At 65.9% G+C, this 55,199-nt stretch carries 59 protein-coding genes (2 of these 59 cut by a window edge); 30 read left to right on the top strand and 29 right to left on the bottom strand.

The features are described 5' to 3' along the window. Both IB232_RS17185 and IB232_RS17180 read right to left on the bottom strand, forming a co-directional pair. Positions 1–465 carry the beginning of an MFS transporter gene (locus IB232_RS17185; protein WP_192399814.1) on the bottom strand. It extends 687 nt beyond the left edge of the window, so only the first 465 of its 1,152 coding nucleotides appear in the window; it begins with the start codon at positions 463–465; its stop codon lies beyond the left edge, outside the window. 138 nt (positions 466–603) lie between these two features. Then, positions 604–2,097 carry an aldehyde dehydrogenase gene (locus IB232_RS17180; RefSeq protein WP_192399813.1) on the bottom strand — a complete coding sequence of 498 codons (1,494 nt, stop codon included), beginning with the start codon at positions 2,095–2,097 and terminating at the stop codon, positions 604–606. Positions 2,098–2,311: 214 nt separating this feature from the next. Between IB232_RS17180 and IB232_RS17175 the strand changes: the two genes are divergently transcribed. Next, positions 2,312–2,674, top strand: coding sequence for a cupin domain-containing protein (locus IB232_RS17175; protein ID WP_137974599.1), 363 nt, complete (start codon positions 2,312–2,314; stop codon positions 2,672–2,674). 154 nt (positions 2,675–2,828) lie between these two features. On the opposite strand, the gene rpmG is transcribed toward IB232_RS17175, so the two are convergent. Continuing rightward, on the bottom strand, positions 2,829–2,984 hold the full coding sequence (gene rpmG, locus IB232_RS17170) for a 50S ribosomal protein L33 (RefSeq protein ID WP_021702025.1): 156 nt from the start codon (positions 2,982–2,984) through the stop codon (positions 2,829–2,831). Between the two features lie 10 nt (positions 2,985–2,994). Continuing rightward, entirely contained in the window at positions 2,995–3,231 is a 237-nt protein-coding gene (gene rpmB, locus IB232_RS17165) for a 50S ribosomal protein L28 (protein ID WP_021702024.1), read from the bottom strand. 322 nt (positions 3,232–3,553) lie between these two features. Between rpmB and IB232_RS17160 the strand changes: the two genes are divergently transcribed. Then, positions 3,554–5,128, top strand: a complete 1,575-nt coding sequence (locus tag IB232_RS17160; protein ID WP_192399812.1) for an ABC transporter substrate-binding protein — start codon at positions 3,554–3,556, stop codon at positions 5,126–5,128. Here the strand turns inward: IB232_RS17160 and radC are convergent. Next, positions 5,125–5,799 (bottom strand): RadC family protein, encoded by a 675-nt coding sequence (gene radC, locus IB232_RS17155; RefSeq protein ID WP_192399811.1) that lies wholly within the window; start codon positions 5,797–5,799, stop codon positions 5,125–5,127. The genes IB232_RS17160 and radC overlap by 4 nt on opposite strands. Before the next feature lie 138 nt (positions 5,800–5,937). On the opposite strand from radC, the gene coaBC reads away from it, so the two are divergent. The 4 genes from coaBC to argB all read left to right on the top strand — a co-directional run bounded on the left by coaBC (position 5,938) and on the right by argB (position 11,174). Further along, positions 5,938–7,146 carry a bifunctional phosphopantothenoylcysteine decarboxylase/phosphopantothenate--cysteine ligase CoaBC gene (gene coaBC / locus IB232_RS17150; protein WP_192399810.1) on the top strand — a complete coding sequence of 403 codons (1,209 nt, stop codon included), beginning with the start codon at positions 5,938–5,940 and terminating at the stop codon, positions 7,144–7,146. A 22-nt stretch (positions 7,147–7,168) separates the two neighbouring features. Continuing rightward, positions 7,169–7,624, top strand: a complete 456-nt coding sequence (gene dut, locus IB232_RS17145) for a dUTP diphosphatase (RefSeq protein WP_192399809.1) — start codon at positions 7,169–7,171, stop codon at positions 7,622–7,624. 1,211 nt (positions 7,625–8,835) lie between these two features. Continuing rightward, positions 8,836–10,242 (top strand): phosphomannomutase/phosphoglucomutase, encoded by a 1,407-nt coding sequence (gene algC, locus IB232_RS23575; protein ID WP_225592401.1) that lies wholly within the window; start codon positions 8,836–8,838, stop codon positions 10,240–10,242. A 23-nt stretch (positions 10,243–10,265) separates the two neighbouring features. Then, positions 10,266–11,174, top strand: coding sequence for an acetylglutamate kinase (gene argB, locus IB232_RS17135; protein ID WP_137974593.1), 909 nt, complete (start codon positions 10,266–10,268; stop codon positions 11,172–11,174). Between the two features lie 21 nt (positions 11,175–11,195). Here the strand turns inward: argB and IB232_RS17130 are convergent, their stop codons facing one another. Further along, entirely contained in the window at positions 11,196–11,798 is a 603-nt protein-coding gene (locus IB232_RS17130) for a DUF4124 domain-containing protein (RefSeq protein WP_192399807.1), read from the bottom strand. Positions 11,799–11,817: 19 nt separating this feature from the next. Then, entirely contained in the window at positions 11,818–12,459 is a 642-nt protein-coding gene (gene pyrE / locus IB232_RS17125; RefSeq protein WP_192399806.1) for an orotate phosphoribosyltransferase, read from the bottom strand. A 92-nt stretch (positions 12,460–12,551) separates the two neighbouring features. On the opposite strand from pyrE, the gene IB232_RS17120 reads away from it, so the two are divergent. Continuing rightward, positions 12,552–13,331: an exodeoxyribonuclease III gene (locus IB232_RS17120; RefSeq protein ID WP_192399805.1), complete on the top strand. Its 780-nt coding sequence runs from the start codon at positions 12,552–12,554 to the stop codon at positions 13,329–13,331. Positions 13,332–13,350: 19 nt separating this feature from the next. Here the strand turns inward: IB232_RS17120 and IB232_RS17115 are convergent, their stop codons facing one another. Genes IB232_RS17115 through rph form a run of 3 tightly spaced genes read right to left on the bottom strand, consistent with a single transcriptional unit; the run spans position 13,351 to position 15,456 of the window. After that, positions 13,351–14,286, bottom strand: a complete 936-nt coding sequence (locus IB232_RS17115; RefSeq protein WP_192399804.1) for a DUF808 domain-containing protein — start codon at positions 14,284–14,286, stop codon at positions 13,351–13,353. Between the two features lie 60 nt (positions 14,287–14,346). Then, on the bottom strand, positions 14,347–14,712 hold the full coding sequence (locus IB232_RS17110) for a DUF4870 domain-containing protein (protein WP_192399803.1): 366 nt from the start codon (positions 14,710–14,712) through the stop codon (positions 14,347–14,349). 24 nt (positions 14,713–14,736) lie between these two features. Then, complete coding sequence (gene rph, locus IB232_RS17105) at positions 14,737–15,456, bottom strand: ribonuclease PH (protein ID WP_137974587.1); 720 nt, start codon at positions 15,454–15,456, stop codon at positions 14,737–14,739. 143 nt (positions 15,457–15,599) lie between these two features. Between rph and IB232_RS17100 the strand changes: the two genes are divergently transcribed. The 7 genes from IB232_RS17100 to IB232_RS17070 all read left to right on the top strand — a co-directional run bounded on the left by IB232_RS17100 (position 15,600) and on the right by IB232_RS17070 (position 21,194). Beyond that, positions 15,600–16,463, top strand: a complete 864-nt coding sequence (locus IB232_RS17100; protein ID WP_192400067.1) for a YicC/YloC family endoribonuclease — start codon at positions 15,600–15,602, stop codon at positions 16,461–16,463. Positions 16,464–16,502: 39 nt separating this feature from the next. Next, a complete protein-coding gene (gmk, locus tag IB232_RS17095) occupies positions 16,503–17,123 on the top strand; it encodes a guanylate kinase (protein WP_192399802.1) in 621 nt (206 codons plus the stop codon). 105 nt (positions 17,124–17,228) lie between these two features. Then, positions 17,229–17,495 carry a DNA-directed RNA polymerase subunit omega gene (rpoZ, locus tag IB232_RS17090; RefSeq protein WP_137974584.1) on the top strand — a complete coding sequence of 89 codons (267 nt, stop codon included), beginning with the start codon at positions 17,229–17,231 and terminating at the stop codon, positions 17,493–17,495. 63 nt (positions 17,496–17,558) lie between these two features. After that, positions 17,559–19,667 (top strand): bifunctional GTP diphosphokinase/guanosine-3',5'-bis pyrophosphate 3'-pyrophosphohydrolase, encoded by a 2,109-nt coding sequence (gene spoT, locus IB232_RS17085; protein ID WP_192399801.1) that lies wholly within the window; start codon positions 17,559–17,561, stop codon positions 19,665–19,667. 48 nt (positions 19,668–19,715) lie between these two features. Next, positions 19,716–20,096, top strand: coding sequence for a RidA family protein (locus tag IB232_RS17080; RefSeq protein WP_192399800.1), 381 nt, complete (start codon positions 19,716–19,718; stop codon positions 20,094–20,096). A gap of 4 nt (positions 20,097–20,100) precedes the next feature. After that, positions 20,101–20,829, top strand: coding sequence for a hypothetical protein (locus IB232_RS17075; protein ID WP_192399799.1), 729 nt, complete (start codon positions 20,101–20,103; stop codon positions 20,827–20,829). A 5-nt stretch (positions 20,830–20,834) separates the two neighbouring features. Then, a complete protein-coding gene (locus IB232_RS17070; protein ID WP_192399798.1) occupies positions 20,835–21,194 on the top strand; it encodes a type IV secretion protein Rhs in 360 nt (119 codons plus the stop codon). Here the strand turns inward: IB232_RS17070 and IB232_RS17065 are convergent. Beyond that, positions 21,170–22,039, bottom strand: a complete 870-nt coding sequence (locus tag IB232_RS17065; RefSeq protein ID WP_192399797.1) for an NAD-dependent epimerase/dehydratase family protein — start codon at positions 22,037–22,039, stop codon at positions 21,170–21,172. The two genes, IB232_RS17070 and IB232_RS17065, sit on opposite strands and share 25 nt — an antisense overlap. Positions 22,040–22,212: 173 nt before the next feature. Here IB232_RS17065 and exbB point away from each other — a divergent pair, with 173 nt between their 5' ends. From exbB to IB232_RS17035, 6 genes are all read left to right on the top strand, one after another. Beyond that, a complete protein-coding gene (gene exbB, locus IB232_RS17060) occupies positions 22,213–23,322 on the top strand; it encodes a tonB-system energizer ExbB (protein ID WP_192399796.1) in 1,110 nt (369 codons plus the stop codon). 3 nt (positions 23,323–23,325) lie between these two features. After that, complete coding sequence (gene exbD, locus IB232_RS17055; protein ID WP_192399795.1) at positions 23,326–23,751, top strand: TonB system transport protein ExbD; 426 nt, start codon at positions 23,326–23,328, stop codon at positions 23,749–23,751. After that, positions 23,748–24,461, top strand: coding sequence for an energy transducer TonB (locus tag IB232_RS17050; RefSeq protein WP_192399794.1), 714 nt, complete (start codon positions 23,748–23,750; stop codon positions 24,459–24,461). The genes exbD and IB232_RS17050 overlap by 4 nt, the downstream gene beginning before the upstream one ends. 230 nt (positions 24,462–24,691) lie before the next feature. Further along, complete coding sequence (locus IB232_RS17045; protein WP_137974575.1) at positions 24,692–25,624, top strand: hydrogen peroxide-inducible genes activator; 933 nt, start codon at positions 24,692–24,694, stop codon at positions 25,622–25,624. Then, positions 25,621–27,696, top strand: a complete 2,076-nt coding sequence (gene recG / locus IB232_RS17040; RefSeq protein WP_192399793.1) for an ATP-dependent DNA helicase RecG — start codon at positions 25,621–25,623, stop codon at positions 27,694–27,696. Before IB232_RS17045 ends, recG begins: the two co-directional genes overlap by 4 nt. A gap of 103 nt (positions 27,697–27,799) precedes the next feature. Beyond that, entirely contained in the window at positions 27,800–29,209 is a 1,410-nt protein-coding gene (locus IB232_RS17035; protein WP_192399792.1) for an aminoacyl-tRNA deacylase and HDOD domain-containing protein, read from the top strand. 60 nt (positions 29,210–29,269) lie between these two features. On the opposite strand, the gene IB232_RS17030 is transcribed toward IB232_RS17035, so the two are convergent. The 4 genes from IB232_RS17030 to IB232_RS17015 all read right to left on the bottom strand — a co-directional run bounded on the left by IB232_RS17030 (position 29,270) and on the right by IB232_RS17015 (position 31,323). Beyond that, a complete protein-coding gene (locus IB232_RS17030) occupies positions 29,270–29,998 on the bottom strand; it encodes a hypothetical protein (RefSeq protein ID WP_192399791.1) in 729 nt (242 codons plus the stop codon). Positions 29,999–30,067: 69 nt separating this feature from the next. After that, positions 30,068–30,466, bottom strand: coding sequence for a helicase (locus IB232_RS17025; RefSeq protein ID WP_192399790.1), 399 nt, complete (start codon positions 30,464–30,466; stop codon positions 30,068–30,070). Between the two features lie 136 nt (positions 30,467–30,602). Next, positions 30,603–30,875, bottom strand: coding sequence for an HU family DNA-binding protein (locus IB232_RS17020; RefSeq protein WP_137974570.1), 273 nt, complete (start codon positions 30,873–30,875; stop codon positions 30,603–30,605). A gap of 280 nt (positions 30,876–31,155) precedes the next feature. Continuing rightward, the gene (locus IB232_RS17015) at positions 31,156–31,323 is read right to left on the bottom strand and encodes a rubredoxin (protein ID WP_068827612.1); all 168 of its coding nucleotides are present in this window, start codon (positions 31,321–31,323) and stop codon (positions 31,156–31,158) included. 153 nt (positions 31,324–31,476) lie between these two features. Here IB232_RS17015 and IB232_RS17010 point away from each other — a divergent pair, with 153 nt between their 5' ends. From IB232_RS17010 to IB232_RS16990, 5 genes are all read left to right on the top strand, one after another. Next, positions 31,477–32,025 carry a chorismate--pyruvate lyase family protein gene (locus tag IB232_RS17010; RefSeq protein ID WP_192399789.1) on the top strand — a complete coding sequence of 183 codons (549 nt, stop codon included), beginning with the start codon at positions 31,477–31,479 and terminating at the stop codon, positions 32,023–32,025. Positions 32,026–32,092: 67 nt separating this feature from the next. Further along, positions 32,093–32,986, top strand: coding sequence for a 4-hydroxybenzoate octaprenyltransferase (gene ubiA / locus IB232_RS17005; RefSeq protein WP_192399788.1), 894 nt, complete (start codon positions 32,093–32,095; stop codon positions 32,984–32,986). Between the two features lie 86 nt (positions 32,987–33,072). Further along, positions 33,073–33,762: a phosphate regulon transcriptional regulator PhoB gene (gene phoB / locus IB232_RS17000; RefSeq protein WP_061902709.1), complete on the top strand. Its 690-nt coding sequence runs from the start codon at positions 33,073–33,075 to the stop codon at positions 33,760–33,762. Positions 33,763–33,823: 61 nt separating this feature from the next. Next, on the top strand, positions 33,824–35,104 hold the full coding sequence (gene phoR, locus IB232_RS16995) for a phosphate regulon sensor histidine kinase PhoR (RefSeq protein ID WP_192400066.1): 1,281 nt from the start codon (positions 33,824–33,826) through the stop codon (positions 35,102–35,104). Between the two features lie 72 nt (positions 35,105–35,176). After that, positions 35,177–36,517: a hemolysin family protein gene (locus IB232_RS16990; RefSeq protein ID WP_192399787.1), complete on the top strand. Its 1,341-nt coding sequence runs from the start codon at positions 35,177–35,179 to the stop codon at positions 36,515–36,517. A 57-nt stretch (positions 36,518–36,574) separates the two neighbouring features. Here IB232_RS16990 and IB232_RS16985 read toward each other — a convergent pair whose 3' ends face one another. The 10 genes from IB232_RS16985 to IB232_RS16940 form a co-directional block, all read right to left on the bottom strand. Next, positions 36,575–36,847 (bottom strand): hypothetical protein, encoded by a 273-nt coding sequence (locus IB232_RS16985; protein ID WP_192399786.1) that lies wholly within the window; start codon positions 36,845–36,847, stop codon positions 36,575–36,577. Positions 36,848–36,926: 79 nt separating this feature from the next. Further along, a complete protein-coding gene (locus IB232_RS16980; RefSeq protein WP_192399785.1) occupies positions 36,927–38,753 on the bottom strand; it encodes a diguanylate cyclase domain-containing protein in 1,827 nt (608 codons plus the stop codon). Between the two features lie 95 nt (positions 38,754–38,848). Then, positions 38,849–39,745, bottom strand: coding sequence for a peptidoglycan DD-metalloendopeptidase family protein (locus tag IB232_RS16975; protein ID WP_192399784.1), 897 nt, complete (start codon positions 39,743–39,745; stop codon positions 38,849–38,851). A gap of 234 nt (positions 39,746–39,979) precedes the next feature. Next, on the bottom strand, positions 39,980–40,897 hold the full coding sequence (locus tag IB232_RS16970; RefSeq protein WP_192399783.1) for a response regulator: 918 nt from the start codon (positions 40,895–40,897) through the stop codon (positions 39,980–39,982). 121 nt (positions 40,898–41,018) lie between these two features. Then, on the bottom strand, positions 41,019–41,747 hold the full coding sequence (gene phoU / locus IB232_RS16965; RefSeq protein WP_192399782.1) for a phosphate signaling complex protein PhoU: 729 nt from the start codon (positions 41,745–41,747) through the stop codon (positions 41,019–41,021). A gap of 55 nt (positions 41,748–41,802) precedes the next feature. Further along, on the bottom strand, positions 41,803–42,636 hold the full coding sequence (gene pstB / locus IB232_RS16960) for a phosphate ABC transporter ATP-binding protein PstB (protein WP_192399781.1): 834 nt from the start codon (positions 42,634–42,636) through the stop codon (positions 41,803–41,805). Between the two features lie 77 nt (positions 42,637–42,713). After that, a complete protein-coding gene (pstA, locus tag IB232_RS16955) occupies positions 42,714–44,330 on the bottom strand; it encodes a phosphate ABC transporter permease PstA (RefSeq protein WP_225592397.1) in 1,617 nt (538 codons plus the stop codon). A gap of 82 nt (positions 44,331–44,412) precedes the next feature. Further along, positions 44,413–46,476, bottom strand: coding sequence for an ABC transporter permease subunit (locus IB232_RS16950; RefSeq protein WP_412547744.1), 2,064 nt, complete (start codon positions 46,474–46,476; stop codon positions 44,413–44,415). A 397-nt stretch (positions 46,477–46,873) separates the two neighbouring features. After that, on the bottom strand, positions 46,874–47,839 hold the full coding sequence (locus IB232_RS16945; RefSeq protein WP_192399778.1) for a PstS family phosphate ABC transporter substrate-binding protein: 966 nt from the start codon (positions 47,837–47,839) through the stop codon (positions 46,874–46,876). A 153-nt stretch (positions 47,840–47,992) separates the two neighbouring features. Continuing rightward, complete coding sequence (locus IB232_RS16940) at positions 47,993–49,300, bottom strand: MFS transporter (RefSeq protein WP_192399777.1); 1,308 nt, start codon at positions 49,298–49,300, stop codon at positions 47,993–47,995. A gap of 203 nt (positions 49,301–49,503) precedes the next feature. Here IB232_RS16940 and IB232_RS16935 point away from each other — a divergent pair, with 203 nt between their 5' ends. Then, positions 49,504–49,908 (top strand): acyl-CoA thioesterase, encoded by a 405-nt coding sequence (locus IB232_RS16935; RefSeq protein WP_137974555.1) that lies wholly within the window; start codon positions 49,504–49,506, stop codon positions 49,906–49,908. A gap of 106 nt (positions 49,909–50,014) precedes the next feature. Beyond that, on the top strand, positions 50,015–50,914 hold the full coding sequence (locus IB232_RS16930; protein ID WP_192399776.1) for a D-hexose-6-phosphate mutarotase: 900 nt from the start codon (positions 50,015–50,017) through the stop codon (positions 50,912–50,914). A gap of 22 nt (positions 50,915–50,936) precedes the next feature. On the opposite strand, the gene IB232_RS16925 is transcribed toward IB232_RS16930, so the two are convergent. The 4 genes from IB232_RS16925 to purE form a co-directional block, all read right to left on the bottom strand. Then, positions 50,937–51,467: a DUF3299 domain-containing protein gene (locus tag IB232_RS16925; protein ID WP_192399775.1), complete on the bottom strand. Its 531-nt coding sequence runs from the start codon at positions 51,465–51,467 to the stop codon at positions 50,937–50,939. 56 nt (positions 51,468–51,523) lie between these two features. Beyond that, positions 51,524–51,769 (bottom strand): GlsB/YeaQ/YmgE family stress response membrane protein, encoded by a 246-nt coding sequence (locus tag IB232_RS16920; RefSeq protein ID WP_192399774.1) that lies wholly within the window; start codon positions 51,767–51,769, stop codon positions 51,524–51,526. Positions 51,770–51,851: 82 nt separating this feature from the next. Further along, on the bottom strand, positions 51,852–52,934 hold the full coding sequence (locus tag IB232_RS16915) for a 5-(carboxyamino)imidazole ribonucleotide synthase (protein ID WP_192399773.1): 1,083 nt from the start codon (positions 52,932–52,934) through the stop codon (positions 51,852–51,854). Positions 52,935–52,939: 5 nt separating this feature from the next. After that, positions 52,940–53,431: a 5-(carboxyamino)imidazole ribonucleotide mutase gene (purE, locus tag IB232_RS16910; protein ID WP_192399772.1), complete on the bottom strand. Its 492-nt coding sequence runs from the start codon at positions 53,429–53,431 to the stop codon at positions 52,940–52,942. A 397-nt stretch (positions 53,432–53,828) separates the two neighbouring features. Here purE and IB232_RS16905 point away from each other — a divergent pair, with 397 nt between their 5' ends. From IB232_RS16905 to IB232_RS16895, 3 genes are all read left to right on the top strand, one after another. Next, entirely contained in the window at positions 53,829–54,008 is a 180-nt protein-coding gene (locus IB232_RS16905; RefSeq protein WP_192399771.1) for a hypothetical protein, read from the top strand. Positions 54,009–54,091: 83 nt separating this feature from the next. Further along, on the top strand, positions 54,092–54,886 hold the full coding sequence (locus IB232_RS16900) for a hypothetical protein (protein ID WP_192399770.1): 795 nt from the start codon (positions 54,092–54,094) through the stop codon (positions 54,884–54,886). Positions 54,887–55,155: 269 nt separating this feature from the next. Further along, on the top strand, positions 55,156–55,199 hold the 5' portion of the coding sequence (locus IB232_RS16895; RefSeq protein ID WP_192399769.1) for a glutamate/aspartate ABC transporter substrate-binding protein. 868 nt of this gene lie beyond the right edge of the window; the window shows 44 of its 912 coding nt (coding positions 1–44); the start codon lies at positions 55,156–55,158; its stop codon lies off the right edge, out of view.

Here is a 55,199-nt window from a genome sequence, read left to right as displayed (position 1 = left end):
ACTGGTGCTGCCGATCACGCTCAGCGCCAGCGGCCCGGCCAGCTGACTGAGGGCGAAGCCGGTGCCGTACAAGGCCACCAGACGGCCGCGCAGGCGATCCTCGACCAGCTGATTGATCCAGCTCTCGCCCAGCACGAAGACCACCGTCAGGGAAATCCCGATCAGCAGGCGCAGCAGCAGCCACAGCGGGTAGTACGGCAGCGCGGCCAGCAGCCCCACCGAAACGGCGCTGGCCAGCAGGCACAAGCGCAGGGTCAGCGGTGTGCCGAACCAGCCGGCCAGGCGCCCGGTCAGGCGCGCGCCGAGCAGCACGCCGATGGCCGGCATGCCCGCCATCACACCGATGGCAAACGGCCCGTAGCCCCAGCCCTCCAGGCGCAGCGAGACCAGCGGCAGGGTCACGCCCAGGGCCAGGCCGACAATGATCACCGCCGACGTAACAGCGAAATAGGTTCCCCAACGCATAGCCATGTCCTTCTTTCTTCTGGCCGTGCTGAAAAGCACAACGGCCGAGTTTCCTAGGAAACCCGGCCGCAGGTGTGGCTCGCGAGAGCCGGCCCCGAGGGGCGGACCTTCAGGCGCGGAAGGCGCCCATCAATCGAATTACAGCTTGATCCAGGTCGACTTGATCTCGGTGTACTTGTCGAAGGCATGCAGCGACTTGTCGCGGCCGTTGCCGGACTGCTTGAAGCCACCGAACGGCGCGGTCATGTCGCCCATGTCGTACTGGTTGATCCACACGCTGCCGGCACGCAGGGCCTTGCCGACCAGGTGCGCCTTGGACAGGTTGCTGGTCCACACGCCGGCCGCCAGACCGTAGATGCTGTCGTTGGCGATGGCCACGGCTTCCTCGGTGCTGTCGAAGCCGATCACCGCCAGTACCGGGCCGAAGATCTCTTCCTTGGCGATGCGCATGGCGTTGGTCACCCCGTCGAACACGGTCGGCTCGACGTAGGTGCCGCCGGTCTCTTCCAGCACGCGCTGACCGCCAGCCACCAGCTTGGCGCCGTCGTCGTGGCCGGCCTGGATGTAGCTCAGCACGTTGTTCATCTGAGTGGTGTCGACCAGGGCGCCGACGTTGGTCGCCGGGTCCAGCGGGTTGCCCGGTTTCCAGGCCTTGATCGCCTCGACCACCATGGGCACGAATTTGTCCTTGATCGAGTTCTCCACCAGCAGGCGCGAGCCGGCGGTGCAGACTTCCCCCTGGTTGAAGGCGATGGCGCCGGCAGCACCCTCGGCGGCGGCCTGCAGGTCAGGCGCGTCGGCGAAGACGATGTTCGGGCTCTTGCCGCCGGCCTCCAGCCAGACGCGCTTCATGTTTGATTCGCCGGCGTAGATCATCAGCTGCTTAGCGATCTTGCTCGAGCCGGTGAACACCAGGGTGTCGACGTCCATATGCAGGGCGAGCGCTTTACCTACGGTGTGGCCGAAGCCCGGCAGGACGTTGAACACGCCCGCCGGGATGCCGGCCTCGATGGCCAGCTGGGCGATGCGAATACCGGTCAGCGGCGACTTCTCGGACGGCTTGAGCACCACCGAGTTACCGGTGGACAGCGCCGGGCCGAGCTTCCAGCAGGTCATCAGCAGGGGGAAGTTCCACGGCACGATGGCGGCGACCACGCCGACCGGCTCGCGGGTGACCAGGCCCAGCTCGTCATGGGCGGTGGCGGCAACTTCGTCGTAGATCTTGTCGATCGCTTCGCCGCTCCAGCGGATGGCACGAGAGGCGGCCGGCACGTCGACGCTCAGCGAATCGCTGATCGGCTTGCCCATGTCGAGGGTTTCCAGCAGGGCCAGCTCCTCGGCGTGAGCGTCGATCAGGTCAGCGAAGCGGATCATGATCTCCTTGCGCTTGACCGGCGCCAGGCGCGACCACACGCCGGACTCGAAGGTGGCGCGGGCATCCTTGACCGCCAGCTCGGCATCGGCGGCGTCACAGCTGGCCACCAGGCCGAGCAGGCGACCGTCGACCGGGCTGATGCACTCGAAGGTATCGGCGGCAGCGGCCTCGGTGTATTCGCCGTGGATGAAGGCGCGACCTTCGATCTTCAGGTTCTTGGCGCGCTGTTCCCAGTCGGCACGGGTCAGGGTGGTCATGCGAGGATCCTCGGGTGGGAGCGTGTCGCAAATCGACAACACGCACTGTCAATTATTCTGCCAGGCCGATTGCCGGCCTTTATGCAGGCAACACTAAACCAGAGCGCCCAGCCTTTTCAATATTTTTGACACGCAGGACGTAAACGCCTTTAAATGTTCGCTTTATCAAACATAGACTTCCGAACATTCGCGCCTCACAGCAATAGGAACCGCCATGAACATCGAGCAGATCGTCGACTTCGCCACGGCCACCAGCGCGCCACAGCACTACCGCCCCGCCGCCGAGAAGATCCTCAAGGGCGATCCCGAGCAGAGCGTGCGCAACCACTACGATAGCCCCTGCGGCCAGTTCAACGTGGGCATCTGGGAAGGCGCCGTCGGCCAGTGGACATTCAACTACACCGAGCACGAGTACTGCGAGATTCTCCAGGGCGTGTCGGTGATCCGTGACCAGGACGGCAACGCCAAGACCGTGCGCGCCGGCGACCGCTTCGTCATCCCGGCCGGCCTGAAAGGCACCTGGGAAGTACTCGAGCACTGCCGCAAGGTCTACGTGATCTTCGAGGCCAAGGCTTGAGCCCAGCTGTTTCGGCGGAGCTCGATCCGCCCACCGTTTGATCCTGCGACACCCTGTTAGCCCGCATCCCCTGCGGGCTTTTTTTCGCCCGTACTTTTTCGCAGGCAAGAAAAAACCCGCCGAGGCGGGTTTCTTCGTACAAGGGCCGGATCAATTACTTGATCTTGGCTTCCTTGTAGGTCACGTGCTTACGGACGACCGGATCGTATTTCTTGATCTCGATCTTGTCCGGGGTGGTGCGCTTGTTCTTGTCGGTGGTGTAGAAGTGGCCGGTACCGGCGCTGGACACCAAACGGATCAGTTCACGCATGATTAGCTCCTTAAACCTTTTCGCCGCGAGCGCGCAGCTCGGACAGAACTACGTCGATGCCGCGCTTGTCGATGATGCGCATGCCCTTGGCGGAAACGCGCAGACGCACGAAGCGCTTCTCGGACTCGACCCAGAAGCGATGGTGCTGCAGGTTCGGCAGGAAACGACGACGGGTTTTGTTGTTAGCGTGGGAAACGTTGTTCCCGGTTACCGGACCCTTACCGGTAACTTGACAGACTCTCGACATGCCTCAGCCCTCTAAACCACATGCCCAACCCGGCATGGGTTGGCCGCTTGAACTCAATAGTCATTTGGCGCTCAGCGCCGCGTTTCTCGGGGGTCTTACCGGCGTTTAGCGTTTCCGCTGGACCGGGCCCCTAGAAAAGAGCGCTGCTTTATACCAGAACACCCAGTCGCTCGCAAGAATTGCCGTGCCTCGCCGAACAGCGCCGCCGCCAGGAACGGCGGCCTCTCGCGGCTACGACGACCCAACCGCTCGTCGCCCGATTCGATTGTCTGCCCGCAGCCTTTGGTCTAGGGTTGGCCTCTTGCCATTCGGAGGACTCGATATGCGCCTTGCCGCCCTGCCCCTGCTGCTCGCTCCGGTGCTGAGCCAGGCCGCCACCCTCAGCGTGTGCACCGAGGCCAGCCCGGATGGTTTCGACGTGGTGCAGTACAACTCCCTAACCACCACCAACGCCTCGGCCGACGTGCTGATGAACCGCCTGGTGGACTACGACGCCGCGGCCGGCAAGCTGGTAGCGAGTCTGGCCGAGCGCTGGGAAGTGTCCGCCGATGGCCTGAACTGGACCTTCCAGTTGCGCCCCGGGGTGAAATTCCAGCGCACCGAATGGTTCGCCCCCAGCCGCGAGTTGGGCGCCGACGACGTGCTGTTCAGCTTCCAGCGCATGCTCGACCCCGCCCATCCCTGGCACAAGGTCGCCGCCAGCGGTTACCCGCATGCCCAGTCAATGCAATGGCCGGCGCTGATCGAGCGCATCGAGGCACCAACACCACTGAGCGTGCGCTTCGTTCTCAAGCGTCCGGACGCCACCTTCCTCGCCACCCTGAGCATGGGCTTCGCCTCCATCTACTCCGCCGAGTACGCCGCCAAGCTGCTGGCCGCCGGCACGCCGGAAAAGCTCAACAGCCAGCCGGTCGGCACCGGCCCCTTCGCGCTCAAGCGCTTCCAGAAGGATGCGGTGATCCGCTACACCGCCAACCCGGACTATTTCGCCGGTAAACCGGCCGTCGATGGCCTGGTGTTCGCCATCACTCCCGACGCCAATGTGCGCCTGCAGAAGCTCAAGCGCGGCGAATGCCAGATCGCCCTGTCGCCCAAGCCACTGGACGTGCAGAGCGCGCGCCAGGAGCCAAAGCTGAAAGTGAGCGAGACACCGGCGTTCATGGCCGCCTTCGTCGCCCTCAACAGCCAGCACCCGCCACTGGACAAGCCGCAGGTGCGCCAGGCCATCAATCTGGCCTTCGACAAGGCCAGCTACCTCAAGGCCGTGTTCGAAGGCAGCGCCACCCCGGCCAGCGGGCCCTACCCGCCCAACACCTGGAGTTACGCCAAGGAGCTGCCGAGCTATGCCCACGATCCAGCCAAGGCCAAGGCGCTGCTGGCCGAGGCCGGCTTGGCAGACGGTTTCAAGACCACGATCTGGACCCGCCCCACAGGCAGCCTGCTCAACCCCAACCCGACCCTCGGCGCCCAGCTGCTGCAGGCCGATCTGGCCAAGGTCGGCATCCGGGCGCAAATCCGCGTGATCGAATGGGGCGAGCTGATCCGCCGAGCCAAAGCCGGCGAGCACGACCTGCTGTTCATGGGTTGGGCCGGTGACAATGGCGACCCGGACAACTTCCTGACTCCGCAATTCGCCTGCGCCTCGGTGCAATCCGGGCTGAACTTCGCCCGCTACTGCGATCCGCAGCTGGACAAGCTGATCGCCGACGGCAAGGCCGCCAGCGCCCAGGAACAACGCAGCGCGCTGTACCAGCAGGCGCAAACGCTGATCCAGCAACAGGCGCTGTGGTTGCCGCTGGCTCACCCCACCGCCTTCGCCCTGCACAGCGACAAGGTCAGCGGCTATCAGGTCAGCCCGTTCGGCCGCCAGGACTTTTCCAGGGTGCGGCTGAACTAGACCCAGCCGAACTCGGCCATGGACAACGGCTCGCCGTCGCCGACGATGAAGTGGTCGAGCACCCGCACCTCGATCAGGCCGAGCGCCTCCTTGAGCCGCTCGGTGAGCAGGCGGTCGGCCTGACTGGGCTCAGCTACACCTGATGGATGGTTGTGCACCAGGATAGCCGCGGCGGCGTTGTGCGCCAGAGCGCGCTTGACCACCTGGCGTGGGTAGACGCTGGCGCCGTCGATGGAACCGAAGAACAGCGCCTCGAAGCAGATCACCCGGTGCTTGGCATCGAGGAACAGGCAGCCGAACACCTCGTGCGGCTCGTGGCGCAGACGCGCCTTGAGGTAGTCACGCACCGCCTGCGGACTCTCCAGCGCCGAATCGCGGCGTAGCCGCTCGGCCAGATGGCGCCGCCCCATCTCCAGCACTGCCTGCAGCTGGGCGAACTTGGCAGGCCCCAGGCCGAGGCGCTGGCTGAAGGAATCGAGATCGGCCTCCAGCAAGGCACGTAGGCTGCCGAAATCGGCCAGTAGGTGGCGGGCCAGGTCCACAGCGCTCTGCCCGGCCACGCCAGTGCGCAGAAATATCGCCAGCAATTCGGCGTCGCTCAGCGCCGCAGCGCCGAGCTCCAGAAGCTTCTCCCGCGGGCGTTCCGCCGCAGGCCAATCGCGTATGCTCATGACATCTCCCTGTCAGCCGGCCCGCTGTTCCAGCGCAGGCCCTGTGCTATCTTAGCCCGGCTTTTTTGGCGCGGCGGCCGGCCTGGGGAGGTGTCGTCGTCGCGTTGCTATCCACACCACATTATTAAAGGCAGGCCTATGCAGCGGCTGTATCGGAAACGCATCGTCCTGGGCGTCGGCGGCGGCATTGCTGCCTACAAGAGCGCCGAACTGGTCCGCCGCCTGCGTGACCAGGGCGCCGAGGTGCGGGTGGTCATGACCCGCGGCGGTCGCGAGTTCATCACTCCGCTGACCCTGCAGGCACTGTCCGGCCACCCTGTACATCTGGATCTGCTCGACCCGGCCGCCGAGGCTGCCATGGGTCATATCGAACTGGCCAAGTGGGCCGACCTGGTGCTGATCGCCCCCGCCACCGCCGACATCATGGCGCGCCTGACCCAGGGCGTGGCCGACGATCTGCTGAGCACCCTGGTGCTGGCGACCGATGCCCAGGTCGCCCTGGCCCCGGCGATGAACCAGGCCATGTGGCGCGACGATGCCACCCAAGCCAATGCCCAGGCGCTGCAGAAGCGCGGCTACCAGCTGTTCGGCCCAGCCGCCGGCAGCCAGGCCTGCGGTGATGTCGGCCTCGGCCGCATGCTCGAAGCCGACGAGCTGGCCCAGCGCGCCGCCGACTGTTTCCAGTGGCAGGCGCTGACCGGCAAGCACGTGCTGATCACCGCCGGCCCGACCCAGGAAAACATCGACCCGGTGCGCTACATCACCAACCACAGCTCGGGCAAGATGGGCTTTGCCCTGGCCGAAGCCGCAGTGGAGGCCGGTGCCAAGGTGACGCTGGTGACTGGTCCGGTGCACCTGCCGACGCCGGACCGGGTCAACCGCATCGACGTGGTCAGCGCCCGCGACATGCTCGCCGCCTGCGAGGCCGCCATGCCCTGCGACCTGCTGATCGCCTCCGCCGCCGTGGCCGACTACCGCCCGGAAGTGGTGGCCCCACACAAGATGAAGAAGGACCCCACCACCGGTGAGGGCCTGCTCCTGCAGCTAGTGCGCAACCCGGACATCCTCGCCACCATCGCCGGCCGTGAAGATCGTCCGTTCAGCGTGGGCTTCGCCGCAGAAACCGAGAACCTGCTCGGCTATGCTGCGCGCAAGCTGAAGGACAAGAACCTCGATCTGATCGTCGCCAATGACGTGGCCAACCCCACCATCGGCTTCAATAGCGAAGAGAACGCCATCACCGTGATCGACCGCGAGCTGCAGGCGAGCGCCTTCGCCCAGACCAGCAAGAGCAAGATCGCCCGCCAACTGGTGGCCTTTATCGCCGAGCGCCTGAACCGCGCCTGAACATTCGTTTACGGAAATCGATATGCACGCTCTGCAAGCCAAGATTCTCGACCCGCGCCTGGGCAGTGACTTTCCCCTGCCGCAGTACGCCACGCCCGGCTCCGCCGGCCTCGACCTGCGAGCCATGCTCAAGGAGGACACCGTTCTCGAGCCGGGTCAGACCCTGCTGATTCCGACCGGTCTGTCCATCTACATCGCCGACCCGAACCTGGCTGCCCTGGTCCTGCCGCGCTCCGGCCTGGGCCACAAGCACGGCGTCGTGCTAGGCAACCTGGTCGGCCTGATCGACTCCGACTACCAAGGCGAGCTGATGGTGTCCTGCTGGAACCGCGGCCAGACGCCGTTCACCATCGCCATCGGCGAACGCATCGCCCAGCTGGTACTGGTACCGGTGGTGCAGGCGCACTTCGAACTGGTCGAGGAGTTCGACGAAAGCCAACGCGGTGCTGGTGGCTTCGGCCATTCCGGTAGCCACTGAATTCGCCCGTTCAGGATTAATCGCCAGGGAGACGTTGCGTGAAACTAAAGCGTGCAGCCAAGGATACCGACTCGCTCATCGCCGCCACTCCGGCCAAGCCGACAGCCAAGGTAGGTAATGACCAGCAAGCCTTGCTGCCCGGCGCCATCGCCGCCCTCGGCGGCCTGCTACTGGCAGGCGCACTAATTGCTTTCAACCTCAATGGCAGCGGCCAGCAGCAGCAAAAGCAGCTGATCGAAGCCTGGGGCGGCAGCCAGGCCAGCGCCTTGCAGCAGGCTCAGCTGCAGTTGCAGGCCGATACTCAGGCCGCGGCGGCCGATCCATCGCTGCTGGTTGCCCTGCAGAGTGGCGACCGCAATCTGGTCGCCAGCGCCGAGCGCGGCCTGCAGCACTGGCAAGGTCTGGTCGATGCCCATCTCAATCTGCCCGGCCGCGCCTCTCTCGATGTGGGCCGCAGCGGACCGATGAACTTTGCCGCGCTGGATATGCTGCGCCGTCTGGAAAATGGCCAGACGCCGGCAGTAGAAGCCTACAAGGTCGGCGAGCGCTGGCTGGTCTATAGCGCCGCGCCCCTGCGCAGCCCGGGCAGCGATCAGCTGCAGGGCACCCTGCTGCTGGTGGTCGACCTCGAACGCCTGCTCGCCGCCCTGCCGGCCCTGCCCGATGACGCCGGCCAGGTGCAACTCGGCCAGCAGTTCGGCAACAGCCCTGCCCAGGTCCTGCTGCAGCGCGGTAGCGCGACCGGTACGGCGCAACGCTTCGACACCGGAAATCCCAACTGGCAGCTCGACTTCACTCCCGGCCCGGCCCTGAGCGGCATGCCCATGTCGCCACTGATCCTCGGCATCGCCGCACTGCTGGCCCTGGCCGGCGCGCTGCTCGGCCTGATGCTGACCCGCAACCACCTGCTCGGCCGCCTGCGCGGCGACGTTCAGCAACTGGCGAGCATGCTGCAGGAGCTTTCCAGCGGAAAGTCGGTCAAAGCCTTCAGCCTGCACTTCGCCGCCCTCGACGGCCTTGCGCAGAGCCTGGCGCGCCTGCCGCGCCCCAAACAAGAAGCCTCAAGAAATGAGGCCAGCAGTCCCCTCGCAACTGCCCAACAGGCGAGCAAGCCGGCGCAGCTGGCCGACCCCCTGTTCCAGGCCACCGATATCCTCGATATCGACATTCTCGACGAAGACCAGGATCTCCTGGGATTGGAGCAAACTTTCATGGATAGCCCCGTGCGTAACGTACAGACCCCACCCAAGCTTCCCGCCACCATCTTCCGCGCCTACGACATTCGCGGCGTGGTCGGCGACACCCTAACCGCCGAAGCGGCCTACTGGATCGGCCGAGCCATCGGCTCGGAGAGCCTGGCGAAAGGCGAGCCGAACGTCGCTGTCGGCCGCGACGGCCGCCTGTCCGGCCCAGAGTTGGTGCAGCAGCTGATCCAAGGTCTGCTGGACTGCGGTTGCACTGTTAGCGATGTCGGTATGGTGCCGACCCCGGTGCTCTACTTCGCCACCAACGTGCTGGAAGGCAAGTCCGGCGTGATGCTCACCGGCAGCCACAACCCGCCGGACTACAACGGCTTCAAGATCGTCATCGCTGGCGACACCCAGGCCAACGAGCAGATCCAAGCCCTGAAGACCCGTATTGATAACAACGATCTGGCCAGCGGTGTGGGCAGCGTCGAACAGGTCGACGTGCTGGACCGCTACTTCAAGCAGATCCGCGACGACATCGCCATGGCCAAGCCGATCAAGGTCGTGGTCGACTGCGGCAATGGCGTGGCCGGGGTGATCGCACCCAAGCTTATCGAGGCTCTGGGCTGCAGCGTGATTCCGCTGTATTGCGACGTCGATGGCAACTTCCCCAATCACCACCCGGATCCGGGCAAACCGGAAAACCTGGTAGACCTGATCGCCCGGGTGAAGAGCGAGGGCGCCGATCTGGGCCTGGCCTTCGATGGTGACGGTGACCGCGTCGGTGTGGTGACCAACAAGGGCACCATGGTCTTCCCCGACCGGTTGATGATGCTGTTCGCCAAGGATGTGGTGTCGCGCAACCCCGGCGCAGACATCATCTATGACGTCAAATGCACCCGCCGCCTGGGCGCGCTGATCAGCGGCTACGGTGGCCGCCCGGTGATGTGGAAGACCGGCCACTCGCTGATCAAGAAGAAGATGAAGGAAACCGGCGCGCTGCTGGCCGGCGAGATGAGCGGACACATCTTCTTCAAAGAGCGCTGGTTCGGCTTCGACGATGGCATCTACAGCGCCGCGCGCCTGCTGGAGATCCTCAGTCAGGATCGCCGCGATGCCGAGCAGGTGTTCTCCGCCTTCCCGCTGGACATCTCCACGCCAGAGATCAACGTCACCGTCACCGACGAGAGCAAATTCCGCCTGATCGACCGCCTGCAGCGCGACGGCGTGTGGGGCGAGGCCAACCTGACCACCCTCGACGGCGTGCGCGTTGACTACCCGAAAGGCTGGGGCCTGGTACGCGCCTCCAACACCACCCCGGTGCTGGTGCTGCGCTTCGAGGCAGAGACCGAGGAAGAGCTGTCGCGGATCAAGGAAGTGTTCCGCGCCCAGCTCTACGTCGTCGCCCCCGACCTCAACCTGCCCTTCTGATCTGTTCCGGAGCCCGTTCCACCATGACCCTCAACCGTGATGCCGCTACCCAAGTCGCCAAGGTCCTGTCCGAAGCGCTGCCCTATATCCGTCGCTTCGTTGGCAAGACCCTGGTGATCAAGTACGGCGGCAACGCCATGGAGAGCGACGAGCTCAAGGAAGGCTTCGCCCGCGACATCGTGCTGATGAAGGCGGTCGGCATCAATCCGGTGGTGGTGCATGGTGGCGGTCCGCAGATCGGCGATCTGCTTAAGAGGCTGAGCATTGAAAGCCACTTTATCGATGGCATGCGCGTCACCGACGCGCAGACCATGGACGTGGTGGAGATGGTCCTCGGCGGCCAGGTCAACAAGGACATCGTCAACCTGATCAACCGCCACGGCGGCAGCGCCATCGGCCTGACCGGCAAGGACGCGGAGCTGATCCGCGCGAAGAAGCTCACCGTGACCCGCCAGACCCCGGAGATGACTCAACCTGAGATCATCGATATCGGTCATGTCGGCGAAGTGGTCGGGGTCAACACCGATCTGCTGGGCATGCTGGTCAAGGGCGACTTCATCCCGGTAATCGCGCCGATTGGCGTGGGCGCCGAAGGCGAGTCGTACAACATCAACGCCGATCTGGTGGCCGGCAAGGTGGCGGAAGCACTGAAGGCCGAGAAGCTGATGCTGCTGACCAATATCGCCGGCCTGATGGACAAGCAGGGCGAAGTGCTGACCGGCCTGACCACCGAGCAGGTAGATGGCCTCATCGCTGACGGCACTATCTACGGCGGCATGCTGCCGAAGATTCGCTGTGCCCTGGAGGCTGTGCAAGGTGGCGTGACCAGCGCACATATCATTGATGGGCGTGTTCCGAATGCAGTGCTACTGGAGATCTTCACCGACAGCGGCGTCGGCACCCTGATCACCAATCGCAAGCGCCACCATTGATAGCGCCGGTGCGCGGCGAAACTACTCGCCGCGCAACTCTACCAGGCGCGCACGATCGGCGGCGAAAGCTGCCTCTGCTTCGCTGCGACCCTGCTGGTAGCGCTGTATGTCCTTCTCGACACCCGCCTGCTCGGCCTTGATGTTGTCGATTTGCACGAGCAGATGCTCTGGCACGGGGCGGCCGGCGCGCTCGGACTCGGCAGCCTGGGCCTGCAAGTTGGCCTGCTGAGTACGCAATGAATGCAGGTTGCTTTGCGCCACGCTGATCAACCCATCCAACTCGGACAACTTGCGATCACGAGCCCGATCCACATCTTCTGGCTCCGAGTAGATGCGCAGCAACTGTGCATCCGATTTGGCCTTGGCTTTCTCTTCGGCCAGACGCTTGCGCTCTTCAAGGCTGGGAGCCGGCGGTATGACACGAATCACCCGGCCTTTGTCGTTGAGCACCTCATAGCCTTTTGAAATGTACTCGGTCGGCACCCCCTGCCGATTGAGCACCACCCTGCCCTGACCGTCGACGTAGCGATAATACTCGGCGGCAGGCGCGGCTTTCGCTGGCTCGGCTGCACTCGCAGAGCCCGCAGCCAAAATCAAAACACCGAGTACTACGGGTCTAAGCATGGAGTTTTCCTTGTTATGGTCAGATGCCGTACTGCGCGCGGTATGCTTCCACCGCCGGCAGATGCTTCTTCAGCTCGGCATCTTCTGCCAGATAATCCAGCACCTGCTCCAGGGACACAATACTGACCACCGGCATGCCGTAGTCGCGCTCCACTTCCTGGATCGCCGACAGCTCGCCCTGGCCGCGCTCCTGACGGTTCAGCGCGATCAGCACGCCGGCCGCCTGGGCGCCCTGGGCCTGGATGATCTGCATCACCTCGCGGATGGCGGTACCTGCAGTGATCACGTCGTCGATGATCATCACCCGGCCGGCCAGCGGCGCGCCGACCAGGGTGCCACCTTCGCCGTGAGCCTTGGCCTCCTTGCGATTGAAGCACCAGGGCAGGTCGCGGTCATGCTGCTCGGCCAGCGCCACGGCGGTGGCCGCCGCTAGAGGGATGCCCTTGTAGGCCGGGCCGAACAGCACGTCGAAATCAATGCCGGCCTCGATCAGCGCGGACGCATAGAAGCGCCCCAGCTTGGCCAGCGCCAGGCCACTGTTGAACAGGCCGGCATTGAAGAAGTAGGGACTGGTGCGCCCGGACTTGAGGGTGAACTCACCGAAACGCAGCACGCCGCGTTCGATGGCAAAACGGATGAATTCGCGTTGATACGCCTGCATGCAAAGCTCCGTACGGCACGGATTTAGCTATGAATTTAGCTAATGGGAATGAGCTCGGGTATCATACACGCAGGTGTTTTTGGGGGCCATTTATGCGGATCATCAGTGTGAACGTGAATGGTATTCAGGCCGCAGTCGAGCGAGGTTTGCTCAGCTGGCTGCAGGCCCAGAATGCCGACGTGATCTGCCTACAAGATACTCGCGCCTCTTCCTTCGAACTCGATGACCCGGCCTTCCAGCTGGATGGCTATTTCCTTTATGCCGTCGACGCCGAGGTGCCCGAACAGGGCGGCGTGGCCCTGTACTCCCGGTTGCAACCCAAGGCGGTGATCCACGGCCTGGGCTTCGAATCGGCCGATCGGTACGGGCGTTATCTGCAGGCGGATTTCGACAAGGTCAGTATCGCCACCCTGCTGCTGCCATCCGGCCAGGGCGGGGACGAGAACCTGAATCAGAAATTCAAATTCATCGACGACTTCACCGGTTACCTGGACAAGCAACGTCGCAAGCGCCGCGAGTACATCTACTGCGGCTCGCTGTTCGTCGCCCACCAGAAACTGGACGTGAAGAACTGGCGCGACTGTCAGCAACTGCCGGGCTTTCTGGCGCCAGAGCGCGCCTGGATGGACGAAGTGGTCGGCACCATGGGCTATGTCGACGCCCTGCGCGAAGTCAGCCGCGAAGGCGACCAGTACAGCTGGTGGCCGGATAGCGAACAGGCGGAGATGCTTAATCTCGGCTGGCGCTTCGACTATCAACTGCTCACTCCCGGCTTGCGCCGTGTGGTGCGCAACGCCAAGCTGCCGCGCCAGCCGCGCTTCTCTCAGCACGCGCCACTGATCGTCGACTACGACTGGCTGCTCAGCGTCTAAGCAGCCAGCCCCTCGCCGCTTAGGCGCGCATGCCCTTCCAGGCCTTGCCCGCCACGCTCACCACAACCAACACCAGAGCCCCCACCAGCACGCCGAAAACAGCATCGACCAGAGTCGGCGTCAGCACGGCCAGCACACCGCCGATGCCTGGCAAAGTGCCGGCCGCCTCGGCCCAGTGATGGATCAAGTCGTGTGCGCCGGGAGTACCGTGGGTGAGAATGCCACCGCCAACCATGAACATGGCAGCGGTACCGACCACCGATAGCAGCTTCATCAACCAGGGCGCCAGCCACAGAATGCCGCGACCAAAGGCCTGCAGCGCGGCGCTGCCACGCTGACTGAGGTAGAGACCGGCGTCGTCCAGCTTGACGATGCCGGCGACCAGGCCATAGACGCCCACGGTCATCAGCAGGGCGATACCGGACAGCACGATGACCTGCTGCATGAAGGCCTGCTCGGCCACCACACCCAGGGTGATGGCGATGATCTCGGCAGACAGGATGAAGTCGGTACGCACCGCGCCCTTGATCTTGTCCTTCTCGAACGCCTGCATGTCCACTGCAGGATCGGCCAGTGCCTGCACATGTTCGGCGTGATGCTGGGCATCCTCCTGCTTGCTGTGCAGGAACTTGTGCGCCAGCTTCTCAAAGCCCTCGAAGCAGAGGAAGGCGCCGCCCAGCATCAGCAGCGGCGTCACCAGCCAGGGCGCGAAGGCACTGATCAGCAGCGCGGCCGGCACCAGAATCAGCTTGTTGATCAGCGAGCCCTTGGCCACCGCCCAGACCACCGGCAGCTCGCGCTCGGCCTTGACCCCGGTGACCTGCTGGGCATTCAGCGCCAGGTCATCACCCAGCACGCCGGCGGTCTTCTTCGCCGCTACCTTGGTCATCACCGAGACGTCGTCCAGCACACTGGCGATATCGTCGAGCAGAGTTAACAGACTGGCTCCAGCCACTTCTGACTTCCTTATATGAGTGGTTGCAGAAAAAGGCCCCGCATGCGGGGCCCGAGAGTGTTATTTGACCACGCGCCAACACAGCGGATAGCGGTAGGTCTGGCCTTCGTTGGCCTTGATCCCGGCGATGATGGTCAGCACCAGGGCGGCCAGGCCGAGCAGCGGCAACAGCAGGAAACCGATCACCACCACGGCGAGCAGCATGCACACCAGCGCGGCGAGCGACACGGTGATGTGGAAGTTCAGCGCCTCCTTGCCCTGGTCATCGACGAAGGGATCGAGGTCGCGCTTGAGTTGCCAGACGATCAGCGGGCCGAGCAGGTTGCCGAAAGGGATCAGCAACCCGGCAAAGGCCGCGAAGTGGCAGAACATCGCCCATTGGCGGGCTTCCGGGCTCGGTGTGGGGGTGAGGTTCTGCTCTTCCATGGGGCTCTCCGCGGTTGTGGGAAATCAGTCGGCCAGGGTCGCGCGCTGCAGCTCGAACAGCTCGCGCATGCCCTGTTGGGCCAGCGCCAGCATGGCATTCAGTTCTTCCGGCTGGAAGGGGGCGCCTTCGGCGGTGCCCTGCACCTCGATGAAGCCACCACTGTCGGTCATCACCACGTTGAGGTCGGTCTCGGCCGCGGAGTCCTCCAGGTAGTCCAGGTCCAGCACCGGCTCGCCCTGATAGATGCCCACCGACACGGCGGCGACCATCTGCTTGAGCGGCTCGCCCTTCAGCGCGCCCCGCTTCTTCAGCACCTTCAGCGCATCGACCAGCGCCACCATGGCACCGGTGATGGAGGCGGTGCGGGTGCCGCCGTCGGCCTGGATCACGTCGCAGTCGATGTAGATGGTGTTCTCGCCCAGCTTGCTCATGTCCAGCGCAGCGCGCAGCGAGCGGCCGATCAGGCGTTGGATTTCCAGGGTGCGACCGCCCTGTTTGCCGCGGCTGGCTTCGCGCTGGTTACGCTCGCCGGTGGCGCGCGGCAGCATGCCGTACTCGGCGGTCAGCCAGCCCTGACCCTGGCCCTTGAGGAAACGCGGCACGCCGGACTCGACGCTGGCGGTGCAGATGACCTTGGTGTCGCCGAACTCGACCAGCACCGAACCCTCGGCGTGCTTGGTGTAGTTGCGGGTGATGCGCACGGAACGCAACTGGGTGGAAGCACGGCCGCTGGGACGTTTCATCTGCTGGTACCTGTAGAAAGCGGAAATCTCGGGCGCCCAGCGCCCGACCTGCCGGCATTATAGCGCCGCGACGGGGCGGATTGGGCCGGTGGTCGCTCTGCGCTACAATCCGCGCCCATTCGTCATTTCACGAGGCTCTCTCCATAGTGCACAGCATGACCGCCTTCGCCCGCGTCGAGTCGGCTTCCGCCCACGGCACCCTGAGTTGGGAGCTGCGCTCGGTCAACCATCGCTACCTGGAGCCGCACCTGCGCCTGCCCGACTCGTTCCGCGACCTCGAAGGCGCGGTGCGCGAGGCCCTGCGCCAGGGCCTGTCGCGCGGCAAGGTGGAATGCACCCTGCGCTTCGCCGAGGAAAACGCCGGCAAGAGCCTGCAAGTAGACGACGAGCGCGCCCGCCAACTGATCTCCGCCGCCGAACAGGTAGCGGCACTGATCCAGCAACCGGCATCACTCTGCCCTCTGGAAGTACTGGCCTGGCCTGGCGTGCTGGTGGCCGACGCTGCCGATCCACAGGCCCTGAATGCCGCAGCCCTGCAACTGTTCGAGCAGGCCCTGGGCGAATTGAAGAGCGGCCGCGCCCGCGAAGGCGCCGAGCTGGCCAAGCTGCTCAACGAGCGCCTGGACAGCATCGCCGAGGAAGTCGTCGCACTGCGCGCGCTGGTGCCGGAGATGTTGGCCAACCAGCGCCAGAAGATCGAGACCCGCTTCGCCGAAATGCGCGCCGAAGTGGACCCGCAGCGTCTGGAGCAGGAGCTGGTGCTTCTCGCCCAGAAAAGCGACGTGGCCGAAGAACTGGACCGCCTGAACACCCATGTGACCGAAGTGCGCCGCGTGCTCAAGGCCGGTGGCGCGGCCGGCCGCCGCCTGGACTTCCTCATGCAGGAACTCAATCGCGAGGCCAACACGCTCGGCTCCAAGGCCTTCGACCCGCGCAGCACCCAGGCCGCCGTCAACCTCAAGGTCCTGATCGAGCAGATGCGCGAACAGGTCCAGAACATCGAATAAGCCGCTAGGCTTGAGCCATAGCGTTATCAGGACATCAAGATGACTGTCACCACCGGTACCCTCTATATCGTTTCCGCACCTTCCGGCGCCGGCAAGACCAGTCTGGTCAAGGCCCTGCTCGACAGCGATGCGCGCATCCGCGTCTCCGTCTCGCACACCACCCGCACCATGCGCCCGGGCGAGCAGAACGGGGTCAACTACCACTTCGTCGACCACGCGCAGTTCAGCGCGATGATCGAACGCGGCGAGTTCCTCGAGCACGCCCAGGTGTTCGACAACTTCTACGGTACCTCGCAGATGTGGGTCGAGCAGACCCTGGCGGCCGGTTCCGACCTGATCCTGGAGATCGATTGGCAGGGCGCCCAGCAGGTGCGCAAGCTGATGCCGCTAGCTAAATCGATCTTCATCCTGCCACCGACCCAGGAGGCCCTGCGCCATCGCCTGACCAACCGTGGCCAGGATAGCGCCGAGATCATCGAGCGGCGCATGCAGGAAGCGGTCAGCGAGATGAGCCACTACGTCGAGTACGACTACCTGGTGATCAACGACGATTTCGCCCACGCTCTGGACGACCTGAAGGCCATCTTCCGCGCCAATCAGCTGCAGCAAAGCTGCCAGCAGCAGCGCCATGCCGGCCTGCTCAGTGAGCTGCTGGTCTGACCGGCCGCCGAAAGGCCTTCCCTAAACGCTGGTGATTTTTTAGACTATTCAGTCCGCTCGCCCATTCGGGCCCAGCCTTATTTGCTATTTGCCAAGAGGAACACCATGGCCCGCGTTACCGTTGAAGACTGCCTGGAGAACGTAGACAACCGCTTCGAGCTGGTCATGCTGGCTACCAAGCGTTCCCGTCAGCTGGCTACCGGCGGCAAGGAGCCGAAGGTGGCCTGGGAAAACGACAAGCCGACCGTCGTGGCCCTGCGTGAAATCGCTGCCGGCCTGGTCGATGCCGAGTTCGTTGCCCAGGAAGACCTGGTCGAGGACGAGCCGCTGTTCGCCGTTGCCTTCGAGGAAGAGGCCAACGAGCCTCTGTAAGCCTATGCCTGGTCGAAGTCTCGCGGCACCGGGTCAAGCGCCAGCGCGGCAGGGGGTGATCCCTTGCCGAGCATAGATACCCTCGCCGACAGACTCTCGTCCTACCTGGCCGCGGATCAGGTCAACCTGGTCCGCCGCGCCTACTTCTACGCCGAGCAGGCCCACGACGGCCAGCGCCGCCGCAGCGGCGAAGCCTACGTCACCCACCCGCTCGCCGTTGCCAACATCCTCGCCGACATGCACATGGACCATCAGAGCCTGATGGCCGCGATGCTGCACGACGTGATCGAGGACACCGGCATCGCCAAGGAAGCGCTCACCGCGCAGTTCGGCGAAACCGTCTCGGAACTGGTCGACGGGGTCAGCAAGCTGACCCAGATGAACTTCGAGACCAAGGCCGAGGCCCAGGCCGAGAACTTCCAGAAGATGGCCATGGCCATGGCGCGCGACATCCGCGTGATCCTGGTCAAGCTGGCCGACCGCCTGCACAACATGCGCACCCTGGAAGTGCTATCCGGCGAGAAGCGCCGGCGCATCGCCAAGGAAACCCTGGAAATCTACGCGCCCATCGCCAACCGCCTGGGCATGCACAGTATGCGTGTGGAGTTCGAGGACCTCGGCTTCAAAGCCATGCACCCGATGCGTTCCGAGCGCATCCGCACCGCGGTCAAGCGCGCCCGCGGCAACCGCAAGGAAATCGTCGCCAAGATCGAGGAATCGATCACCGCCTACCTGCAGCGCGAAGGCCTGCAGGGCGAAGTGATCGGCCGCGAGAAGCACCTCTACAGCATCTATCAGAAGATGCGCGGCAAGCGCAGGGCATTCAACGAGATAATGGACGTCTACGCCTTCCGCATCATCGTCGACAAGGTCGACACCTGCTACCGCGCCCTCGGCGTGGTGCACAACCTGTACAAGCCTCTGCCGGGCCGCTTCAAGGACTACATCGCGATCCCCAAGGCCAACGGCTACCAGTCGCTGCACACCACCCTGTTCGGCATGCACGGCGTGCCCATCGAGATCCAGATCCGCACCCGCGAGATGGAAGAGATGGCCAACAACGGCATCGCCGCCCACTGGCTGTACAAGTCCGACGGCGACGACGCGCCCAAGGGCAATCACGCCCGCGCCCGCCAGTGGGTCAAGGGCGTGCTGGAAATGCAGCAGCGCGCCGGCAACTCGCTAGAATTTATCGAGAGCGTGAAGATCGATCTGTTCCCGGACGAGGTCTACGTATTCACGCCCAAGGGCCGCATCATGGAGCTGCCGAAGGGCTCCACCGCGGTCGATTTCGCCTACGCGGTGCACACCGACGTCGGCAACAGCTGCATCGCCTGCCGCATCAACCGCCGCCTGGCGCCGCTGTCGCAGGCCCTGGAAAGCGGCTCGACGGTGGAAATCGTCACCGCCCCCGGTGCGCGACCGAACCCGGCCTGGCTCAACTTCGTGGTCACCGGCAAGGCGCGCACGCATATCCGCCACGCACTCAAGCTGCAACGCCGCTCGGAGTCGATCAACCTGGGCGAACGCCTGCTCAACAAGACCCTCACCGGCTTCGACAGCCATCTGGAGAAGATCGCCCCGGAACGGGTGCAGGCGGTGCTCAGCGAATACCGCCTGGAAGTGATCGAGGACCTGCTGGAAGACATCGGCCTGGGCAACCGCATGGCCTACGTGGTCGCCCGCCGCCTGCTGGCCGAAACCGGCGACGCTGCGCCTAGCCCGGACGGCCCGCTGGCCATCCGCGGCACTGAGGGCCTGGTGCTGAGCTACGCCAAGTGCTGCACGCCGATCCCCGGCGATCCCATCGTCGGCTACCTGTCGGCCGGTAAGGGCATGGTGGTGCACCTGGACAGCTGCAAGAACATCGCCGACATCCGCCACAACCCGGAGAAGTGCATCCAGCTCAACTGGGCCAAGGATGTCGCCGGCGAATTCAACGTCGAGCTGCGTGTCGAGCTGGAACACCAGCGCGGCCTGATCGCCCTGCTCGCCAGCAGCGTCAACGCCGCCGATGGCAACATCGAGAAAATCGGCATGGACGAGCGCGACGGCCGCATCAGCGTGGTCCAGCTGGTGGTCAGCGTGCATGACCGCGTGCACCTGGCGCGCGTCATCAAGAAGCTGCGCGCCCTCAACGGCGTCATCCGCATCACCCGCATGCGCGCCTGACGGCGCCATGTCGCAGTACAACAACAATTCATCGAATCGGAGTTCGTCATGAGCAAGACCGTCATTTCCTCGCCCAACGCCCCGGCCGCTATCGGCACCTACTCCCAGGCGATCAAGGCCGGCAACACCGTGTACCTGTCCGGGCAGATCCCGCTGGACCCGCAAACCATGGAACTGGTACAGGGCTTCGAGGAGCAGACCGTGCAGGTGTTCGAGAACCTCAAGGCGGTAATCGAGGCCTCCGGCGGCTCGTTCAAGGACGTGGTCAAGTTGAACATCTTCCTCACCGACCTCAGCCACTTCGCCAAGGTCAACGAAGTCATGGGCCGCTACTTCGAGCAGCCCTACCCAGCCCGCGCCGCCATCGGCGTGGCTGCCCTGCCGCGCGGCGCGCAGGTGGAAATGGACGGCATCCTGGTGCTCGAATAAATCCATGCGTCGCCCCCTCCTGATCGCCCTCAGCGCCGGCCTGCTGGCCGGCTGCGCCGCCGACAACCCCGACGGCACCTGGATCAACCAGCCGATCATCGACAGCGCCCGCCAAGGCGGACCGCTGCGCGAGGCCCTGCTGGCCCACGGCCCCAATCTGGAATGGCGGCTCGACAGCCAGCGCGGTCTGGCCACCTACAGCAATGGCTTCGAGACCCCCGAAGGTCGCCTGGCGGCCGGCGAGCCGGGGCACTGGCAAGTCAGCTACCAGGGCGACTATCAGGAAAACCTCGATCTGCAGGGGGACCAGCTGGTGCAGCAGGCCAGCACCTACGGTCCCGAACAGCACTTCAGCCGCCCGCCGCACCAGGCGGAGGATGGTGCGCCGATTGGCAGCAGCTTCGAGTGGGCGCTGTACGACGCCTACCTGGGCGGCGAATGGACCATCCGCCAGGGTGTCGGCGAGGGCGGCATGGTGCTGTTCCACCCGGACGGCCGCCTGGAAGGCCTGCCCGGTGCCGAGCGTTACGCCCTGTGCCTGGCCGGCGACTGCGCCTCGATGGCCGGCGAGCACGACAGCCTGTGGCTGCAGCTCGGCCAGCAGGGTGCCTCGTGGATCTTCGAGCGTGACGGCGACCAGCTGCGCATCCTCCAGGCGCTCAACCAGTCGGCGCCGGACGAGGTGCCCAGCTTCCGCCCGGGGCGCCAGGCCTGGCTGCTGCAGCGCGACTGAGCGAGATGCGCCCGCTCCTGCTCTGCCTCCTGCTGGCGAGCCTGTCCGCCCAGGCCGAACAGCGCCATTACGACGACAGCGGCCGCTATCTGGGGCGCGCCGACGACGATGGCCGCCACTACGATGACAGCGGGCGCTACACCGGCCGTACCGATGCGGACGGCCGCCAGTACGACGCCTCCGGCCGCTACACCGGCCGCATCGACGGCGACGGCCGCCGCTATGACGACAGTGGTCGCTACACCGGCCGCCAGGATCAGGATGGTCGCCTCTACGACGACGCAGGGCGTTACCTGGGTCGTGATGACCCGGACGGTAGCCACTACGACGACAGCGGCCGCTACACCGGGCGCAGCGACGACTGATCGGCCAGCACCGCCGCATAACCTTCGCGGTAGCTGGGGTACTGCGGCGCCCAGCCCAGCGCGCGGGCGCGGGCATTGCTGCAACGTTTGCTGCCGGCGCGGCGCACACTGTTCTCCTCGGCCCACTGGGTCACGCCCAACTGCTCGCGCAGCCAGCCCACCACCTCGTGCAGCGGCGCCGGCGCGTCATCCACGCCCAGGTAGCAGTCGGCCAGCTGCGCGCCTTCGGCATCCGCCTGCAGCAGGAAGGCCAGCAGCCCGGCGGCATCCTCGGCATGGATGCGGTTGGCGTAAAGCGGCGGTTCGCTGGCCACCCGGTAGCCCTGGCGCACCTGATTGAGCAACCACTGGCGACCGGGACCGTAGATGCCGGTCAGGCGCACCAGGGTCGCGGGCAGGCCGCTGTCCAGGGCCAGGCGCTCGGCTTCCAGCATCACCCGCCCGGAGTAGCCCTCGGCCTCGGCCGGTGAATCCTCGTCGATCCATTCGCCGCTCTGCTGCACATAGACCCCGCTGCTGGAGACGAACAGCAGACGCCGCGGACGCTGGCCATGCACGGTCAGCCAGGCCAGCACATGGCGCAGGCCATCGACATAGGCAGCGCGGTAGCCGGCCTCGTCGTGCTGGCTGGCCGCGGCGCAATACACCAGGTAGTCCAGCTCGCCCTGGGGCCAGGTCTCCGGACAGGCCGGTTGCTGCAGATCGCCGGCGACCGGATGGATCTCGGCGGGCAGCTGCGCGACATCGCGCCGCAGGCCGTATACATTCCAGCCGGCCACCGCCAGGCGCCGCGCCAGGCGGCTGCCAACATCACCGCAGCCAGCAATCATCAGGGTCTTGGACATGAGAAGGGATCCCTCGTGGAACCGCGGAATTCAGTGCACTGAATCCGGCGCGCCTGTTGAATAGTTACATTGTATCTTTCACAAACAAGAATTACTTGCAATAATACAGGCCGTTTTTGCACGGGGGTGCCGTTTCCTCCGTCCAACGCTCCCTCACTTCAGGTCCGGCCAGCATGAATTCTACCGCCCTCCGCGCTCAGCCAACCCGCACTTCCCGCCTGCCCATGGCAGCCCTGCTGCTCGGCCTGCTCCTGCCGTTCGGCGCCATGGCCGAGGAAGTGGCTCCGGTCGCGCAACCCGCCGCTAGCGCGCCGGCAACCGCACCTGCCGCTGCACCGCTGAGCGATGCCAGCGGCGCCCCGGCCACCACCGCACAGCTGCCGCCGGCGGTCCAGCACCCGCAGGCCGCCGCCCTGCAGCAGAAGCTGGAGACCCTGGGCGAACAGGCCAGCGCCGAACAGATCGCCGCCGCCCAGCAGGAATTCCTGCAGCAGAACAACATCAGCGGCACCGACGCCGAACAACTGCTCTCCGCCCTGCAGGCACTGCAGGCCGAGTCGGCGCTGGAAGGCGAGGAAGAGCTGCTGCACGACCTGTCGCCGTGGGGCATGTACCAGAACGCCGACCGCGTGGTGAAGAGCGTGATGATCGGCCTGGTACTGGCCTCGATCCTGACCTGGACCGTGTGGATCGCCAAGGGCCTGGAGCTGCTCATCGCCCGCCGCCGCCTGCAGCGCGAACTGCCCGACCTGAAGGGCGCGCGCACCCTCAACCAGGCCGCCGAGCAAGCCCGCGCCAAGCACAGCTTCAGCGCCCAGCTGATCGAAGACGCCCGCGAAGAGCTGCGCCTGTCCCTCGGCTGCAAGGAGAAGGAAGGCATCAAGGAACGCGTCAGCTTCCGCCTGGAGCGCCTGGTCGCCGCCAGCGGTCGCAACATGAGCCAGGGCACCGGCGTGCTCGCCACCATCGGCTCCACCGCGCCCTTCGTCGGCCTGTTCGGTACCGTGTGGGGCATCATGAACAGCTTCATCGGCATCGCCGAATCGCAGACCACCAACCTCGCCGTGGTCGCCCCGGGTATCGCCGAAGCCCTGCTGGCCACCGCCCTGGGCCTGGTCGCCGCCATCCCGGCCGTGGTCATCTACAACGTCTTCGCCCGCTCCATCGCCGGCTACAAGGCCCAGGTGGCCGACGCCTCGGCCCAGGTCCTGCTGCTGGTCAGCCGCGACCTCGATCAGCCGGCTGGCGAGCGCGCTCAGGCGCCGATCGCCAAGGCGGTCTGAGCCATGGGGCTGCATCTGCACGAGGGCGGTGACGACCTCCAGGAAAACCACGAGATCAACGTCACCCCGTTCATCGACGTGATGCTGGTACTGCTGATCATCTTCATGGTCGCCGCGCCGCTGGCCACCGTGGACGTGAAGATCGACCTGCCGGCCTCCACCGCCAAGCCGGTGCCGCGTCCGGACAAGCCGATCTACCTGAGCATCAAGGAAGACACCAGCCTGTACCTGGACAACCAGCAGGTCGACGCGGCCCAGCTCGGCGCCTCCCTGGACCGCCTGACCGGCGCCAACAAGGACAAGACCATATTCGTCCGCGGCGACAAGGGCGTGGACTATGCCGACCTGATGGGCGTGATGGACAACCTGCGCGGTGCCGGCTACCTGAAGATCGGCCTGGTGGGCCTGGAAACGGTCGGCGCGCAATGAGCCCAGCGCGTCGCCTGCCGCTGTGGGCTGTCAGCCTGATCGCCGTGATCGGCCTGCACCTGGTCGTCTATTACGCCGCCCTGCTGTGGCGCCCGGCCGTCACGCCGATCCTGCTGCAGCCGGCGGCCATGCTGATCGAGCTGGAGCCGATGGTCGCGCCGCCGCAGCCGACGCCACCGGAGCCGGTGATCGAGGAGCAGCCGGAACCCGAGATCGTCGAGGTGCCCGAGCCGAAGATCGCCATCGTCAAGCCCAAGCCGAAACCCAAGGTCAAGCCCAAGCCGCAGCCGCCAAAACCCGAGGTCAAACCGCAGCCCGAGGCACCCAAGGTGGCGAGCCAGGAGAAGACCGCGGCGCCGATCAAGGCCCCGGTGCAGCAACAGGTCAGCACCGGCGAGATCGACCGCGAGCGCGCCATCTGGATGGCCAAGGTGCAGGCCTACCTGAGCAAGCACCTGCGCTACCCGGATCGCGAGCGGCGCTTCAACAAGCCCGGCAGCAAGCATGCCCTGCTGCTCAATTTCACCATCGACACCCGCGGCCGCATCCTCGCCGCCGAAGTGAAGCAGTCCACCGCACGCAACTCGTTCGACCGCGACGTGCAGCGCCAGCTGCGCAAGGCCAGCCCGGTGCCGGCGCCGCCGACCAAGGTGCTGAGCGGTGGCAGCATGTCGATCGATTACCCGCTGAACTTCACCCTCACCCGCTGAGAACCCGCCGCCGACGCACTGCGCGTCGGCCAGGCGGCGTTGCGAGCCGGCTCGAATGCTCATTTACCCCATGTAAACTGCGCATCCTCGCCGGTTTGCGCCCTTGCCTGACTCTGGCTCGCACACCGGCAACAGGTTCTCTGTCTATTAGGCCGCATCTTTATGGGCGGCCCGGTTGGTTCCATTGAATGCAGTCGCTATGCTTGGCGGCATCTCAATGGAATTTACCTATGACCCTCACCGAACTGCGCTACATAGTGACCCTTGCCCAGGAACAGCACTTCGGCCGCGCGGCCGAGCGCTGCCATGTCAGCCAGCCGACCCTGTCGGTGGGGGTGAAGAAGCTGGAAGACGAACTCGGCGTGCTGATCTTCGAGCGCAGCAAGAGCGCGGTGCGCCTGACCCCGGTCGGCGAGGGCATCGTGACCCAGGCGCAAAAGGTGCTGGAGCAGGCCCAAGGCATCCGCGAGCTGGCCCAGGCCGGCAAGAACCAGCTGACCGCGCCACTGAAGATCGGCGCCATCTACACGGTCGGCCCCTACCTGTTCCCCCATCTGATTCCGCAGCTGCACCGGGTCGCCCCGCAGATGCCCCTGTACATCGAAGAGAACTTCACCCACATCCTGCGCGACAAGCTGCGCACCGGCGAGCTGGACGCGATCATCATCGCCCTGCCGTTCCAGGAAGCCGATGTGCTGACCAAGCCGCTGTACGACGAGCCGTTCTTCGCCCTGCTGCCGGCCGGTCACCCCTGGGCCGAGCGCGAGACCATCGACAAGGAACTGCTCAACGACAAGAGCCTGCTGCTGCTCGGCGAGGGCCACTGCTTCCGCGACCAGGTGCTGGAAGCCTGCCCGTCGCTGCGCAAGGGTGGCGAGGATTCGGCCAAGCACACCACGGTGGAGTCCAGCTCGCTGGAGACCATCCGCCATATGGTCGCCTCCGGCCTGGGCATCTCGATCCTGCCGTTCTCCGCGGTCGACAGCCACCACTACGCCCCCGGCGTGATCGAGGTGCGCCCGCTGAGCGCGCCGGCGCCCTACCGCACCGTGGCCATCGCCTGGCGCGCCAGCTTCCCGAGGCCCAAGGCCATCGAAGTGCTGGCCGATTCGATCCGCCTGTGCTCGGTGGCGCGCCCGCAGGGTGAAGCCATCCCGGCATGACCGAGCTGGCACAGGTCCCGGTAACCGCGCTGAAGGGCGTCGGTGACGCGCTGGCCGAGAAGCTGGGCAAGGTCGGGCTGGAAAACCTGCAGGACGTGCTGTTCCACCTGCCCCTGCGCTACCAGGACCGCACCCGCATCACGCCCATTGGTGCCCTGCGCCCGGGCCAGGATGCAGTGGTCGAAGGCATAGTGGCGGGCGCCGACGTCGCCATGGGCCGCCGCCGCAGCCTGCTGGTGCGCCTGCAGGACGGCACCGGCACCCTCAGTCTGCGCTTCTTCCACTTCAGCCAGGCGCAAAAGGACGGCCTCAAGCGCGGTACGGCTCTGCGCTGCTACGGCGAGGTGCGTCCCGGCGCCACCGGCCTGGAGATCTACCACCCGGAATACCGCGCCCAGAGTGGCGACGAGCCGGCGCCGGTGGAACAGACCCTGACGCCTATCTACCCGACCACCGAGGGCCTGACACAGCAGCGCCTGCGCCAGCTGAGCCAGCAGGCCCTGGCCCGCCTGGGCCCGCACAGCCTGCCCGACTGGCTGCCAGCCGAGCTGGGCCGCGACTATCAGCTGGGCCCGCTGGCCGAAGCCATCCGCTACCTGCACCGACCGCCGCCGGACGCCGACCAGGAAGAGCTGGCCGAGGGTCGCCACTGGGCCCAGCATCGCCTGGCCTTCGAGGAGCTACTGACTCACCAGCTTTCGCTTCAGCGCCTGCGCGAACAGGTGCGCGCCCAGGCCGCACCGGTGCTGCCGCCGGCCAAGAAGCTGCCGCAGCAGTTTCTCGCCAACCTCGGCTTCGCCCCTACCGGTGCCCAGCAGCGCGTTGGTGCCGAGATCACCTATGACCTGAGCCAGCCCGAGCCCATGCTGCGCCTGGTGCAGGGCGACGTCGGCGCCGGCAAGACGGTGGTCGCCGCCCTGGCCGCCCTGCAGGCGCTGGAGGCCGGCTACCAGGTGGCGCTGATGGCGCCCACCGAGATCCTCGCCGAGCAGCACTTCCTCAATTTCAGCCGCTGGCTGCAGCCGCTGGGCATCGAAGTCGCCTGGCTGGCCGGCAAGCTCAAGGGCAAGGCGCGCGCCACAGCACTAGAGCAGATCGCCGGCGGCGCGCCGATGGTGGTCGGCACCCACGCGCTGTTCCAAGACGAGGTGCGCTTTGCCAAGCTCGCACTGGTGATCATCGACGAGCAGCACCGTTTCGGCGTGCAGCAACGCCTGGCCCTGCGCCAGAAAGGCATCGATGGGCGCCTGTGCCCGCACCAGTTGATCATGACCGCCACGCCGATTCCGCGAACCCTGGCGATGAGCGCCTACGCCGACCTCGACACCTCGATCCTCGACGAGCTGCCACCCGGGCGCACCCCGGTGAACACTCTGGTGATCGCCGACAGCCGCCGCCTCGAAGTGGTCGAGCGCGTGCGCCTGGCCTGCCGCGAAGGGCGCCAGGCTTACTGGGTATGCACGCTGATCGAGGAATCCGAGGAGCTCACCTGTCAGGCCGCCGAGACCAGTTTCGAGGAGCTGTCGGCGGCGCTCGGCGAGCTGCGCGTCGGCCTGATCCACGGGCGCATGAAGCCGGCCGAGAAGGCCGCGGTGATGGACGAATTCAAGTGCGGCGAGCTGCAGCTGCTGGTCGCCACCACGGTGATCGAGGTCGGCGTCGACGTGCCCAACGCCAGCCTGATGATCATCGAGAACCCCGAGCGCCTGGGCCTGGCCCAGCTGCACCAGCTGCGCGGGCGGGTCGGCCGCGGCAGCGCCGCCAGCCACTGCGTGCTGCTCTACCATGCGCCGCTGTCGCAGCTCGGCCGCGAGCGCCTGGGCATCATGCGCGAGACCTGCGACGGCTTCGTCATCGCCGAAAAGGACCTAGAACTGCGCGGCCCCGGCGAGATGCTCGGTACCCGCCAGACCGGCCTGCTGCAGTTCAAGGTGGCCGACCTGATGCGCGACGCCGACCTGCTGCCGGCCGTGCGCGAGGCGGCGCAAGAGCTACTGGCGCGCTGGCCACAGCATGTCAGCCCGCTGCTCGAGCGCTGGCTACGGCATGGCCAGCAGTACGGCCAAGTGTGATCCGCCGCACGTAATGCCGCTGGTCGCCCGTCCGGCGGCCGAGCCTATCCCGCGGGGCGCTGGTTATACTCCTCGTCAGTAGTTCCTCAGCCGGATGTCGCCCATGACCGAAGTCGCCCTCGCCCCCGATTCCGCCCCGCGTCCGCCGGTGGTGATCCTGCAACTCCTCGAGAAACTCGGCGTCCCCTGCCATATCCGTCCCGACCACCCTGCGCATCCCGCCGCTCGCCGCGTGCAAGCCGCGCTGCTGGAAGACGCAGTCGGCGCCCTGCTGGTGCTGTTCCCGCAGAGCCAGCTGCTCGATCTCAATCGCCTGGCCGAGCTGACCGGACGCAAGCTCACCGCGGTCAAGCCCGAGCGCATGGAGCGCATGCTGGCCAAGCATAACCTCGGCCTGCTGCCCGGCCTGCCGCCGCTGACCAGCTCGCCCTGCCTGTACGACGAGCGCCTGCTGCAGGAGCCCAGCCTGCTGGTGGAGTCCGGCCAGGCCGGCGTGCTGCTGGAGATCGACAGCGAACACTACAAGTCCATCCTCTTGGCCAAGGCCAGTGCCGCGCGCTTCGGCGAGCCGCTGCTGGGCATTCGCCCGAACCTGAATCGCCCGGACGACGACCGCGCAGAGATCACCCAGGCGGTGCAGGCCTTCACCGCACGGCGCATCCAGCAGCGCCTCGAAGAAACCATCGAGATTCCGCCGCTGCCGGAGACCGCGCAGAAGATCATCAAGCTGCGCGTGGATCCGGACGCCACCGTCGACGACATCACCGGCGTGGTCGAAACCGACCCGGCGCTGGCTGCCCAGGTGGTCAGCTGGGCCGCCTCGCCCTACTACGCCGCCCCCGGCAAGATCCGCTCAGTGGAGGACGCCATCGTCCGCGTGCTGGGCTTCGACCTGGTGATCAACCTGGCCCTCGGCCTGGCCCTGGGCAAGACCCTGAGCCTGCCCAAGGATCAGCCGCAGCAGGCCACGCCTTACTGGCAACAGGCGATCTACACCGCCGCCATCATCGAGGGCCTGACCCGCGCCATGCCGCGTGCCCAGCGCCCGGAAGCCGGCCTGACCTACCTCGCCGGGCTGCTGCACAACTTCGGCTACCTGGTGCTGGCCCATGTCTTCCCGCCGCACTTCTCGCTGATCTGCCGGCACCTGGAGGTCAACCCGCACCTGTCCGCCGGCTATATCGAGCAGCACCTGCTGGGCATCACCCGCGAGCAGATCGGCGCCTGGCTGATGCGCTTCTGGGACATGCCGGAAGAGCTGGCCACCGCCCTGCGCTTCCAGCACGACCCCGAGTACGACGGCGCCCACGCCGCCTACCCGAACCTGGTGTGCCTGGCCGTCAACCTGCTGCGCAGCCGCGGCATCGGCAGCGGCCCGCAGCATGACCTGCCGCACGAGCTGTTCGAGCGCCTGGGGCTGACCCGCGACAAGGCCGACGACGCGCTGAACAAGGTGCTGCAGGCGGAAGTGGCACTGCGCGAGCTGGCTTCGCAGTTCAACCACCCGCACTGAGTGCGTCTGCCATGAAAAAAGGGGCCTGCGGGCCCCTTTTTCGTTGCGTCGGCTGGCTCGTTACTTGAGCTTCGCCCGCCGGGCGGCGAACACTTCCGGCAGGGCCTTGGCGCTGGCCTCCAGCACGGCGCGCAGCGGCGCCTGCTCGTACAGCGCGGCGTATTCGCCGAGCTTGTCGCTGGGAGTCTGGCGGTAGGCATAGAGCATGAAGGCTTCCACGCCGCTGGCGCTGGACGCACGCAGCGGCGCCAGTTGGGCGGCGGTCTGCTCGGCCAGGGCCTTCTCGTCCAGATCGCCGCCCCGGGCACGCAGGGTCAGCAGGGCCTGGGTCTTGCCCACCTCGTAGCGCAGCAGGGTCGCCAGCTCGGTGGTGTGGGCGGCCTTGTCCAGGCGACGCACCAGATCCAGACGCTTGCCCAGCGGCGGACGCTCCTGCAGCTGCTGGCGGTAGGTGGCCAGGCCGCCATCCTCGCCCAACGCCCGTTCGGCGGCGGTAAAGTGCTGGGCCAGCGGGCTGTCGAGCAGCTTAAGCGCGGCGTCCAGCTGCTCGCGCTTGACCTTGAGCGCCACGCGCTTGGCCAGGTCATCGCACAGCGGGGCGGCGGCGAACGCCTTGCCCAGGGACTTCTGCTGCTCGGCGCTCATGCCGCGCTGCAGCAGCGGCGCGGTCTGCTCGCACAGCAGCTGGACGCCGGCCAGCTCCAGCACGCGCTTGAGGGTGGCGTCGGTCGCCGCCTGGGCCGGCGCGACCAGGGACAGGAGCAGGGCGAGGATGAACAGCGGACGCATAACGGGACTTCCGTGAAAAACGCCCAGCCTAGCCAAGTGGCGCGGCTCGGGCCAGCAAGGGAAAGCGGCTCAGGCCGCTTTCTTGACCTCGGTCTTCTTTTTCTTCTTCGGCACCACGTGTTTGAGCAGGCCCTGGAACCAGATCACCAGCGCCGGGTTGCCCTGGATCTGGATGTCCTTGTTCTGGATGCCCTGCATGAAGGCCAGCTGCTTGTTCTTGGCGTTCATGGTGGCGAAGCCGTAAACGGCGTCCTTGAAGCCAATGGCGAAGGCCGGCTCACGGGCCGTGCCGGCATGGCTAGTGACACGCTTGTCCTTGATCCGGTAGTGACGGGCGACTTTGCCGTCGAGGGTATGCAGCTGGAAGACCAGCTCCTTGCCTTCCAGCTGCTGCTGGAACTCGGGATTGGTGCGGCTGGCCTTGACCATCAGGCGGCCCAGCATCCAGAGGAGAAAGCGGAATTTCATGGCGCGCAGCCTCGAGGGTGATGAAATCGGCGGCGCATTGTAGCGGATGGCGCAGAACACTACATCCCGTCTGGCGGGCGTTTCGGCGCTGGAGAGGGGGTGGCCCGGAGCCCTGCGGCTCCGGGCCGGGACTTGCTCAGTTGACGGCGTCGCGCAGGGACTTGCCCGGCTTGAAGGCAACGGTGTTGCTGGCTTTGATCTTGACCGGGGCGCCGGTCTGCGGGTTCTTGCCGGTACGGGCACCGCGGTGGCGCTGGAGGAAGGTGCCGAAACCGACCAGGGTGACGCTGTCCTTGCGGTTCAGCGCGCCGGTGATTTCTTCGAGTACGGCGTTGAGTACGCGGTTGGCCTGGTCTTTGGTCAGATCAGCCTTCTCGGCAATAGCCGCGGCGAGTTCAGGTTTGCGCATAGATGCCTCTTTGACTGTTTGTTGTTGTTGTGTGTCCGAGCTGTCCTTCCAGAACAGCGCCAAAGGCGCCGCAACGGCTCTGCGCTGCGGCAGACTCGGGGAGAATGGCACGCCATCCGGGACTGCGCCAGTGCTGCCGGGCAGTTTGCCCGACGGCTAATATGGCGAAGCAGACAGAACAGCCGCCATTTCCGCCAGAAGCTGGTCGATGCTCCGAATTTCCCGCAGAAACGCGAACGGCGGCCCTGAGGCCGCCGTTCGGGCGCAGCGTGCAACGCGATCAGCCGATCTCGATCATCTCGAAGTCAGCCTTGCCCACGCCGCAGTCCGGGCACAGCCAATCGGCCGGCACGTCTTCCCAGCGGGTACCGGCGGCGATGCCGTCGTCGGGCCAACCCTGGCTCTCGTCATAGATCAGGCCACAGACCACACATTGCCACTTCTTCATGCTCTACCTCATCGCGGGCCGTCTCTGGCGGACGTTGCCCTGGTTAAAAAATCAGCAGGCTTTGTACTGATATGGACGCCGCAGCGCAAGTGTCCGGGCCGGCCCTTCGTCGTGCTAAGCTCGCCGCCGTCCCCGGTAGCCGAAGCCGTTGTCGTGCCCTCCTCCGCCCTCGCCCACCCGCCCCGCTGGCTCAACGCCGGCCAGTTGCATCCTGCCCCCGCACCGCTGCTGCGCGACTGGCTGTTCGGCCAGGGCTCGCTGACCCGTCGTCTCACCGCCCTCAGTGCAGAGCGCTTCGCCGTGCAGCCGTTGCAGCAGGGTTGGCAGGTGTTGCGCGCCGACGAGTGCAGCGCTCTGCAGGTGCCGGCCGGCAGCATGGGCTGGGTGCGCGAGGTGTTTCTGCTCGGCGCCGGTCAGCCCTGGGTATTCGCGCGTAGCGTGGCGCCGCGCGCCGCCCTGGAGGGCTCCGGCTTCGAGCTGGGCAAGCTGGGCAGCCGTTCGCTGGGCGAGCTGCTGTTCAGCGACCGCGCCTTCGTGCGCGGCGAGCTGCAGGTGTGTCGCTACCCGGCGGCCTGGCTGCCGGCCGAGGCACGCGCCGAGCACCTCTGGGGACGCCGTTCCTGCTTCCGCCGCGACGGCCTCGGCGTGCTGGTGGCCGAGGTGTTCCTGCCGGCATTCTGGGACCACGCCGCGCAGAACTAGACGCCGCCCTCGCTCCCGGCCGCGTCGCTGCTCGTATAATCGGCGCACCTGGCCCGGAGACCCGCCGATGTACCAATCCTTCCTGCTCGCCCTGAACCGCCTGCACCCGCGCACCTGGGACTTCGTCCAGCTGATGCGCCTGGAGAAGCCGATCGGCATCTACCTGCTGCTGTGGCCGACCCTCTGGGCCCTGTGGGTGGCGAGCAAGGGCGTGCCGGACTTCGGCCTGCTGCTGATCTTCGTGTTCGGCACCCTGTTCATGCGCGCCGCCGGATGCGTGATCAACGACTATGCAGACCGCAATATCGACGGCCATGTGGCGCGCACACGGGCGCGACCGCTGGCCGATGGCCGGGTCAGCCCGCGCGAGGCGATGGTCCTGTTCGCCGTGCTGGTGGGCCTGAGCTTCATCCTGGTGCTGTTCACCAATCTGACCACCATCCTGTTGTCGTTCGGCGGCCTGGCCCTGGCCGCCTGCTACCCCTTCATGAAGCGCTACACCTACTACCCGCAAGTGGTGCTCGGTGCGGCCTTCTCCTGGGGCATGCCGATGGCCTTCAGCGCCGTCACCGGCGAGCTGCCGCCGGCCGAGGCCTGGCTGCTGTACATCGCCAACCTGCTGTGGACGGTGGCCTACGACACCTACTACGCGATGACCGACCGCGAGGACGACCTGAAGATCGGCGTGAAATCCACCGCCATTCTGTTCGGCGATGCCGACCGCATCATCATCCTCACCCTGCAGGGCCTGGCCCTGCTGTGCCTGGCCATGGCCGGCGCACGCTTCAGCCTGGGCATCTGGTTCCTGTTCGGTCTGTTCGGCGCTGCGGCCTGCTTCGCTTGGGAATTCTGGAGCACCCGCGACCGCGACCCGCAGCGATGCTTCGCCGCCTTCCTGCACAACCACTGGGCCGGCCTGGCGATTCTGCTGGGCATCGTCATCGACTACGCGCTGCGCTAGATCGGGCCTTGCCGCATGGCTGTCACATCGCTGCAATAATTCCGTTATCTAATGCGGCGCAAGACAGACGACCCGAGGCTCGACCCATGGTTGGCAAGAACATCCTGATCGTTGACGACGAAGCTCCCATCCGAGAGATGATCGCGGTGGCCCTGGAGATGGCCGGCTACGACTGCCTGGAAGCGGAAAACACCCAGCAGGCTCACGCCCTGATCGTCGACCGCAAACCAGACCTGATCCTGCTCGACTGGATGCTCCCGGGCACCAGCGGCATCGAGCTGGCCCGCCGCCTCAAGCGCGACGAGCTGACCGACGACATCCCGATCATCATGCTCACCGCCAAGGGCGAAGAGGACAACAAGATCCAGGGCCTGGAAGTCGGCGCCGACGACTACATCACCAAGCCCTTCTCGCCGCGCGAGCTGGTGGCCCGCCTCAAGGCCGTGCTGCGCCGCACCGCGCCGAGCGACGGCGAAGCGCCGATCGAAGTCGGCGGCCTGCTGCTCGACCCGATCAGCCACCGCGTCACCATCGACGGCAAGCCGGCCGAGATGGGCCCCACCGAATACCGCCTGCTGCAGTTCTTCATGACCCACCAGGAGCGTGCCTATACCCGCGGCCAGTTACTGGACCAGGTCTGGGGCGGCAACGTCTACGTCGAAGAGCGCACCGTCGACGTGCATATCCGCCGTCTGCGCAAGGCGCTCGGCGAGGCCTACGAGAATCTGGTGCAAACGGTGCGCGGCACCGGGTATCGTTTTTCCACCAAGAGCTGACTCACGCTCCCCCGCGTCCAGAGAAAGGAAGCACTAGGTGAACCAAGACTGGCGCGGCGCCATGGCGCGCCGCCTGCTGTTGTTGTTGGTCGGCTGCGGGCTGGTCGGCCTGATCACCGGCGAATACGCCTGGGCCCTGGCCATCGGTCTCGGAGGCTACCTGCTGTGGCACCTCAAGCAGCTGCTGCGCCTGCACAAGTGGCTGCGCGAACGCCAGCCGGACGAGGCGCCGCCCGAAGGCTACGGCCTGTGGGGCGAGATCTTCGACAACATCTACCACCTGCAGCGCCGCGACCAGCGCGTGCGTGGCCGCCTGCAGGCGGTGATCGACCGCGTGCAGGAATCCACCGCCGCCCTGCGCGATGCGGTGATCATGCTCGACGCCGAGGGCAACCTGGAGTGGTGGAACCGCGCCGCCGAGCAGCTGCTGGGGCTGAAGACCCCACAGGACAGCGGCCAGTCGATCGCCAACCTGGTACGCCACCCGCGCTTCAAGGAGTACTTCGAGGCCGGCAACTATCAAGAGGCCCTGGAGCTGCCCTCGCCGATCAACGACCGCATGCGCCTGCAGTTGCAGATCACCCAGTACGGCAACCACGAACACCTGATGCTGGTGCGCGACGTTACCCGCCTCCACCAGCTGGAACAGATGCGCAAGGACTTCATCGCCAACGTCTCCCACGAGCTGCGTACGCCGCTGACGGTGATTACCGGTTACCTGGAGACCCTGCTGGACAATGTCGAGGACGTGAATCCGCGCTGGCTGCGCGCCCTGCAGCAGATGCAGCAGCAGGGCTCGCGCATGCAGAACCTGCTGAATGACCTGCTGTTGTTGGCCAAGCTGGAAGCCACCGACTATCCCTCGGACAACCAGCCGGTGGCCGTCGACCTGCTGCTGCTCTCGATCAAGAACGACGCCCAGGCCCTGTCCGGCGCGCGCAACCACCGCATCAGCCTGGAGGCGGACAGCCAGATCCGCCTCAAGGGCAGTGAGGCCGAGCTGCGCAGCGCCTTCTCGAATTTGGTGTTCAACGCGGTGAAGTACAGCCCCGAGGACAGCGAGATCCGCATCCGCTGGTGGGGCGACGAACAGGGCGGGCACTTCAGCGTGGCCGACAGCGGTATCGGCATCGAGGCCAAGCACCTGCCGCGCCTGACCGAGCGCTTCTACCGGGTCGACTCCAGCCGCGCGTCCAACACCGGCGGCACCGGCCTCGGCCTGGCCATCGTCAAGCACGTGTTGTTGCGTCATCGGGCGCGCCTGGACATCACCAGCCTGGTCGGCAAGGGCAGCACCTTCACCTGCCACTTCCCGCCCCAGCAGGTCAGTCGGCGTGGCTAGAAATGGCCGGCGGCTTGCAATCACCGGCCTCAGCCGCCAACCTGTAGCGATCTTCCGCCAACCCTAGTACCCATGGACCCTTCCTCTAGTCTCTCCACGTCCGCCCTGGTCGCCGACCTCGGCCTCGTGCTGTTCGCCCTGTTCCTCGTTCTGCTCAACGGCTTCTTCGTCGCCGCCGAATTCGCCATGGTCAAGCTGCGCGCGACCAAGGTCGAAGCTATTGCCGAGCAACACGGCTGGCGCGGGCACATCCTGCGCACCGTGCACAACCAGCTGGACGCCTACCTGTCGGCCTGCCAGCTGGGCATTACCCTGGCCTCGCTCGGCCTGGGCTGGGTCGGCGAGCCGGCCTTCGCCGAACTGCTCACGCCGCTGCTCGGCGCCATCGGCATCGAGTCGGAGAAGCTGGTCCACGGCATCGCCTTCTTCTTCGCCTTCTTCATCATTTCCTACCTGCACATCGTGGTCGGCGAGCTGGCGCCCAAGTCCTGGGCGATCCGCAAACCCGAGCTGCTGTCGCTGTGGACCGCCGCGCCGCTGTACGCCTTCTACTGGCTGATGTATCCGGCCATCTACCTGCTCAACGCCAGCGCCAACGCCATCCTGCGCATCGCCGGACAAGGCGAGCCGGGGCCGCACCACGAGCACCACTACAGTCGCGACGAGCTGAAGCTGATCCTCCACTCCAGCCGCGCTCGCGACCCCAGCGACCAGGACATGCGCGTGCTGGCCTCGGCCGTGGAAATGGGCGAGCTGGAAGTGGTGGACTGGGCCAACTCGCGCGAGGACCTGGTGTACATCGACGCCAACGCCAAGCTGGACGAGCTGTTCAACGTGTTCCGCCGGCACAAGTTCAGCCGCTACCCGGTGTACGAAGAGGCCACCGGCGGCTTCGTCGGCGTGCTGCACATCAAGGACCTGCTGCTGCAGCTGAGCCTGCTGGAGATGCTGCCGTCCAAGTTCAACGTGGCCGAGTTGATGCGCCCGATCGAGCGGGTCAGCAAGCACATGCCACTGTCCTCGCTGCTCGAGCAGTTCCGCCAGGGCGGCGCGCACTTCGCTCTGGTCGAGGAGGCCGACGGCAAGGTGGTCGGCTTCCTGACCATGGAAGACGTGCTTGAAGTGCTGGTCGGCGATATCCAGGACGAGCACCACAAGGCCGAACGCGGCATCCTCGCCTACCAGCCGGGCAAGCTGCTGGTACGCGGCGACACCCCGCTGTTCAAGATCGAGCGCCTGCTCGGCCTGGACCTCGACCACATCGAGGCCGAGACCCTGGCCGGCCTGGTCTACGAGAGCCTGAACCGGGTGCCGGAGGAGGACGAGGTACTGGAGACCGAAGGCCTGCACATCATCGTGAAAAAGATGAAAGGGCCGAAGATCGTCCTGGCCAAGGTGCTCAAGCTGGACTGACGCACCCGCCGCTCCCCACAACGCCGCAGCCTGTCTGCGGCGTTGTGCTATCTGGCGTCAGGCCGCCTTGGCGTGGCTGACGCCGGCCAGGCTCATGCCGTGGTCCAGATGCTGGTCCACCAGCCACTTGCCGTGGGCCAGCGAGGCACGCTGGGCGCTCTCCAGGTCGGCGAGAAAGGCGAACCGCAGCGGCAGCGACATGCGCTTGCTGACCTGGCCGTCGGGCAGGGTGATCTGGCAGCCCGCCGCCCAGGGCGTGGGAATGCCGGGGTGTTCGATGATCGCGGCGCTGATGGCGTGGTCGCGGTAAGTGCAGTGCAGATTGTTCATGATCTTCACCTCACGGATTCGGCGTGTCTGGCCACCTTAGCCCCAGAATCGCCGCACGGCGCCACGGACCGACCAAGGGTCAACCGGCCACGCACACCTGATTGCGCCCCGCCGCCTTGGCCGCGTACAGCGCCTGGTCGGCGGCATCGATCAGCGCCGGCATGCGCAACGCGGCCTGGCCATCGTGATACGCCAGGCCGATGCTCACGCTCAGCGGCACGCGGGCACCATTGTGCTGCAGATCCAGCGCCGCCACCTCGGCGCGGATGCGCTCGGCCAGATCCTGGGCGCCCGCCGCGTCGACATCCGCCAGGACCAGCAGGAACTCCTCGCCGCCATAGCGCGCGGCCAGATCGCCGGCGCGCCGGGCACTGCCGCGCAGCACCTTGGCCACGGCAGCGATACAGCGGTCACCGAAGGGATGTCCGTAGCCATCGTTGATGCGCTTGAAGTGATCGATGTCGAGCAGCAGCACGGCCAGCCGGGTGTTGGCCTGGTCGGCCAGTTGCTGATCGCAATGCCGGCGGTTGGCCAGCTGGGTCAGAGCATCGGTGTTGCTCAGGCGGGTCAGCTCGGCGTTGGCCTCGGCCAGCTCGCGGGTCGACTGCTGCAGCTCGGCGGTGCGCGCCAGCACGCGCCGCTCCAGCTCCTCGTTGAGCCGCGCCTGCTCGACCAGCAGCTGTTCCTGGCTGGCCAGGCGCGCCTCGCGCTCGCCGATCAGCGCGGTCTGCGCGGCGATACGTGCGGAGCGCTCACTGTTGATGCGGTCGGCCAGGGCCACCGAGAGCAGGATGAATTCGACGAAGAAGCCCAGGGTCTGCATGCGCAGGGTCAGCTGGTTGACCGGCAGGACGCCCTGCAGGGCCGCCACGTGCACCGCGGTGCCGACGATGAGGAAGATCCACGCCAGGCTGAACAGCGGCGCCGAGCGATTGCCGCGTCGCCACAGATCCACCGCCGTCCCCAGCGCCACCAGACAGCTGAGCAGCGCCGCCGACTGGGTGCCGATGGCGGTCAGCCACTGCGGTCGTACCAGCAACAGCGCGATCGCCAGCGCCCAGTAGCCGAGCAGCAGATTGTTGGCCCACAGCACCCAGCCGCCGTAACGCGGAATGCGCAGGAAGACGCGAACGAAGTAGCTTGCGGCGAAGAAGCTCCACAGCGCGGAGAATGCATAGATCTGCCCCGCCGGCCGGCCCAGCTCGGGCCACAGGAAGAGCACGCCGAAGCCACTCAGGCTCAGCTCGTAAACCACCACGCCGAGCAGGTAAAGGCTGTACCACAGGTAGCTGAGGTGGCGAGTGAACAGGTACAGGCTGAAGTTGTACAGCAGCACCGCCAGCATGGCGCCGAAGAACAGTCCCAGCAGCACGCGCTGGTCCAGCTCCTGCTGCTGATAGGCCGCCTCGGTGAGCACCTGCATGGGTGCCACGATGTTCTCGCGGCTGTGCAGGCGCAGGTAGACCCAGCGCTGCTCGCCGGGCTGCAGCGCCAGGGGGAACAGCGGTTGCCGGCCGGGCACCGGCCAGGCGCTCAGCGGCAGATGATCACCGGCCTCCAGCAGCGCTCCCCAGCTGCCGCTGGCCGGATCGAACAGGCGCAGTTCGAGGCGATCGAGGATCGGCCACTCCACCAGCAGGCGCCAGTCGCTGCGAGCGGAGCGGTTGTGCAGGGCCATGCGTACCCACACCGGCCCCTCCTGGAAACCCAGGCTCAGCGAGGCGCCCTCCAGCTTGCGCCAGCCGGTGGCCTCGACCACCTCGGCGAAATCCAGCTCCTCGGCAGGCAGCAGGTATTCCAGCCAGGGCGCGGGGCGCACCACCTGATGGTCATCGGTGAGTTCGAGCGGAGCGGCTACGCAAGGCAGGGTAGCCAGCAGACAGAACAGCAGGCTGAACAGGCGCACGGGCAGATGGGTTTCCTCGACTCGGTGCCACTCTCGGGGACTGCAGGCACCAGTCCCTCAAGCATTGCCGCGAATCGCGGATCGCGCCAGTCCGGTTATTCGCCGCCCACCGCGAAGTTGGGCAGGCTGTCCACCGGCTGGGCGAAGTTGAACGGGATGGACTGCAGGGCCAGGCCGACATTGCGCTGCACCACGAAGTGCAGGTGCGGGCCGGTGCTGTTGCCGGTGTTGCCGGAACGGGCGATCTGCATGCCGGCCTCGATCCGCTCGCCCTCACGCACCATCACCGAACCGCGCATCAGGTGCAGGTAGACGCCCATGGTGCCGTCGTCATGCAGGATGCGCACGTAGTTGCCGGAGGGATTGTTGCCACGGCCACTCTGGCGGTTCTCGGTCTTCACCACCATGCCGCTGCGCGAGGCGACGATCGCCGTGCCCTCGGGCATGGCGATGTCCATGGCGTAGCGGCCCTTGGGCGTGAAGTGGCTGTACTTGCCGTTGGCGCCCTGGGTCAGCTTGAACGGCCCGCCAATCCACGGCAGCGGATAGCGGAACAGCAGCGGCTGCAGGCGCGGATCGCCCATGGCGTAGCGCAGCCGCGGCTTGTAGCTCATCGGCTTGGCCGCATCCAGCGGCGCCAGGGTGGTCAGGCGGATATGGCTGCGCGGCGGCAGCACCCAGCGAATCGGCTCGTCCGGCGCGCCGGCGACGTTGACCAGGCGATCCAGGCGCAGCTCGACCTCCACCGGGGCGTACAGGTCGTTGCGCAACACCAGGGTCTCGCCAGCATCGTGCTTCTTGGTTTCCAGCTTCACCAGGTTGTCGAGCTTCTCCACCATGCGGTCGCGGAACACGAACACCTGGGCACCGGGCACGGCCTTGTCGCTATAGGTCACCGTGCCGTGCTTGTCGACATACTTGTAGATGGTCAGCGCACTGGCCTGGCCGGCGGCCAGCAGCAGTGCGCAGAAAATGATTGAACGCCCTAGCATAACTTCACGGATTTAATGGTTATTTGGTATCCGGGACGAAAAGACTAGCAGCGCGCCATGCGGCTCGCGAGTGCTCGCGCTGCGGGCTGTGCGGCAATCCGCAGGGTCAGGCTGCGAATCGCAGCGATATCCGACGAAAGGCGTGCTGCGGAACAGGCACTCCGAGCGGCAGTCAGCCTCCTGAAATCAACACGGCGCCCATGGGCGCCGTGCTCGTGAATCTGGCTGGCGGCGTCAGGCGCCGGGCACGAAGTGCTTCTGCGCAGTGCCGCGGGCGATCAGGCGCGACAGGTAGTCGAGCTTCTGCGGATCTTTGTCGACGAACTTGAAGCTCAGCTGCAGCCATTCGCTGTCCGGCTTCGGCTCCAGGGCCGCCACCGAATGCAGGTAGCCGTTGAGGCGCGCAGTCTCGGCTGCCTCGCCCTGCTCCAAGTCGAGCACTGCGCTCTCCAGCACCTGGGGCAGCTGCTCGGTGCGTTTCACCACCAGCAGCGCTTCCTTGAGGCTCAGCGCCTTGATCACGCAGGCCATGCTGCCACCGGGCAGGCGCAGCTGGCCCTGACCGCGACCGGTGGGCGCGGCGGAAGCCTTGGCGGCCGGGGCGGCAGGTTTGACCTGGGCGGCAGCCGGATCGGCAGCAGCGGCAGCGGGTTTGGCCGTCGGCTTGACCACATCGGCCTTGCCACCAGTCAGGGCACTCAGGGAGTCGTTGGCGAAGCCGCCCGTGCTGAGCATCTTCGGCGGCGCGCTGGCGGCCAGGGCCTGCAGCTTGCCGGCGCGGTGCAGGGCCTTCTTGACCTTGGTCACCAGTTGGTCGTTGGAAAACGGTTTGCCGATGTAGTCGGAGACCCCGGCCTGAATGGCCTGGACCACGTTCTCCTTGTCGCCACGGCTGGTGACCATGATGAACGGCACGGTCTTCAGGGTTTCCTGCTCGCGGCACCAGGTGAGCAGTTCGAGGCCGGACAGCTCAGGCATTTCCCAGTCGCAGAGGATCAGGTCGACCGGCTGGCGGGCGAGCATCTGCTGAGCCTTGCGGCCGTTGACCGCCTCTTCGATCTGGATGCCGGGGAAGTGGTCGCGCAGGCCTTTCTTCACCAGATCACGGATAAAGGTGGCGTCGTCCACCACCAGCACACTGACTTTGCTCATCGACCACTCCCGACAACGATGTCGACAAGCATAGCCGCGGATACTGGCCCGAGGCCAACACGGCGCACTCGGTGGATCCCCGGGCGCGCCGGGGACTGTCCGCGGGCGCCGCGCGGACGGCTTACTCCTTCTTGCCGCCCTGCACTTCTTCCTGCATGCGCGCCAGGCCCATGTGGCGCACGTCGGTGCCGCGCACCAGGTAGATCACCAGCTCGGCGATGTTGCGCGCGTGGTCGCCGATGCGCTCCAGCGACCGCAGGACCCAGATGATGTTGAGCACGCGGCTGATCGCGCGCGGGTCTTCCATCATGTAGGTGACCAGCTCGCGCAGGGCGGTCTTGTACTCGCGGTCGACGGTCTTGTCGTACTGGGCCACGGACAGGGCCAGGTCGGCATCGAAGCGGGCGAAGGCGTCCAGCGCCTCCTGCACCATGCGCCGTACCTGGTCGCCGATGTGGCGCACCTCGACGTAGCCGCGCGGCGATTCGCCCTCCTCGCACAGCTGGATGGCACGCTTGGCGATCTTCGACGACTCGTCGCCGATGCGCTCGAGGTCGATCACCGACTTGGAGATGCTGATGATCAGGCGCAGGTCCGAGGCGGCCGGCTGGCGGCGGGCGAGGATGCGCAGGCATTCCTCGTCGATGTTGCGCTCCATCTGGTTGATCTGGTCGTCGATCTCGCGCACCTGCTGGGCCAGGCCGGAGTCGGCCTCGATCAGCGCGGTGACCGCGTCGTTGACCTGCTTCTCGACCAGGCCGCCCATCGCCAGGAGGTGGCTGCGCACTTCCTCCAGCTCGGCGTTGAACTGCTGGGAGATGTGATGGGTGAGGCTGTCTTTGTTGATCATCGCGAAGTCCTATGCAAACCGGTTTCGAGTTCGTTGTTGTGAGACCACTGCACCACTAGCCGTAACGGCCGGTGATGTAGTCCTCGGTCTGCTTCTTGGCCGGGTTGGTGAACAGGGTATCGGTGTCGCCGAACTCGATCAGCTTGCCCATGTACATGAACGCCGTGTAGTCGGAGACACGCGCCGCCTGCTGCATGTTGTGGGTGACGATGACGATGGTGTACTTGCTCTTCAGCTCGTAGATCAGCTCTTCGACCTTGAGGGTGGAGATCGGGTCCAGCGCCGAGCAGGGTTCGTCGAGCAGCAGCACTTCCGGCTGCACCGCCACGGTACGGGCGATCACCAGACGCTGCTGCTGGCCACCGGAGAGGCCGAGGGCGGACTCGTGCAGGCGGTCCTTGACTTCGTCCCACAGCGCGGCGCTCTTCAGGGCCCATTCCACGGTCTCGTCGAGCACGCGTTTCTGGTTCACGCCCTGGATGCGCAGGCCGTAAACCACGTTCTCGTAGATGCTCTTGGGGAACGGGTTGGGCTTCTGGAACACCATGCCGACGCGGCGGCGCAGCTCGGCGACATCCACGCCCTTCTTGTAGATGTCGTGGCCGTCTAGGCGGATCTCGCCCTGCACGCGGCAGCCGTCGACCAAGTCGTTCATCCGGTTGAAGGTGCGCAGCAGGGTCGACTTGCCGCAGCCGGACGGGCCGATGAAGGCGGTCACACGCTGCTTGGGGATGTTCATCGACACGTCGAACAGCGCCTGCTTGTCGCCGTAGAACAGATTCAGGCCGGGCACCTCCAGGGCGACCGTTTCTTCCGCCAGGTTGAGGCCCTGCTTCTGCCGGCCGAGGGCGGCCATGTCGATACCGTGGGTGTGTACTTCGTGCTGCATGGGATGCTCCCTACGCTAACAATTCGTTCAATTCGCTCATGCCGCCGCGGCCACTGCCACGGCGACGCAATTCGTGATCAGTGGTCCAGCGCCTTGTACTTCTCGCGCAGGTGGTTGCGGATGAACACGGCGCTCAGGTTGAGCAGCGCGATCACCAGCACCAGCAGCAGCGCGGTGGCGTACACCAGCGGGCGGGCGGCCTCGACGTTGGGGCTCTGGAAGCCGACGTCGTAGATATGGAAGCCCAGGTGCATGATCTTCTGGTCCAGGTGCAGGTACGGGTAGTTGCCGTCCACCGGCAGCGCCGGAGCCAGCTTGACCACGCCGACCAGCATCAGCGGCGCCACTTCGCCGGCGGCGCGGGCCACGGCGAGGATCATGCCGGTCATCATGGCCGGGCTGGCCATCGGCAGCACCACCTTCCACAGGGTCTCGGCCTTGGTCGCACCGAGGGCCAGGGAACCTTCGCGTAGGGCCCGCGGGATACGTGCCAGACCTTCCTCGGTGGCGACGATCACCACTGGCACGGCGAGGATCGCCAGGGTCAGCGAGGCCCACAGCAGGCCCGGGGTACCGAAGGTCGGCGCCGGCGCCGCTTCGGCGAAGAACAGGCGGTCGATCGAGCCACCCAGCACATAGACGAAGAAGCCCAGGCCGAACACGCCGTAGACGATGGCCGGCACGCCGGCCAGGTTGTTCACGGCGATGCGGATGATGCGGGTCATCGCGCCCTGTTTGGCGTATTCGCGCAGGTAGATGGCCGCCAGCACGCCGAACGGCGTGACGATCACGGCCATGATCAGGGTCATCATCACGGTGCCGAAGATGGCCGGGAAGATGCCACCCTCGGTGTTGGCCTCGCGCGGCTCGTCGCTGAGGAACTCCCACAGCTTGGCGAAGTAGAAGCCCAGCTTGCTGACGACGCCCATGGCGTTCGGCTGATAGGCACGGACCACCTTGCTCAGGGCGATCTCCTGCTCGCGGCCGTCGACGGTCTTCACCGTCACGCTGTCGCGGTCGAGCTGCTGGTTGAGCGCGACCAGTTCGGTCTCGAGGCCCTTGTACTGGGCATCCAGCTCGGCACGTTGGGCATCCAGGTCGGCCTGGGCAGCGGCGTCCAGGCGGTCCTTCAGCTCCAGGCGGCGACCTTCCAGGCGCAGCTGCTCGAGGCCGTGGTTGATATGGCCGATATCGCGCTTCTCCAGGCGCACCTGCTGCGCATGCAGCTCGTCGACGCGGGCGATGCGGCTTTGCAGTTCGCTCCAGGCGGCATCGCCTTCGGCGATCACCTCGCCACCTTCCTTGACGTTGACCAGGTAGCCGTAGAAGTTGCCCCACTCGCGGCGCTCCATGGCCATCAGGTTGGCGGGGGTGCGCGGCTCGCTCAGCCACTCGGCCACCACCCAGCTGAAGTCGGCGCCGTAGACCTCACGGTTGCCGACCTTGAACAGCTCGCGGGTCATGAACTCGCCGCCTTTCACGTCCACCGGCAGGCCGGCGGCGGCCAGGCGCGCACGCGGTACTTCTTCTTCCTGCACCAGCTCGCCGGCCATCACCCGGGCGGCCTCGCCCGGCACCTGGTACTTGGCCTCCATCACGTCGGCCGGCCAGAAGTGGCCGAGGCCGCGCACGGCGATCACGGCGAGCAGGCCGATGGTCATGATCACGGCGATGGACACGCCGCTGGCGGTCATCCACACCCAGGGCGAACCGCTCTTGAACCAGGACTTGAGGTTTTGCTCTTTGATTTTCACTGACGTCTACCTTTCCCAGTTCTCAGAGCGACGCGTACTTCTTGCGCAGGCGGGTACGAATCACCTCCGCCAGCGTGTTCATCACGAAGGTGAAGGCCAGCAACACCAGCGCGGAGAGGAACAGCACACGGTAGTGGGTACTGCCCACCTCGGATTCCGGCATTTCCACCGCCACGTTGGCGGCCAGGGTGCGCAGGCCCTCGAAGATGTTCATGTCCATGATCGGCGTGTTGCCGGTGGCCATCAGCACGATCATGGTCTCGCCCACCGCACGGCCCATGCCGATCATCAGGGCGGAGAAGATGCCCGGGCTGGCGGTGAGGATCACCACGCGGGTCAGGGTCTGCCAGGGCGTGGCGCCCAGGGCCAGTGAGCCGAAGGTCAGGCTCTTCGGCACGCTGAACACGGCATCCTCGGCGATCGAGTAGATGTTCGGGATCACCGCGAAGCCCATGGCCAGGCCGACCACCAGGGCGTTGCGCTGGTCGAAGGCGATGCCCAGGTCGTTGCTGATCCACAGGCGCATGTCACCGCCGAAGAACCAGTTCTCCAGGTGGCCGCTCATACCCAGGGCGCCGCTGCCGATCAGCAGGATCACCGGGATCAGCAGCGCCGCTTCCCAGCCATCGGGGATGACCAAGCGGATCTTCTCCGGCAGGCGGCTCCAGGCGTAGGCGGCTAGCAATACGCCGATCGGCGTGAGCAGCAGCAGGCTGAAGATGCCCGGCAGGTGGCCTTCGACATAGGGCGCGAGGAACAGGCCGGCGAAGAAGCCGAGGATCACCGTCGGCAGCGCCTCCATCAGCTCGATCACCGGCTTGACCTTGCGGCGCATGGCCGGGGCCATGAAGTAGGCGGTGTAGATGGCCGCGCAGATGGCCAGCGGAGCGGCCAGCAGCATGGCGTAGAATGCGGCCTTCAAGGTACCGAAGGTCAGCGGCGCCAGGCTCATCTTCGGTTCGAAGTCGCTGTTGGCCGAGGTCGACTGCCAGACGTACTTGGGCTCGTCGTAGCTCTCGTACCAGACCTTGCCCCACAGTGCGCTCCAGGAGATTTCCGGGTGCGGGTTGTCGATGACGAAGCGCTGCAACTGGCCGTTCGACTCCACCAGCACACGGTTGGCGCGCGGCGACAGGGCCGCGACGCCGGCGCCCTCGGCGACCTTCTCGGTCAGCAGGGTGCGATGCGCGGTGCTGTGGAAGATGCCTAGATGGCCTGCGCTATCCAATGCCACGAAGCCCTTGCGGCGCTCCTCGGAGAGGATCTGGATGATCGGCGCATCGCTCAGCTGGAAGCCACGGATATGGGTCAGCGCGGCCTTATTGTCGGCATCGCGCACCATGAACCATTGGCCGATGCCGCCCTTGCTGTCGCCGATCAGCAGCGAGATGCCGCCGAGCAGCGGCGTGACCGTGCTCACTTCGGCGTCGCCGCCGAGCAGCTTGTAGCGGCCGTTGAGGGCCTTGGTGCGCAGGTCGAAGACGTCGGCGGTGGCCTTGCCGTTGATCACGAACAGCCACTGCTGGCGCGGGTCGATGATCATCGCCTTGATCGGCTCGGCGATCTGCGGCAGAGCGATGCGCTCCTCAGTGAGGGTGGCCTCGCCGGTCAGCATGTTCTCTTCGCGGGTGATCGCCAGCACCTGCAGCTCGGCACCGGTGGAGGCGCTAAGCATCAGGGTGTCGCCGTTCTCGCTGATGGCGACGTGCTCCAGCGGCCGGCCCTGGGTGTCGAGGACGATGGGCGCCTCGCCGTAGGGGTAGTCCAGCTCCGGGGTGATGGTCTTGACGTTGTTCGGGTAGCTGACCTTGTAGGCATGCTCGAACACCAGCACCTGGCCGTTGGACAGGCCCAGCACCACGCGGTGGCTGCCCGGCTGGTCCTGGCTGACCGAGGCGATGCTGACACCGGCCGGCAGCGCCAGCTGATAGGCGTTCAGGGCGGTGCCATCCTTGAGGCCGAAGAACTGGACCTGGCCGTCGCGGCCGAGGCGCATGGCCACCTTGTTCTGCTCTTCCACCGCCAGCAGCAGGGCCTCGCTCTGCCCGGCCAGCCAGGACGGTTGCTGGGCCTTGCGCGCCTCCATGTCGGCACCGCCGAAGATCGGCGCCACCACATAGGCGAGGTAGAAGAAGATCAGCGTGATGCATGCCAGCACGGCCAGGCCGCCGATCGAGACGTACCAGCGCGCCATGCGGTCCTTGAGCGCGCGCACGCGACGCTTGCGCTGCAGGGCGGGGGTATCGAAGTCGATGCGGTGGTTGTTCGCGGAGGCGCTCATGCTGTTGTTGGCCAGGTCATTCATGAGGAGGTCTCGAGCACAGCGGACACAGCCCGCTCAATGTGAAGTACTTCAATCTATCCGCCTTGTGTGACAGAAAGATTACAGCTCGGTGACGCGACAACGCCCGCGGCTCCAGAAGAGTCGCGGGCGTGTCGAACAGCGCGCCGAGGGATGGGGCCTCGGCGTCACTGGCAGGCCGTTACAGGCCCAGTTCTTTCTTGGTCTTCTCGATCACTTTGGCCGGCAGCGGGATGTAACCATCCTTGACCACCACGTCCTGGCCCTGCTTGGACAGCACCAGCTTGACGAACTCGGCTTCCAGCGGGCTCAGCGGCTTGTTCGGCGCCTTGTTGACGTAGACGAAGAAGAAGCGCGACAGCGGGAACTTGCCGGCCAGGGCGTTGGCCTCGGAAGCCTCGAAGGCCTCGCCGCCTTTCTTCGACAGCGGGACGGCGCGGACGCTGGCGGTCTTGTAGCCGATGCCCGAGTAGCCGATGGCGTTGACGGTGCTGGAGATGGACTGCACTACCGAGGCCGAACCCGGCTGCTCGTTGACGTTGGCCTTGAAGTCGCCTTTGCACAGGGCGGCTTCCTTGAAGTAGCCGTAGGTGCCGGATACCGAGTTGCGACCGAACAGCTGGATCGGCTTGTCGGCCCACTCGCCGGTCAGGCCCAGGTCGCCCCAGGTCTTCACGTCGCTACCACCGCACAGGCGGGTGCTGGAGAAGATGCCGTCAACCTGAGCCATGTCCAGGGACTTGATCGGGTTGTCCTTGTGCACGAACACGGCCAGGGCGTCGATGGCCACCGGCACGGCGACCGGCTTGTAGCCGAACTTCTCTTCGAAGGCCTGCAGCTCGTTGTCCTTCATGGCGCGGGACATCGGGCCCAGGTTGGCGGTGCCTTCGGTCAGGGCGGGCGGCGCAGTGGAGGAGCCGGCGGCCTGGATCTGGATGTTTACGTTCGGGTACAGCTTCTTGTATTCCTCGGCCCACAGGGTCATCAGGTTGGCCAGGGAGTCGGAACCGACGCTGGACAGGTTGCCCGATACACCGGAAGTCTTTTGGTAAGCCGGGATGGCCGGGTCGACAGCGGCAACCGCACTAGCGGCGCTTACGCCAGCGGCGACAAAGGTCAGGGCCGCCATCAAACGCTTGAGTTTCATGCCTTGCTCCTAGCAGGAAGGGGTTGTGATGGAACGGGCCCAAGTATCTGTAGGCCGCATGAACACTCTATGACTGGATTGTGACAATCAGGTTAAAGCGCAGCAAAAAAGCAAAAGGCCCGCGAACGGGCCTTTTTGTGCAGCGGCCTGGACTCAGGCCGGCACGAGCTGGCTGGCCTGGCGCCGCCATAGCAGCGTGCCGATCAGCATGAACAGCAGGCACAGGGCGCCGACGTAATAGGCCGGACCCAGCGGGCTCCACTTCAGCAGCAGGCTGACCAGGATCGGCGTCAGCCCGCCGAAGATGGCGTAGGCCAGATTGTAGGAGAACGACAGCCCGGAGAAGCGCACCACAGCCGGGAAGGCCTTGACCATCACCATGGGGATGGCGCCGATCATGCCCACGCACAGGCCGGCCAGGGCATACAGTGGCACCAGCAGGCCCGGCTGGGTCTTCAGCGTGGTGTAGAACAGCCAGGAGCTGACCAGCAGCAGCGCACCGCCAACCAGGAAAGTCGGCCCCGGGCCGAAGCGATCAGCCGCCAGCCCCGCCAGCACGCAGCCGATGCTCAGGCAGACGATGGCCAGGCCGTTGGCCGTCAGGGTATCGGCCGGGGTGAAGCCGTATTGGGTCTGCAGCAGGGTCGGGGTCATCAGAATCACCACGACGATGCCCGCCGACAGCACCCAGGTCAGCAGCATGGACAGGATGATCGCCGGGCGATGCTCGCGCACCACCGCCTTCAGCGGCAGCTCGGCGGCCAGCGACTGGCGCTGCTGCAGCTCGGCGAACACCGGGGTCTCGTGCAGCCAGCGGCGCAGGTAGACGGAGATCAGACCGAACACGCCGCCGACCAGGAAGGGAATGCGCCAGGCGTAGTCGGCGATCTCTTCCGGGGTGAAGCTGCGATTGATCGCGCTGGCCGCCAGCGAGCCGAGCAGGATGCCGGCGGTGAGCCCGGCAGTGAGGGTGCTGCAGGCGAAGCCGATGCGCTTGGCCGGCACATGCTCGGCGACGAACACCCAGGCGCCCGGCACCTCGCCGCCGATCGCCGCGCCCTGCATGACGCGCAGGGCCAGCAGCGCGAGCGGCGCCCAGATACCGATCTGCGCGTAGGTCGGCAGCAGGCCCATCAGCAGGGTCGGCACCGCCATCAGGAAGATGCTCAGGGTGAACATGCGCTTGCGTCCGAGCAGGTCGCCGAAGTGGGCCATGATGATGCCGCCCAGCGGCCGCGCCAGGTAGCCGGCGGCGAAGATGCCGAAGGTCTGCAGCTGGCGCAGCCACTCGGGCATCTCGGCGGGGAAGAACAGCTTGCCGACCACTGCGGCGAAGAACACGAAGATGATGAAGTCGTAGAACTCCAGCGCACCGCCCAGGGCGGAGAGCGAGAGGGTCTTGTAGTCACTGCGGTTCAATGGGCGCGCCACGGGCGCGGTGCTGGCATGTTCGGCGGGCATAGAGGGCTTCATTATTAGAGTGGCAAGGCTGCGCCGCACCATAGCAAATCGGGCCCCGGACCGCAGCTTTGCGGCGGAAAAGCGAAACCGCGCGGTCGTCGTTTGACGCGCGCCTCTATATACTGCGCACGGCCCGTCTAGCACGGGCCGCAGCCTGCCACCGAACAGCCAATCATAAGAATCCACCAGCGGGGCCCAGCATCATGATCGAACTCGAACAGGAAGACCCCATCCCCCAGGGCGATCTGGCCCTGCAGATCACCGCCTTGCCGCGTGAAACCAACGGTTTCGGCGACATCTATGGCGGCTGGCTGGTGTCGCAGATGGACCTGGCTGGCACCGCCATGGCCAGCAAGGTGGCCGGCGGCCGTGTCGCCACCGTGGCCATCGACCGCATGGCCTTCCTGGTTCCGGTGGCCGTGGGCGCGCAGCTGTCCTTCTATACCCAGGCCCTGGAAGTCGGGCGCAGCTCGATCCAGATGCTGGTCGAGGTATGGAGCGACGATCCGCTGTCCAGCGAGTGGCGCAAGGTCACCGAGGCGGTGTTCGTGTTCGTCGCCATTGACGGCAGCGGCCGCACCCGCCCGGTTCCGCCCCGCCGCGGCTGAGAAGCCCGTTGCAGACAACGCCGACCCAGTGTCGGCGTTTTCCATTGGACTTGGCCTTTTGCCCTGCGCTGGAGTCAAATGAGCCATGACTTCAGGGAGAACCGATATGAGCCAGGCCCAGATTGAACGCATCGAACTGGATGAGCTGACCTGCTGGCGCGTGCGCCACGCCGGGGCCGAGCTGCTGGTGGCGCAGCAGGGCGCCCAGGTGCTGAGCTACCAGCAGGGCGAACAGCCGCCGCTGATCTGGCTCAGCGAGCAGGCCAGCTACCAGCGCCGCCAATCGGTGCGCGGCGGCGTGCCGATCTGCTGGCCCTGGTTCGGCGACCTCGGCCGCAACCCGCTGCAGGTACAGGCACAGCACGACAACCTGGGCGCCGCGCCCTTCCATGGCGGCGTACGCGCCCTCGACTGGCAGCTGCTGGGCATCGACAGCGAGGGCGAGGCGGTGCACCTGCGGTTCGCCTTCGACAGCCGCCAGCACCCCCTGCCCGACTGGCCGCACGCCGCCGAGCTGCGCCTGGACATCCGCCTGGACGAACGCCTGCACCTGGATCTGACCAGCCACAACCTCGACGACACGCCGCTGGCCCTGAGCCAGGCGCTGCACAGCTACTTCGCCGTCAGTGACATCCGTCAGGTGGCCGTGCGCGGGCTGGAGGACAGCCGCTATATCGACACCCTGGAAGACTGGCAGGAGCGCCGCCAGCAGGGCGAGCTGCGCTTCGCCGGCGAGACCGACCGCCTCTACCTCGACCTGCCGTCGCATCTGCGTCTGCACGACGCCGGTTGGCAACGCGAGCTGCATCTGCAGACCCGTAATTCGCGCTCGGCGGTGCTGTGGAATCCCTGGATCGACAAGGCCCAGCGCCTGTCCAGCTTCGCCGACGATGCCTGGCAGCGCATGCTGTGCATCGAGACGGCCAATGTTTGGGACGACTGCGTGGAGCTGGCCCCCGGCGAGCGGCACAGCATGGGTCTGAGCCTGTGGAGCGAGCCCACGTAACCCTCTTGTAGCAGGAAAGGGGTTAGAGATCCCCCTCCTCCACCAGCCGCACGTCACTGGCATCCAGGGCATAGGACGCCGCGGCCAGATCGTTCTCCATCGCCTCCACGCGCAGGGTGCCGTCGACCCACAGCGGCTCGTAGATGTCGTCCAGGGCGATGCCCTTGGGATAGCGCACCAGCACGATCTGGTTCGGCGGGGGCGGCGGCACGTGGATGCAGGCGCCCGGATAGGGCACCAGGAACAGCAGGGTGGTCTTGCCGGCGGTATCACTCTCCAGCGGTACCGGATAGCCGCCCAGGCGAATCTGCTTGCCGTCCAGGCGTGCCACGGTCTTCTTCGAGTACATCACCGCCGGCAGGCCCTGCTCCTGCTTCAGGCCGCCCTGCTGGCCGAAAGAGCCCGCCGCCTCGGGGCTGTCGTGGCTGATCTCCGGCATCGCCTCCAGGGCCTGCTGGTCCTCCTTCGGCATCAGCTCCAGCCAGTCCAGTTCGGCCGGTTCGGCGTGGCTCAGCAGGGGCAGCAGTAGCAGGGTCAGCAGCAGGCGGCGCATGGGCGGTCTCGCGGTAGCAACGGGGTGGCCAAGCCTAACGGCTCGGCGCGCGTACGTCAGTCCCGCTTCAGCAGGCCGTAGATCAGCAACAGGACGATGGCGCCGACCACCGCACCGACGAAGCCCGCCGCCTCGCCAGCGGCGTAGATGCCCAGGGCCTGGCCGCCATAGGTCGCGGCCAGCGAGCCGCCGATGCCAAGCAGGATGGTCATGATCCAGCCCATGCTGTCGTCGCCGGGTTTGAGGAAGCGTGCGATCAGACCCACGATCAGGCCGATGAAGATGGTGCCGACAATGCTCATACCATGCTCCTTTTAAGAGGCCGAAACGAACAAGGCGCACCGATTGGCGCGCCTTGTTGTGACCGGAGCGAAGCGGCAGGGTTCAACCCTGGATCAGCGCCTCGAGCTCGGCGATGCGCGCCTTGAGGGTCGCCATGTCCTTGCTGCGCAGGGTGGCGTGGCCGACCTTGCGCCCGGCCTTGAAGGCCTTGCCGTAGTGGTGCAGGTGGCAGTCGGCGATGGCGCTGACCTTGGCCACGTCCGGCACCACACCCAGGAAGTTGAGCATGGCGCTCTCGCCTACCTTGGCAGTGGAACCCAGCGGCAGGCCGGCGACGGCGCGCAGGTGGTTCTCGAACTGGCTGCACTCGGCGCCTTCGATGGTCCAGTGCCCGGAGTTGTGCACGCGCGGGGCGATCTCGTTGGCCTTGAGGCCGCCGTCGACTTCGAAGAACTCGAAGGCCAGCACGCCGACGTAATCCAGCTTGGTCAGCACCCGACCGACATAGTCCTCGGCCAGCGCCTGCAGCGGATGGTCGGTGCTGGCGATGGACAGGGCCAGCACGCCGCTGTCATGGCGGTTGTGCACCAGCGGGTAGAAACGCGTCTCGCCGTCGCGGGCACGCACGGCCACCAGCGACACTTCGCCGGTGAACGGCACGAAGCCTTCGAGAATGCACGGCACGCTACCCAGTTCGGCAAAGGCACCGACCACGTCCTCCGCCTTGCGCAGGACTTTCTGGCCCTTGCCGTCGTAGCCCAGGGTGCGGGTCTTCATCACCGCAGGCAGGCCGATAGCGGCTACGGCGGCGTCCAGGTCGGCCTGGGACTGGATATCGGCAAACTCGGGAGTCGGGATGCCGAGATCCTTGAACATCGACTTCTCGAACCAGCGGTCACGGGCGATGCGCAGGGCTTCGGCGCTCGGGTAGACCGGCACGAACTGCGAGAGGAAGGCCACCGTCTCGGCCGGCACGCTCTCGAACTCGAAGGTCACCAGGTCGACTTCATCGGCCAGCTGGCGCAGGTGATCCTGGTCGCCGTAGTCGGCGCGGATATGCTCGCCCAGAGCCTGGGCGCAGGCATCCGGAGCCGGATCGAGGAAGGCGAACTGCATGCCCAGCGGAGTGCCCGCCAGGGCCATCATGCGGCCCAGCTGGCCGCCACCGATTACGCCGATTTTCATGGGGCTCAGGCCTCGCGCGGGTCCGGGTTGTCGAGAACAGTCCGGGTCTGCTCGTCGCGGAACTGCTTCAGCTTGTCGTGGAACTGCGGGTGCTGGTGGCCGAGGATGCTGGCGGCCAGCAGCGCGGCGTTGATCGCGCCGGCCTTGCCGATGGCCAGGGTGGCGACCGGGATGCCGGCCGGCATCTGCACGATGGACAGCAGCGAGTCGACGCCCGACAGGACGGCGGACTGCACCGGCACGCCGAGCACCGGCAGGTGGGTCTTGGCCGCGCACATGCCCGGCAGGTGGGCGGCACCACCGGCACCGGCGATGATCACCTGGATGCCACGGCCTTCGGCCGCTTCCGCGTACTGGAACAGCAGGTCCGGGGTGCGGTGGGCGGAAACCACCTGCACTTCGTAGGGAATACCCAGCTTGTCCAGCATGTCTGCGGTGTGACTGAGGGTGCTCCAATCGGACTTGGAACCCATGATCACGCCAACCAGTGCGCTCATCGTTTTGCCTCTAGCTCGGGCGCCTGTCGGCGCGACAAAAACCAACAAGCCACGCATTCGGCGTGGCTTGTTATGTGCGGGCCAGGCCACTAGGGGCCTGGAGGCGGGGCAGTATACCGGAAAGCCACGGCAGTCGCGCCTTTGCTGTGACCGTCTGTCAGCACGGATTTGTAACCTGACTGTAAGCGGCCAGCCCGGTCAGTCGGGTATCGGTAGCTGATCAAATAGAGGTGCCCGATGCGTGGCTGCGCGGCGGTTGCTGATTGAGCCACCCCACAAGCTCCAGATGACGAACGGATGACAGCGCAGCCCAAAGCGAGAACTCCGCCACCTCCAGTTTTCGCCGCCTTGCCTACAATCCGCGCCTTCTTCTCGCCAGATTGAAAAGGACTTCAATATGCGCCGCGCCTTTGCCCTCATCGCCCTGCTCGCCACCCTCGCCGGCTGTGCCACCGCACCGCAGGGCGACGCACCGCTGGCTATGCACGATGAAACCCTCGAGCCTAAGGCCGGCGTCGAGGTCTGCTACCAACTGATCTTCTGCCCGCTGGTCAGCTCCGTCGAACTGGCGCGCTGAGCGCCAGCCAGCGGCAGGGCTCACAGACCGACCGGTCACGGCCGGCTAGACTCGTCACCTTTCCAACCAACAAGGAAGTTGTCATGCGCAAGCTATCCCTTATCGCTGTTTCCCTGCTGCTCGCCAGCCAGGCCAATGCCCTGGAACTGGCCAAGTACCCACAGGTGTTCGATACGGGCCAGGGCGTGATGGTGACCCTCGCGCCCAGCGCCGACGGCCAGCAGGCTCTGTTGCAGGTCAAGGGCCTCAACCACCCGCTGGACTCAGTGGTGTTCCTTACCGAGGTCAACGACCGCGGCAACCAGGAACGTGACTACAGCACCACTCTCGACGGTAGCCGCTACAACATGCTGCTCAAGCGCCAGGGCTGGGACGGCGACAGCTACCAGCTGTACCTGCCGGAAACCGCCGGTTTCCCCCTGACGTTCGACGAGACGCTGAGCAAGAAGGCCAAGCCGGCCGAACTCCTGGCCCTGTATGAACAACAGCAGAGCCAGGGCCTGCAGGAGAAGCTGGCCCGCTTTGACCGCGCCAAGCACCTGCAGACCAACAAACGCCTGCTCGAGGAACTGGATCAGGAAGCCAGCGAGGCCTGCGGCGTGCCGCTACAGACCCGGGTGGAGTGGAACGCCATCGACGACCAGAAAATGAAGGCTCTGAGCATCGCCGGCTATTGCGGCGAGGTGGTCAACCAGTTGGCCAGCCTGTGCGAGGGCGATGCCAGCTTCAAGGCGCAGGCCGTCGCCATCAGGACCGTGGAATGCCGCTTCGACAAGGCGATGAAGCTGCGCGAGAAGGACGGCAGCATCCTCTTCACCACCGCCGAGGAAGCGCCCAACCAGGGCGAGTTCATCAACGCCTTCCTGCGCAACCGCTGATCCCTACCCCGCCCCTTCGCAATGCAGGGGCGGGCATTCGGTTTTCCGAACGCCGAACTCGGCGGTATTCGCCAAGCCGAACACCACAGACATCTCCGAACTTTCATATTCGGAAATTAATCCTTTAATTTCAATTATTTATCCTTAGCCCAGACACCTGGCACACTACCTGCTCTGACTCTCGCAGGGACGGCTCGACCGTCCACTCAAGACGGGCCCGCATCGCCATGCAGCGACCGCCCCGGATAACAACAACAGCGAGGATCAGCATGAACAGCACTCTCTCCCGCGCCATCGGCGTCGCCCTGGCCGC

This window comes from Pseudomonas sp. PDM15 (genome assembly GCF_014851565.1).
GTDB lineage: Bacteria > Pseudomonadota > Gammaproteobacteria > Pseudomonadales > Pseudomonadaceae > Aquipseudomonas.
This window is presented reverse-complemented; position numbering and strand designations above follow the sequence as displayed.

Excerpts from the sequence above, each read along its gene's own strand:
- phoB (WP_061902709.1), top strand. The coding sequence starts at position 33,073 with ATGGTTGGCAAGAACATCCTGATCGTTGACGACGAAGCTCCCATCCGA.
- pstA (WP_225592397.1), bottom strand. The coding sequence starts at position 44,330 with ATGACCGCCAGCGGCGTGTCCATCGCCGTGATCATGACCATCGGCCTG.
- gmk (WP_192399802.1), top strand. The coding sequence starts at position 16,503 with ATGACTGTCACCACCGGTACCCTCTATATCGTTTCCGCACCTTCCGGC.
- phoU (WP_192399782.1), bottom strand. The coding sequence starts at position 41,747 with ATGATCAACAAAGACAGCCTCACCCATCACATCTCCCAGCAGTTCAAC.
- IB232_RS17110 (WP_192399803.1), bottom strand. The coding sequence starts at position 14,712 with ATGGAAGAGCAGAACCTCACCCCCACACCGAGCCCGGAAGCCCGCCAA.
- IB232_RS16915 (WP_192399773.1), bottom strand. The coding sequence starts at position 52,934 with ATGAAAATCGGCGTAATCGGTGGCGGCCAGCTGGGCCGCATGATGGCC.
- IB232_RS17180 (WP_192399813.1), bottom strand. The coding sequence starts at position 2,097 with ATGACCACCCTGACCCGTGCCGACTGGGAACAGCGCGCCAAGAACCTG.
- IB232_RS16975 (WP_192399784.1), bottom strand. The coding sequence starts at position 39,745 with ATGCTAGGGCGTTCAATCATTTTCTGCGCACTGCTGCTGGCCGCCGGC.
- IB232_RS16940 (WP_192399777.1), bottom strand. The coding sequence starts at position 49,300 with ATGCCCGCCGAACATGCCAGCACCGCGCCCGTGGCGCGCCCATTGAAC.
- IB232_RS16920 (WP_192399774.1), bottom strand. The coding sequence starts at position 51,769 with ATGAGCATTGTCGGCACCATCTTCATCGGCCTGATCGTGGGTCTGATC.
- exbD (WP_192399795.1), top strand. The coding sequence starts at position 23,326 with ATGGGGCTGCATCTGCACGAGGGCGGTGACGACCTCCAGGAAAACCAC.
- IB232_RS17025 (WP_192399790.1), bottom strand. The coding sequence starts at position 30,466 with ATGAAATTCCGCTTTCTCCTCTGGATGCTGGGCCGCCTGATGGTCAAG.
- exbB (WP_192399796.1), top strand. The coding sequence starts at position 22,213 with ATGAATTCTACCGCCCTCCGCGCTCAGCCAACCCGCACTTCCCGCCTG.
- IB232_RS16950 (WP_412547744.1), bottom strand. The coding sequence starts at position 46,476 with ATGGAGGCGCGCAAGGCCCAGCAACCGTCCTGGCTGGCCGGGCAGAGC.
- IB232_RS16900 (WP_192399770.1), top strand. The coding sequence starts at position 54,092 with ATGCGCAAGCTATCCCTTATCGCTGTTTCCCTGCTGCTCGCCAGCCAG.
- IB232_RS17045 (WP_137974575.1), top strand. The coding sequence starts at position 24,692 with ATGACCCTCACCGAACTGCGCTACATAGTGACCCTTGCCCAGGAACAG.
- rpmG (WP_021702025.1), bottom strand. The coding sequence starts at position 2,984 with ATGCGTGAACTGATCCGTTTGGTGTCCAGCGCCGGTACCGGCCACTTC.
- IB232_RS17160 (WP_192399812.1), top strand. The coding sequence starts at position 3,554 with ATGCGCCTTGCCGCCCTGCCCCTGCTGCTCGCTCCGGTGCTGAGCCAG.
- IB232_RS16930 (WP_192399776.1), top strand. The coding sequence starts at position 50,015 with ATGAGCCAGGCCCAGATTGAACGCATCGAACTGGATGAGCTGACCTGC.
- coaBC (WP_192399810.1), top strand. The coding sequence starts at position 5,938 with ATGCAGCGGCTGTATCGGAAACGCATCGTCCTGGGCGTCGGCGGCGGC.
- IB232_RS16970 (WP_192399783.1), bottom strand. The coding sequence starts at position 40,897 with ATGAGCAAAGTCAGTGTGCTGGTGGTGGACGACGCCACCTTTATCCGT.
- rpmB (WP_021702024.1), bottom strand. The coding sequence starts at position 3,231 with ATGTCGAGAGTCTGTCAAGTTACCGGTAAGGGTCCGGTAACCGGGAAC.
- IB232_RS17130 (WP_192399807.1), bottom strand. The coding sequence starts at position 11,798 with ATGCTTAGACCCGTAGTACTCGGTGTTTTGATTTTGGCTGCGGGCTCT.
- IB232_RS17050 (WP_192399794.1), top strand. The coding sequence starts at position 23,748 with ATGAGCCCAGCGCGTCGCCTGCCGCTGTGGGCTGTCAGCCTGATCGCC.
- IB232_RS17120 (WP_192399805.1), top strand. The coding sequence starts at position 12,552 with ATGCGGATCATCAGTGTGAACGTGAATGGTATTCAGGCCGCAGTCGAG.
- IB232_RS17015 (WP_068827612.1), bottom strand. The coding sequence starts at position 31,323 with ATGAAGAAGTGGCAATGTGTGGTCTGTGGCCTGATCTATGACGAGAGC.
- recG (WP_192399793.1), top strand. The coding sequence starts at position 25,621 with ATGACCGAGCTGGCACAGGTCCCGGTAACCGCGCTGAAGGGCGTCGGT.
- IB232_RS17080 (WP_192399800.1), top strand. The coding sequence starts at position 19,716 with ATGAGCAAGACCGTCATTTCCTCGCCCAACGCCCCGGCCGCTATCGGC.
- IB232_RS17070 (WP_192399798.1), top strand. The coding sequence starts at position 20,835 with ATGCGCCCGCTCCTGCTCTGCCTCCTGCTGGCGAGCCTGTCCGCCCAG.
- IB232_RS16925 (WP_192399775.1), bottom strand. The coding sequence starts at position 51,467 with ATGCGCCGCCTGCTGCTGACCCTGCTACTGCTGCCCCTGCTGAGCCAC.
- IB232_RS17035 (WP_192399792.1), top strand. The coding sequence starts at position 27,800 with ATGACCGAAGTCGCCCTCGCCCCCGATTCCGCCCCGCGTCCGCCGGTG.
- algC (WP_225592401.1), top strand. The coding sequence starts at position 8,836 with ATGGATAGCCCCGTGCGTAACGTACAGACCCCACCCAAGCTTCCCGCC.
- IB232_RS16905 (WP_192399771.1), top strand. The coding sequence starts at position 53,829 with ATGCGCCGCGCCTTTGCCCTCATCGCCCTGCTCGCCACCCTCGCCGGC.
- IB232_RS17030 (WP_192399791.1), bottom strand. The coding sequence starts at position 29,998 with ATGCGTCCGCTGTTCATCCTCGCCCTGCTCCTGTCCCTGGTCGCGCCG.
- rph (WP_137974587.1), bottom strand. The coding sequence starts at position 15,456 with ATGAAACGTCCCAGCGGCCGTGCTTCCACCCAGTTGCGTTCCGTGCGC.
- IB232_RS17020 (WP_137974570.1), bottom strand. The coding sequence starts at position 30,875 with ATGCGCAAACCTGAACTCGCCGCGGCTATTGCCGAGAAGGCTGATCTG.
- IB232_RS17075 (WP_192399799.1), top strand. The coding sequence starts at position 20,101 with ATGCGTCGCCCCCTCCTGATCGCCCTCAGCGCCGGCCTGCTGGCCGGC.
- IB232_RS17065 (WP_192399797.1), bottom strand. The coding sequence starts at position 22,039 with ATGTCCAAGACCCTGATGATTGCTGGCTGCGGTGATGTTGGCAGCCGC.
- radC (WP_192399811.1), bottom strand. The coding sequence starts at position 5,799 with ATGAGCATACGCGATTGGCCTGCGGCGGAACGCCCGCGGGAGAAGCTT.
- IB232_RS16945 (WP_192399778.1), bottom strand. The coding sequence starts at position 47,839 with ATGAAACTCAAGCGTTTGATGGCGGCCCTGACCTTTGTCGCCGCTGGC.
- rpoZ (WP_137974584.1), top strand. The coding sequence starts at position 17,229 with ATGGCCCGCGTTACCGTTGAAGACTGCCTGGAGAACGTAGACAACCGC.
- IB232_RS16985 (WP_192399786.1), bottom strand. The coding sequence starts at position 36,847 with ATGAACAATCTGCACTGCACTTACCGCGACCACGCCATCAGCGCCGCG.
- pyrE (WP_192399806.1), bottom strand. The coding sequence starts at position 12,459 with ATGCAGGCGTATCAACGCGAATTCATCCGTTTTGCCATCGAACGCGGC.
- pstB (WP_192399781.1), bottom strand. The coding sequence starts at position 42,636 with ATGCAGCACGAAGTACACACCCACGGTATCGACATGGCCGCCCTCGGC.
- IB232_RS16935 (WP_137974555.1), top strand. The coding sequence starts at position 49,504 with ATGATCGAACTCGAACAGGAAGACCCCATCCCCCAGGGCGATCTGGCC.
- IB232_RS16990 (WP_192399787.1), top strand. The coding sequence starts at position 35,177 with ATGGACCCTTCCTCTAGTCTCTCCACGTCCGCCCTGGTCGCCGACCTC.
- phoR (WP_192400066.1), top strand. The coding sequence starts at position 33,824 with ATGGCGCGCCGCCTGCTGTTGTTGTTGGTCGGCTGCGGGCTGGTCGGC.
- dut (WP_192399809.1), top strand. The coding sequence starts at position 7,169 with ATGCACGCTCTGCAAGCCAAGATTCTCGACCCGCGCCTGGGCAGTGAC.
- ubiA (WP_192399788.1), top strand. The coding sequence starts at position 32,093 with ATGTACCAATCCTTCCTGCTCGCCCTGAACCGCCTGCACCCGCGCACC.
- argB (WP_137974593.1), top strand. The coding sequence starts at position 10,266 with ATGACCCTCAACCGTGATGCCGCTACCCAAGTCGCCAAGGTCCTGTCC.
- IB232_RS17175 (WP_137974599.1), top strand. The coding sequence starts at position 2,312 with ATGAACATCGAGCAGATCGTCGACTTCGCCACGGCCACCAGCGCGCCA.
- purE (WP_192399772.1), bottom strand. The coding sequence starts at position 53,431 with ATGAGCGCACTGGTTGGCGTGATCATGGGTTCCAAGTCCGATTGGAGC.